Here is a 55,533-nt window from a genome sequence, read left to right as displayed (position 1 = left end):
GGCAAGGTCGCTGAAGAACTGCAACAGTTGTTCGCGAGGCTTGTCCGGGTGCTTAGCAAGGCTGGCGTTGAAGTAATCCCAGAATTTCTCATCTCGCCGCGCCAGGTAGTGCAGCAGCAGATCATCTTTGGATTCGAACTGGCGGTACACACTCATCTTGTTGACGCCAGCCCGCTTGACGACCTCGTCCACACTCACCGCGCGCGCTCCCTCTAGGTAGAACAGCTCGTCTACCGCCTCCAGTATCTGTGCCTGCGCCACCGCCCCCTGCAAGACCTTGCGGGTCGGTTTAGGGGCTGCATCAATCTCACTACTCATGTGTATTCTCCTCATCGCAGTTGACATGTTACCGATCGGTACATACCATCGCAACACAATGTTACTAACTAGTAACAACCTTCAGCCGGCACAATAACACCTAAGGAGAAACCAAATGCAGGTCATCGCCAATTGGGCCAGAGGGCGCTTTCATTACGCCTGGGTCACCTTGGGGGTAACTTTTCTGGTGATGTTGATAACCGCCGGCACGCGCGCAACCCCCAGCGTGATGATGGTGCCGCTGGAGCATACCTTCGGCTGGAGTCGGGCTACGATTTCACTCGCGCTGTCGATCAACCTGGCCTTGTTCGGCCTGATGGGGCCATTCTCCGCCGCCGCCATGCAGCGCTTCGGCTTGCGCAGGACCGTACTTTTCGCGCTCGTGGTACTGGCTGTCGCCATCGGCTTATCGAGCCTGATGCAGCACAGCTGGCAGCTGTGGCTGATCTGGGGCCTGATCGTGGGCTGTGCCAGCGGAGTTACCGCTATGACGCTGGGTGCCACGGTAGTCAACCGCTGGTTTACCGAGCGGCGCGGTCTGGCAATGGGCATCCTCACGGCCAGCTCGGCTACCGGCCAACTGGTGTTCCTGCCGCTCTTAGCCGCTATCGTCGAGCACTACGGCTGGCGCCAAGTGGTACTCACCGTTGCGGCAGCGGCAGCGGTCGTCCTGCCCCTGGTATTCCTATTGCTGCCCGAACGGCCTGCCTCGCTGGGCTTGCCGCTGTACGGCGAGCCGGACGATGCTCCACTGCACACCGGCGACAACCGCCAGAACCCCATCGCCATCGCATTCGGCGTCCTCGGGCGGGCAGTAAAAGTTCGTGACTTCTGGTTGCTGTTCTTCAGTTTCTTCGTGTGCGGCGCTAGCACCAACGGCTATATCGGCACCCATTTCATCGCCATGTGCGACGACTATGGCATCGGTGAAGTACGCGGTGCCGGCATCCTGGCCGCAATGGGCGCGCTGGACTTGGTCGGCACCACAATGTCAGGCTGGATGTCGGACCGCCTCAACAACCGCGTGCTGCTGTTCTGGTATTACGGCCTGCGCGGCCTGGCTCTGATCTATCTACCCTATGCCTTCGGCTTTACCTATTTCGGCTTGCCGCTGTTCGCGCTGTTCTACGGCTTGGATTGGGTGGCGACGGTTCCGCCCACGGTGCGGCTCACCAACGATGTGTTCGGCAAGCAGGATGCACCGATCGTGTTCGGCTGGGTGGTGGCCGGCCACCAGTTGGGTGCGGCCTGCGCGGCCTTGGTTGGCGGCATGCTGCGCAACAGCCTGGGTACTTACACGGTGGCCACCATGATGTCGGGCGGGTTGTGCCTGATCGCTGCCATCATGGTGCTGCGTATCCATCGCCACGTCTTAGTATCTGCACAAGCGAAGGCATGATCTGAATCGCCCCCACTTTCCTAGATACCTCCTGACTCTCACGCCGAGGCCCGTTCAAAGGCCTCGGCGCGGACGGTGCTAAGTAGGAGTGTTGCGTCGCTGGCGTGAGAGCAATCCGTTGATAAGCGTTTCTAGGTAGGGGGCAAGGTGAGGAAGGGCAAATCGTAGGCAAGATATAGCTATACAGAATGGCGTTTTCGACTTTATTTGCACACTGGAGTGTTGAAGGCGGAGGTGGGCGGGGCGTAGTTTTCGACTTTAGAAAAGCCACATTCAAAATCGGATAGCCGGTAAGGTGCATGGATAAATGATCGGTGTTTTCGACTTTAATTGGCGAGAACACTTGTCATCAAGAGTGTTCGGCCAACGTTGGCCGAAACGCCGGATGCGGGAACAAAAAAGGGGCCGATCGGCCCTTGGGGACTGTGGCGATTCCGCGTCAGACGAACACGGATCAGGAGCGCGCCGGCCCGGGACTGGTCGCCGTGTGAGGGCCGGCAGCGGGCCTCCAGGGGCATGAGGGATCAGCTAGCTGGAGATGCGGCCGGCGTCGGTGTCCGGCCCGTCGGCGAGGGGAGCGCTGCAACACAAAAACCGGAAGGCATCGTGAGATGGCTTCCGGTGGGGTTGCTGGGGCCGATTTTAAGCGCTAATCGCCGCGCCTTGTAGCGCTAGCGTACCGCTGCGGCCGGGGATCTCGCCCATTTCGACCCGGCAGCGCGGCAGCGCGGCGGGGTCGAGCGTGGCATAGAGCTCGGCGGTCGAGACGAGCTTATAGCCCTGCGCTTTCCAGCCGCTCAAGAGTCTGTCGAAGGTGTCGAGCAGCTTCATGCCTTCGAGCTCGGCGTGCAGCGTGTAGACGTGGCCGTGTTCGGCCGGCGCCGCGGTGAGCCCCAGCAGGTGCTCGTGCACGTTGGCCGAAGTCCAGTCGTCGACGCCGATCAGCTCGTCGAGCGTCGGCAGCGTGCTCGGCAGCTGCGGCACGCCCAAGCTTCGGCCCTGGGCGTCAACCGGCTGGAACGGGAACTCGCCGCGGCCGTCCGACGCGTACGTCAGGCCGAACTCCTTCTCCAGCGCGTACGCCGTCTCGTTCATCTGCCAGCCGGCCGCGCCGTGGGTGCGCGGCGGTTCACCGAAGATCTCGGTGTAGCGAGTGACCGCCTTCTGCATCTCGGCGCGGGTCCAGGCAGCGTTTTGGCCTGCCACATAGTCCTGCCACTTGATGTGGTCCCAGGTGTGGATGCCGACCTCGAAGCCGTCGTCGCGCACCGAGCGCAGCAGCGCCGCCTCGCGCCGGCCGATGTCCGGGCCGGGCAGGACCGTGCCGTAGAGCAGGGTGCGGATGCCGTAGTGCTCGACCACCGAGGTGCGCGACACCTTGGACAGGAAGCCCGGCCGGAACACCCGCTTGATCGCGCGGCCGGTGTGATCCGGGCCGAGGCTGAACAGGAAGGTGGCGCCGGCCTCATGGCGCTTGAGGATCTCGACCAGCCGCGGCACGCCCTCACGGGTGCCGCGCCAGGTGTCGACGTCGATCTTGAGCGCGAGCAGCGACATGGATCAGTTCGACAGGTCGCGCGACGCCACCACCTGGTCGCGGTAGTAGTCGTAGATGCCCTTGAGCGCGTCGGCCATCTTCACGGTCGGCGCCCAGTCGAGGTCGGTCTTGGTGTTGTCGATCTTCGGCACGCGGTTCTGCACGTCCTGGTAGCCCTTGCCGTAGTAGGCGCTGGAGGTGGTTTCCTCCACTTTCACCTTGTCGGCGTTGAGCTGGTATTCCGGGTAGGCGCGCGCCAGGTCAAGCATCATCTGGGCCAGTTCGCGGATCGAGTAGTTGTTGGTCGGGTTGCCGATATTGTAGATCTGGCCCGAGGCCTTGCCGTCCTTGTTCTCGATGATCTTCATCAGCGCGGCGATGCCGTCGTCCACGTAGGTGAACGCGCGCTTCTGGTGACCGCCGTCGACCAGCTTGATGGTCTCGCCGCGCACGATGTGGCCAAGGAACTGGGTGATCACGCGGCTGGAGCCTTCCTTCGGCGTGTTGATGTTGTCCAGGCCGCCGCCGATCCAGTTGAACGGGCGGAACAGCGTGTAGTTGAGGCCCTGATCCATGCCGTAGGCGTGGATCACGCGGTCCATCAGCTGCTTGGAGCAGGAGTAGATCCAGCGCGGCTTGTTGATCGGGCCGCAGATCAGCTCGGAGTTTTCCGGGTCGAATTCGTCATCGTGGCACATGCCATACACCTCGGAGGTGGACGGGAACACTAGGTGCTTCTTGTATTGCACGCACTGGCGCACGATCGGCAGGTTGGCCTCGAAGTCCAGTTCGAACACGCGCAGCGGGTTGTTCACGTAGGTGGACGGGGTGGCGATCGCGACCAGCGGCAGCACTACGTCGCACTTCTTCACGTGGTATTCGATCCATTCCTTGTTGATGGTTATGTCACCCTCGAAGAAATGGAAACGCGGGTGGTCTTTCCACTCGGCCACGCGGTCGGCATGCATGTCCATGCCGTAGATTTCCCAGTCGGTGTTATCGATGATGCTGCGGGTCAGGTGGTGGCCGATGAAGCCGTTCACGCCGAGAATCAGGACTTTTTTCATTGTGTGGGTTCCTCTGCCGTCGCGACTGGCGACGGAGGTTGAGCTAGTTAAACGTAAATCTTAGAGCGCAATCGCGGTGTTGCCGAAGCGGGCGCGGAGCGAGGCCGCATCGAGCGGGGCGTCATTAAGCGAGGCGTCGAGCACGCGCAGCCGGCCACCGTCGGCGCAGGCAATGTAGAGCGCGTCGCCGTCGGCGTAGAGTTCGGTGCGCTCGACGGTTCGGCCAACGTCGCCGGCGCGCAGCGTGCGCCAGATCACCACGCGTCCGGCCTCCGTGTCGCTAAACGCGCCAGGGTAGGGACGGGTGACCGCGCGCACGAAATCGTGCAGCGCCTTCGCGCCGATGCCGGCGGCGATGCGGCCGTCCTCTGCCTTGCGACCGCCGAAGTAGCCGCCCTGGCTCAGGTCCTGCTGGGTGAACGTCGCGGTGCCGTCGAGCAGGCCCGGCAGGCAGCGCCACAGCACCAGTTCGGCGGCGACGGTGACCTTGTCGAACACCTCCTGCGCGGTGTCGTCCGGCAGGATCGGCACGGCGAACTGGTCGACCAGGGCGCCGTTGTCGGGCTTCTCGTTCATCACGTGCAGCGTCGCGCCGGTCTCGGTCTCGCCGTGGATCACCGCCCAGTTGGTCGGTACCCGGCCGCGGTATTTCGGCAGCAGCGAGCCGTGCATATTGTACGCGCCGCGCGGCGCGACCTGCAGCAGCGGCGCCTTCAACATGTGGCGGTAGTAGAACGAGAACAGGAAGTCGGGCCGGGCGGCGCGCACCGCCTCGAGCACCTCGTCGGTGTTCGGATCGTCCGGGGTGATCACCGGGATGCCGTGGCTTTCGGCCAACTTCTGCACGCTGCCGAACCAGATGGTCTCGTTCGGATTGTCGCGGTGGGTGACCACCAGCGCGACCTCGACGCCGCGGCCGAGCAGCGCCGACAGACAGCGCACGCCGACGTTGTGGTAGGCGAACACGGCGGCGCGGGTCATGGCTGCTCCTTCTGCTCGAGCACGGTGGCGACCACGTAGCGCGGCCGCTGGCGCACTTCCTGGTAGATGCGGCCGATGTATTCGCCCAACAGGCCGATGCCGAACAACGCGATGCCGATCAACAGGAAGGCGATCGCGAACAGGGTGAACAGCCCGCCTTCCTCGGGGCCGAGGAACAGCCTGCGTGCGCCCATGTAGACGACCAGGAAGCCGGACAGCACCGAGATGACGATGCCGACGAAGGAGAAGAACTGCAGCGGCACCAGCGAAAAGCCGGTCATCAGGTCGAAGTTGAGCCGGATCAGGCTGTACAGCGAGTACTTCGATTCGCCGGCGAAGCGTTCTTCGTGGCCGACCACCACCTCGGTCGGGTGCTGCGAGAACTGGTACGCCAGCGCCGGGATGAAGGTATGCATCTCGTTGCACTGGTTGATCGTGTCGATGATGCGGCGGCTGTACGCGCGCATCATGCAGCCCTGGTCGGTCATCTTGATGTGGGTGATGCGCTCGCGCAGCCGGTTCATCGCGCGGCTGGCGACGTGGCGCCACCAGCTGTCGCTGCGCTGGCGGCGGATCGAGCCGACGTAGTCGTGGCCCTTGTCCATTTCGGCGAGCAGCAGCGCGATGTCTTCCGGCGGGTTCTGCAGGTCGGCGTCGAGGGTGACGATGCGCTCGCCGCGGCTGTGTTCGAAGCCGGCGAGGATGGCGCGGTGTTGGCCGAAGTTGCCGTTGAACAGCACCACGCGCGTCACGTCCGGGCGCTTTTGGAACTGATCGGCCAACAGCCGCGGCGATGCATCGCGGCTGCCGTCGTTGACGAACACCACTTCATAGCGGATGCCGAGCGCGTCGAGCGCCGGGTAGAGTCGGCCGAACAGGGCGTCGAGGCCGTCTTCTTCGTTGTAAACCGGGATGACGACGGAAAGATCGATGGGTGTGGGCATGAGCAGTGGTTATTTCAGTGCTGGGCGCAGTACGCGGCTGACGGCCTGGCAGACGCGGATCACGTCGGCGTCCTGCATGGCAGGGAACAGTGGCAGGGTGACGGTACGGCGGCCGATGTCCTCGGCGTGCGGGAAGTCGCCCTCCTTGAAGCCCATGGCGCGGAACAGGGTGAACAGGTGCATGGCGGGGTAGTGTACCCCGACGCCGACGCCTTCGGCCTTCATCGCGTCGATGAACTCGGCGCGCGACATCGTCATGTTGGCCAGCGGCAACAGCGGCTGGAACATGTGCCAGTTGCTCTGTTCGAAGTCGGCCGGCGGCAGCTCGCAGCCGAGGCTCTGGTCGAAGTGCTCGAAGTAGAGGCGGGCCAGTTCGCGGCGGCGGGCGTTGAAGCCGTCGAGCTGCTTGAGCTGACCGAGGCCAATGACCGCGGCGATGTCGGTCATGTTCGCCTTGCCGCCGAGCACGTCGACGTCCATCGTGCCGTCGGCGAAGCGGGTGACGCCCTGCAGGCGCAGCTTCTCGAACAGTCGCGCCTCGTCGTCGTTGTTGAGCACCAGGCAGCCGCCTTCGCCGCTGGTCATGTTCTTGTTGGCGTGGAAGCTGAACGACACCAGGTCGCCGCAGCTGCCGATCGCGCGGCCACGCCAGTTGGCGCCCATCGACTGCGCGGCGTCTTCGATCACGCGCAGGCGGTGCTGGTCGGCCAAGCGGTAGAGGCGTTCGCGGTCGACTGGCAGGCCGGCGAGATCGACCGGGATGATCGCGCGGGTCTTCGTTGTGATCGCCGCCTCGGCTTTGGCGAGGTCGATATTGCGGGTGACCGGGTCGGCGTCGACGAACACCGGGGTGGCGCCGACGGTGAGGATCACGTTGGCGGTGGCCACCCAGCTCAACGGGCAGGTGATCACTTCGTCGCCCGGGCCGACGCTGGCGATGCGCAGCGCCATCTCCAGCGCGGCGGTGGCCGAGGTCACCACCCGCACCGGGCGGCCGCCGACGTAGGCCGACAGCGCGGCTTCCAGCTCGCGCGATTTCGGGCCGGTGGTGATCCAGCCGGAGCGCAGTACCTCGCCAACCGCGGCGATGGTGCCCTCGGTGATGCTCGGACGGGTAAACGGCAGAAAGTCCATTGGGCGTTCTTTATTCACAAGGTTGGCCGAAAGGGCGGGCTCAGCTGCTGCGCGCCACCAGGATCACGCCGATGATGATCACGGCGATGCCGGCGAGGCGCTGCACGGTGACCGCTTCGCCGAACAGCCACCAGGCGAGGCCGGCGTTGACCACGTAGCCGATCGACAGCATCGGGTAGGCGATGCTGACCTCGACGCGCGACAGCGCCATGATCCACACCACCACGCTGATCACGTAGCAGGACAGGCCGCCGATGATCGGCAGATTGGTCGCCAGCGACCAGCCGATCGGCACGATATTGGCCGGGGCGAAGTCGAAGTGGCCGATCTGGCGCACGCCGGCCTTCAGGAACAGCTGGGCGGCGGCGTTGAGCAGCACCCCCAGCAGGATCAACGAGAATTCAATGAGTTTCATGGTTTGACCACGACCACCCGACGCGCGTCCTGGTAGACGATCTGCATCGGCAGGCCCTGTTGTTGCAAGTCCTTGTAGGTATTCGACGACATCATCGCCGCGGCGTGCGGGATGGCGCGCCAGCGCGCGGTGAACTGTTCCACCTTCGGCATCCAGCGGGCAGGCTCCAGTCCCTGGCCGTAGGCGAACTCGTCCGTGTAGTGGACCAGCGTCACGTTGCGGCCCAGATAGTACGGGAACGACTGCTCATAATAACTCACCGAGAAGATCTCGCTGTCCGGTTTCAGGAACGGGGCGAGCCTGGCGGCCACCGCCTTGCTGCTCTTGAGCTGTCCGTAGCTGTCGTGGCCGAGCGAGGCGGTAGTGACCGCCAGCAGGCTGCCGGCCGAGATCAGCGCCACCGCCAACAGCTTGCGCTTGCTGCCGAGCGCGCGCCAGGCGAGAGCCGCCGGCACCAGGAACAGCAGCGCGGCCAGCGCGATCGCGTGGGCGAACGGCGTGAGCACCTCGATCGGCGAATCCGGCGAGGCGAAGCGGCCGACGAACGGCACGGCGGCGAGCAGGATCAGCCAGAACGCGATCGGGAACAGCAGGTGGCGCTTGAGGCGCGCCGCGTCGACCTCAGAGAAGAACCGCGCCGCCAACAGTGCCAGCGCCGGGAACATCGGCAGGATGTACGACGGCAGCTTCGACTTGGAGATGCTGAAGAACACGAACACGAAGATCGACCAGATCAACAGCAGGCGCAGCGGCTGGAAGGTGGTGGATTCCTTGCGCAGGCCGAGGTTGCTCAGCGCCGGCAGCAAGGTGGTCCACGGCAACAGGCCGACGATCAGGATCGGCACGAAGTAGTAGAGCGGGCCGGTGCGCTTGGCCTCGTCGGTGAGGAAGCGCTGGAAGTGCTCGCGGATGAAGAAGAAGTCGAAGAAGCCCGGGTTCTTCAGCGACACCGCGACGAACCACGGCGCGGCCAGCGCGAAGAAGATGGCGAGTCCCGACAGCCAGTGCATGCGGCGCCAGAAGCCCCATTGCCAGGTGAGCAGGCTGTATGCGACCAGCGTCGTGCCCGGGATCACCAGGCCGACCAGGCCCTTCGACAGCGTCGCGCCGGCCATCGCCGCCCAGGTCAGCCACATCGCGTTGCGCTGTTCGGCCGAGCCGGCGCCGTCACGCTGCGCGACGATGAAGCCGCACAGCGCCACTGTCAGGAAGAAGGTCAACCCCATATCCAGCGTCAGAAAGTGGCTGTTGCCGATGATCCAGGTGCTGCCGGCGGCGGTCAGCGCGGCGAACAGGCCGGCCTCTGCGCCCCACAGCCGGCGGGCGGTGACGGCGACCGTCACCACGGTCAGGAAACCGGTCAGCCCCGGCCAGAAGCGCGCGGCGAATTCGTTGATGCCGAACACGGCGAAGCTCGCCGCGCCCATCCAGTACTGCAGGATCGGCTTCTCGAAGTAGAGGAAGCCGTTCAGGTGCGGCGTCAGCCAGTCGCTGCTTTGCAGCATCTCGAGCGCGATCGAGGCGTAGCGGCCTTCGTCGGGGTGGATCAGGGCACGGTAGCCGAGCGAGCCGAACCAGACGACGGCGAGCGCCAGCCAGCCCAGCAGCACCCAGGTGCGTTGGAGCGGGGCGGAGACGGGTGAGGCGGCAACAGGACGGTGGAGTTCGTTCATCGGGGCATGAAGTCGGGTTGATGGTGGGGGACGAAACGCTCCCGAGAATAAGTGGCGAAGCTTAGGCCAACCTTACGCCGGCGGCATCGTGTGGCTCGTCTTCGGGTCCGGGACGCCGGCGATGATCGCACAGGTCATGCCAGCCGAGTATCGCCGCCGTGTATCGATTTTGTCGCCGGCGGCGTCGGCGCGGTGCGGCTTCGTGCTAAGCTCGGCGGCCGCGATTATAACAGCAACCGCTTTTCGCAAAAGTCTTAGGAGCCTTCATGCTGACGCTAACCCATGCCGATCTCGATGCGCTGAGCGCCACGGCCGCCGCCGCCCCGCGCCTGCGCGCCAACCGCAACTTCCACCCGGAGCTGTCGGCACCGGTGCAGCGCCTGGCGATCGCGATGGAGCCGGACACCTATGTGCGCCCGCACCGCCACAGCCACAGCTGGGAGCTCTTGACCGTGCTGAAGGGCTCGTTCGAAGTGATCATCTTTGACGAGTCCGGTCTCGTTACCGAGCGCATCCTGCTGGGCAAGGAAGCGCGCGTGCTGGAAATGCCGGTGGGGACCTGGCACTCGGTGCAGTCCTGTGAGCCGGGCAGCGTGGTGTTCGAGGTGAAGCTCGGGCCGTACGCGCCGCTGACCGAGGTGGATCTGGCCGCCTGGTCGCCGGCCGAGGGCGAGCCCGCCGTCGCCGATCTGATGGCGTTTATGCGCGTGGCCAAGGTCGGCGAGCGCTTCCAGCCTGCCTGATCCCTGCCCCGTTCGGCCAACCTTGGCCGAAACAGAAAACCGGCCCCGATGGGGCCGGTTTTGCATGGGACGACGCTCAGTACTCCACCTTCAGGCTGACGGTGTAGTTGCGCCCCGGCGCGGTAAAGGCGCCCGGGGCCGGGGTGTTGGCGGGCACACCTGAGATGTTCGACCACTCGTAGTAGCGACGGTCGGTGAGGTTGTAGACGCCGGCGTTGACGCTCGCGTACTTGTTGAAACGATAGCCGCCGATCAGGTCGAGCACCAGCGACGAGCCGGACAGCAGCGCCGCCTTGGTGCCGGCCGGGTAGTCGGCCAGGTTCACGTCGGAATTCTTCTTGGCGGCGCGGTAGGTCGCAAACGCCTGGGTGAACCAGCGCTCGTCGGCGTCGTAGCGCAGCCCCAGCGTCGCGGCGAACGGGTTGACGCTGTTGAGCGGGACGTCCTGACCGTTGTCGTTGCGCGCCGTGCCGTGGGTATAGGCGGCGGCCGCGTTCAGACCGATCCCATTGTCAAACTTCCAGTCGACCTTGCCTTCGAAGCCGTAGATGTCGGCCCGTGCATTGTTGACGAACTGAAAGATCAGCGGATCGCGCGGACCGCCGATGCCGCCGACGGTGGTCTGATTGATGAAGTCCTTGTAGCGTCCCTGGTACGCGGCCACCGCGTAGTTGATCCGGCTCGCGGGCGTGAAGGCCTTGCCTTTCAGGCCGATCTCGACCGTGTCGCTGGTTTCCGGCCTCAGGTTCGGGTTGCCGATGGTGAGGTAGCCGAACAGCTTGTTGGCGAAACCGTTGTTGACCTGATCCGGGGTCGGCGCGCGGAAGCCCCTCGCGTAGGTGGCGTACGCCGACAGCGCCGGCATGAATTCGTACATTGCCGACAGGCGTGGTGACAGCGCGCCCTTGCTCTGTTCCACCGGCGTGCCGGTGAAGAGTGGATCGCCGCTTTTCGGCTTCAGGCTGTAGCTGTCGTAGCGTAGACCCGGGGTCACGGTCAGCGAACCCAGGCGGATCTCGTCCTGAACGAAGGCACCGGCCTGACTGTAGTCGGTATTCGGGAACGCCTTGGACGGGAAGGTTTCGCCCGGTGCCGGGATCGAGCCGCCGCCCTGGCGCAAGCTGGAAATCTTGGCGAGGCTGGCGTCGAAGCCGTACACCATCCTGTGTTGGACGGCGCCGGTCGCAAAACCGCTTTCGGCCTGCGCCGAGCCGCCGACGGTGTTTTCCTTGTAGCGGTTGTCGCGGAAGCGCGAGGTGCCGACGATGCGGTTCTCCAGACCGTGCTGATCGGTTTGCGAATTCTGTACGTAGAAGAGGGCGTGCGCCTTTTGCAGCCACGGGTTGGCCGCGTCGTTGTAGTCGTAGTCGACGCTTACGCGGTCGTGCCGGAGACGGTCCTGGTCGGTCAGGCTTCTGATGGCGGCGGCGCCGCCGGTCGACCGTGCCGACAGCACGTCGGTGTCGACCTCGCCGCGCCGCCGCTCCGCCGTCAGTTTGAACGCGTTGACGGCGTCCGGGGCGAAGCGCAGCTTGGCGAGGACGGTGTCGGTGCGTGCGTTCTGCGGGTTGGCGGTTTCGCGCAGCGCGGAGGCGGAGTCGTTGTCGCCGTGGGTCTGTAGCTCGTGGCCGTTGCGCCATGTGCCGACCACCAGGCCCTGCCATTGTTCGTTGCCGAACGCTGCGGTGCCGGTGGTCGACCAGCTGTCGTCGACCGAACGGTAGGTTTCCTTCAGCGAGAAATAGCCGTTGCGGCCGCCGCTCAGATAATCCTGCGGGTCCTTGGTGATGAAGTTGATCGCACCGCTCAGGCCGTCGCTGCCGTACAGGGTGGACGCCGCGCCGCGCAGGATTTCGACGCGTTTGAGCTCGTCCATATCGACGAAGTCGCCACGGCCCGATTGCTGCGGGCCGAAGTTGAAGCCATACGGCAGGCGGATGCCGTCTTCCATCAGCAACACGCGGTTGCCGTCGAGGCCGCGGATGTTGATGCTGCTGTTGCCGCCCTTGCCGCCGCCCTTGCCGCCGCCCATCGCGGCGCTGGACGGGCGGTATGGTGCGGTGGTGACGGTGACGCCCGGCTCAAAGCGCAGCAGGTCTTTCACGTCGCGCGGCTGTTGCTCGGCGATGTCCTTTTCGGTGATCACCGAGATGCTGGCCGGCGTCTTGGTCAGGGCGGTCTCAGTGCGGGTGGCCGTGACGCTGACCGTATCCAGCTCGGCGATGGCTTTGGGCTTGGTGGCCGCGTCGGCGGCGTAGGCGTTGCTGGCGAGCAGGCCGAGCAGGGCGGCGAATAAGGGGGTAGGGGCGTACGAGTGGTGCAAGGTAAGTCTCCGAGTCTCCGAATGTTCTGCAATGGCTGGCTCGGAAACCGGAGGGTACCTGGCTGGCTGGGCACGCTTGGCGGGGTCAGCGTGCTCGGTTTAATTGATAATAATAATCATTAGCATCATATTTTAGGAAGCAAGAACTCAGCGGTCAAGCCGTATGCGGCAGGAATGCGTCAAAACCGCCCTGCAAAGAGACAGGGCGGCTGGCAGGGAAGGACTGGAAGGTCGGCCGGGATCAGATCGCCAGCAGCTCGCGCACCCCGTCGCGTGCCATGTCGCGGCCGGCGCCGTGGCGGACGATCTCGCCGCGCGCCATCACGAGATATTGGTCGGCGAGCGCGGCGGCGAAGTCGTAGTACTGCTCGACCAGCAGGATCGCCATGTCGCCCTGTTCGGCCAAGGTTTTGATCACCGCGCCGATGTCCTTGATGATCGACGGCTGGATGCCCTCGGTCGGCTCGTCGAGGATCAAGAGCCGCGGCCGGCTGACCAGCGCCCGGCCGATCGCCAGTTGCTGCTGCTGGCCGCCGGACAGGTCGCCGCCGCGGCGGGACCGCATCTCGCGCAGCACCGGGAAGCTGTCGTAGACGAAGCCGGGGATGTCGCGCCCGGCGCGGCCGGCGAAGCGCGCCAGCCCCATCCTGAGGTTTTCCTCGACGCTGAGCCGGGCAAAGATCTCGCGGCCCTGCGGCACGTAGGCGATGCCGTGTGCTACCCGCTGGTGCGGGGAACGGCGGGTCAGATCGGTGCCGTCCCAGCGCACGCTGCCGCTTCGCACCGGCAGCTGGCCGATCAGGCATCGCAGCAGCGTCGACTTGCCGACGCCGTTGCGCCCGAGCAGGCAGGTGACCTCGCCGATGCGCGCGTCGAAGCTGACGTTGCGCAGGATGTGGCTGCCGCCGTAATACTGGTTAAGTTTTTCCACTTGTAGCATCGCTACCCCCTATCGCCCCAGATACACCTCGATCACCCGCTCGTCGGCCTGCACCTCGGCGAGCGTGCCTTCGGCCAGCACCGCGCCTTCGGCCAGCACGGTGACGGTGGTCGCGATCCGCTCGATGAAGGCCATGTCGTGTTCGACCACCATCAGCGAATGCTCGCCGGCCAAAGACAGCAGCAGCTCGGCGGTCTTGTCGGTTTCGGCGTCGGTCATGCCGGCGACCGGCTCGTCGAGCAGCAGCAGCTGCGGTTCCTGCGCGAGCAGCATGCCGATCTCCAGCCATTGCTTCTGGCCGTGCGACAGCAGGCCGGCCTGGCGGTCGCGCTCGCCGGTGAGGCGGATCTGTTCGAGCAGCGCGTCGAGGCGCGCGCGTTCGGCGGGGGTCTGGCTGCGGAACAGGCTGGCCCACAGCGTGCGCGGCCCCTTCAGCGCCAGCGCCAGGTTGTCGAGCACCGAGAGCGCCTCGAACACCGTCGGCTTCTGGAACTTGCGGCCGATGCCGAGCAGCGCGATCTCGGCCTCGGAAAAGCGGCTCAGGTCGTGACGTTGGCCGAAGAAGGCGCTGCCGCTGTCGGGGCGGGTCTTGCCGGTGATCACGTCCATCATCGTGGTCTTGCCGGCGCCGTTCGGGCCGATGATGCAGCGCAGCTCGCCGACGCCGATGCTCAGCGTCAGCTTATTGAGCGCCTTGAAGCCGTCGAAGCTGACGCTGATGTCGTCGAGATAGAGGATCTGGCCGTGGGTCAGGTCGACGCCGGGCGTGGCGACCCGGCCGAGGCCGGTCGCTTCGCCCTCCCAGTTGGCGCGTTCGGCCAACGTTGGCGGAATGAACAGCGGGTTCATGCCTCACCTCCGCGCTTGCGCCGGAACAGGCCCATGATCCCCAGTGGCAGCAGCAGCGTCACCGCGATGAACAGCACGCCGAGGAAGAACAGCCAGTAGTCGGGAAACGCCACGGTGAACCAGCTCTTGGCGCCGTTGATCAGCGCCGCGCCCAGCAGCGGACCGATCAGCGTGCCGCGTCCGCCTACCGCCACCCAGATCGCGATCTCAATCGAGTTGGCCGGCGACATCTCGCCGGGGTTGATGATGCCGACCTGCGGCACGTACAGCGCGCCGGCGAGGCCGCACAGCATCGCCGAGCCCACCCACACCAACAGCTTGATTGGCACCGGGTCGTAGCCGCAGAACATCAGCCGCGACTCGGCGTCGCGCACCGCCACCAGCAGCCGGCCGAACTTGCTGGCGACGAGCCAGCGCCCCACCGCCAGCGCGCCGGCCAACAGCGCCACGGTGAGCAGGAACAAGGTGGCGCGGGTGCCCGGCGCGGTGACGGAGAAGCCTAGGATGCGCTTGAAGTCGGTGAAGCCGTTGTTGCCGCCGAAGCCGGTCTCGTTGCGGAAGAACAGCAGCATCGTGGCGAAGGTCAGCGCCTGGGTGATGATCGAGAAGTACACGCCCTTGATGCGCGAGCGGAACGCCAGGTAGCCGAAGGCGAAGGCGAGCAGGCCCGGCACCGCCACCACCAGGAACAGCGCCCAGGCAAAGTGCTCGGTGCCGGCCCAGTACCAGGGCAGGCTATGCCAGTCGAGGAACACCATGAAGTCGGGCAGGGCGCTCTGGTAGCTGCCGTCGCGGCCGATCTCGCGCATCAGATACGTGCCCATCGCGTAGCCGCCCAGCGCGAAGAACAGGCCGTGGCCGAGGCTGAGCAGCCCGGTGTAGCCCCACACCAGGTCGAGCGCCAGCGCGACGATCGCGTAGCAGAGAATCTTGCCGACCAGGGTCAGCGTGTACGCCGACACATGGAGCGGATGGCTGTCGGCGAGGCCGAGGTGGGCCAGAGGCAGCGCCACCAGCAGCGCCAGCGCCGCGCCGCCGGCGAGCCGGCCGGGCAGTGACCGAGCTTGGCCGAACAGCTGCATCGAGTAGGGAACAGGCATGGTGGTCTTCCTCAGTCTAGGAGCCGGCCCTTCAGGGCGAACAGCCCCTGCGGACGCTTCTGGATGAACAGGATGATGACGGCGAGGATGGCGATCTTGCCGAGCACCGCGCCGATCTGCGGCTCGAGGATCTTGTTGAGCACCCCCAGGCCCAGCGAGCCCGCCACCGTGCCGGCCAGCTGGCCGACCCCGCCGAGCACCACCACCATGAACGAGTCGACGATATAGCCCTGGCCGAGCTCCGGCCCGACGTTGCCGAGCTGCGACAGCGCCACGCCGCCGAGGCCGGCGATGCCGGAGCCGAGGCCGAAGGCCAGCATGTCGACGCGGCCGGTCGGCACGCCGACGCTGTCGGCCATGCGCCGGTTCTGCGTCACCGCGCGCACGAACAGGCCGAGCCGGGTCTTGTTCAGGATCAGCCAGGCCAGAGCCAGCACCGCGGCGGCGAAGGCGACGATCGCCAGGCGGTTGTAGGGCAGGGTCAGTGCCGGGCTCACGGCCCAGCCGCCGGACAGCCAGGCCGGGTTGGCGACCTCGACGTTCTGCGCGCCGAACAGCACCCGCACCAGCTGGATCAGCAACAGGCTGATCCCCCAGGTGGCGAGCAAGGTTTCTAGCGGCCGGCCGTACAGATGGCGGATCACCAGCCGCTCGAGCAGCATGCCGGTCAGTGCGGTGACCCCGAACGCGGCCGGCAGCGCCGCGACGAGGTACCAGTCGAAGGCGCCGGGCAGGTGGGTGCGGAACAGGTTCTGCACCACGTAGGTGGCGTAGGCGCCGAGCATCAGCATCTCGCCGTGCGCCATATTGATCACCCCCAAGAGGCCATAGGTAACCGCGAGACCCAGCGCCGCCAGCAGCAGCACCGAGCCGAGGCTAACGCCGCTGAACAGGTTGCCGATCAGCTCGTAGACCAGCAGCCGCTGCTGGACGCTGGCGAGCGACGCGCCGGCGGCGGCGCGTACCGTGGCGTCCGGCTCGGTCGCCGGGTCGGTCAGCGCCTGCAACCGGGTCTTGATCGCCGGGTCGGCGCTGTCGGCCAAGCGTTGCACCGCGGCGCGGCGCGTGGCCGGGTCGGGCGAGGCGAGCTCGAGCGTCGCTTCGGCCGACTGCAGCGCGGCGCGCACGGTGGGGTCGGTTTCCGTCGCCAGACGTTGGCCGAACAGCGGCAGCAGCGCCGGGTTGACGCTGTCCTGCAGGGTCTTCACCGCTTCGAGCCGGGCGTCGGGTGTCGGTGCGGCCAGCTGTTCGGCGGCGTGGAAGCCGTCGAGCGCCTGGCGCAGCCGGTTGTTGAGCGGTACAGCATCGAGCGTGGCCGGGTCGAGTGTCGCCGGCTGGCCGCTGTCGGCATCGATCAGGCCGCTGCCGGCCTGCAGATAGCCGTGGCCGGCGCTGTCGGCCAGCAGTCGGCCGTCGGCCAGCGCCGCGACTGCCGTGCTTTGCATCGGGGTCGGCGCGGCGGCCCAGCGTTCGACCAGCTCGGCGCGGTCGGCCGGGGCGGCCGCGGCTAGCTGGGCGGCCGGGCTCTGCGCCTGGGCGAGCAGGCTCGCCAGCAGCAGGCCGGCGCCGAGCAGGCAGTGAACAAATCGGGAAGTCATCGGATCGCGCCTCCGGTAGCGGGGAAGGCGGGCGGGCCAGCTGGCCGCGCCCGCCAGAAAGGGCTAGCCCTTGCTCTTGACTGGGGTGTCGGCGCGGGCGCTGTTGCCGGGGATGAACGGGCTCCACGGCTGCGCGCGGATCGGCGTCTTGGTCTTCCACACCACCGAGAACTGGCCGTTGCCCTGCACCTCGCCGATCATCACCGGCTTGTGCAGGTGGTGGTTCTTCTCGTCCATCACCAGCGTGAAGCCGGACGGCGCCTTGAAGCTCATCCCGGCCATCGCCTTGCGGACCGCGTCGACGTCGGTGCTGCCGGCTTTCTTCACCGCCGCGGCCCACATGTGGATGCCGACGTAGGTCGCCTCCATCGGGTCGTTGGTGACCAGCTTGTCGGCGTTCGGTAGACCCTTCCTCTTCGCCCAGGCTCGATAATTGGCGATCCACTGGCTGTTCACCGGGTTCTTCACCGACATGAAGTAGTTCCACGCCGCCAGCTGGCCTACCAGCGGCTTGGTGTCGATGCCCTTCAACTCCTCCTCGCCGACCGAGAACGCCACCACCGGCACGTCGGTGGCCTTGATGCCCTGGTTGCCCAGCTCCTTGTAGAACGGCACGTTCGAGTCGCCGTTGATGGTCGAGATCACCGCGGTCTTGCCGCCGGCGGCGAACTTCTTGATGTTGGCGACGATGGTCTGGTAGTCGCTGTGGCCGAACGGGGTGTACAGCTCCATGATGTCGCTGTCCTTGACGCCCTTGGCGTGCAGGAAGGCGCGCAGGATCTTGTTGGTGGTGCGCGGGTAGACGTAGTCGGTGCCGAGCAGGAAGAAGCGCTTGGCGCCCCCGCCGTCCTTGCTCATCAGGTATTCCACCGCCGGGATCGCCTGCTGGTTCGGCGCCGCGCCGGTGTAGAACACGTTCGGCGACATCTCCTCGCCCTCGTACTGCACCGGGTAGAACAACAGGCCGTTCATTTCCTCGTACACCGGCAGCACCGATTTGCGCGATACCGAGGTCCAGCAGCCGAAGGTCACCGCCACCTTGTCCTTCGACAACAGCTGGCGGGCCTTCTCGGCGAACAGCGGCCAGTTCGAGGCCGGGTCGACCACCACCGGTTCGAGCTGCTTGCCGAGCACGCCGCCACGGGCGTTGATCTCGTCGATGGTGAACAGCGCCATGTTCTTCAGCGAGGTTTCCGAGATCGCCATCGTGCCCGACAGCGAGTGCAGCACGCCGACCTTGATGGTGTCGGCGGCGAAGGCCGGGGTGGCGCCGAGGAAGGACGCGGCGACGGCGGACGACAGCAGTTTCAATGCGGTGCGACGGTTCATGCTGGCTACTCCTGACAGGGGGCGGAAGGGCTTGTCAGACAGTGAGCAAACGGCATGCCAATGCGGTAAGCGGGGTGGAAGAGGGGACGAACGGCGTGAACAGCGGTGCTGCCGGTGTTGCGCCGCACCAGAGCAGGGCGGGGAGGGTGCGACGCGCGCCTTATCTTGGAGCCGGCAGGCTGACCGTGCTCGACAGCCCGCCGCCGGGCGCGTCGGCGAGGCTCACCTCGTCCACCCGGCGATCATGCTGTCGGCGTTACCGCAGTTTCGTGAGGCACAAAAAAAGAGCCCCGCCTAGGCGGGGCTGCATCACTTGTATGAAGGTCGGCCGAAAGGCCAGGGTACGACTTACAACGACTGCGTTGCCGGACGGCCGACGGTCTCGGCCTTGTCCTTGTTGAAGCCCATCAGGTAGTACATCACCACCAGGAACACCAACCAGCCCGGGCCGATGATCAGCGCCACGCGGGTGTCCGGGAAGTAGGCCATCAGGCCGATCACCAGCGCGAGGAAACCGAGCGCGATGTACGAGCCGTACGGGAACAGCGGCATCCGGTACGCCAGCGACGCCAGTTGCGCCGGCGACAGGCTGCGGCGGAACTTCAGCTGCGACAGCAGGATGATCGCCCAGGTCCAGATCGCGCCGAAGGTCGAGATCGCGGTCAGCCAGGTGAACACCTCTTTCGGCGCCAGGTAGTTCAAGAGCACGCCGACCAGCAGCACAGCCACCGACAGCAGCACCGCCGCGTTCGGTACGCCGTTCTTGCCAACCTTGGCGAACACCGGCAGCGCCTGCTTCTGCTGTGCCAGGTTGTAGAGCATCCGGCCGGTACTGAAGATGCCGCTATTGCACGAGGACAGCGCGGCGGTCAGCACCACGAAGTTGATGATGCCGGCGGCGGCCGGGATGCCCATCTTCTCGAAGGTCATCACGAACGGGCTGCCGGTGGTGCCAATCTGATCCCACGGGTAGATCGCCATGATCACGAACAGCGCGCCGATGTAGAAGATCAGGATGCGCCAGAACACCGAGTCGATGGCGCGGGCCAGCGATTTCTTCGGGTTCTTCGCCTCTCCGGCGGTCAGGCCGATCATCTCGACGCCGAGATAGGCAAACATCACCATCTGCAGCGACATGAACACGCCGCTCCAGCCGTGCGGCATGAAGCCGCCGTGCGACCACAGATTGCTGATGCCGGTGGCGAGGCCACCGTTACCGAGACCGAACACGATCATGCCCAGGCTGGAGACGATCATCAGCACGATGGTGACGATCTTGATCAGCGCGAACCAGAATTCGAATTCACCGTAGGCCTTCACCGCGATGAAGTTGACCGAACCCATCATCACCAGCGCCGCCAGCGCCCAGATCCAGGTCGGCACGTCCGGGAACCAGATGCCCATATAGATGCCGACCGCGGTGATCTCGGCCATGCAGGTGACGAGCCACAGGAACCAGTAGTTCCAGCCGGTCAGGTAGCCGGCCATCGGGCCGAGGTAGTTCTGCGCATAGCGGCTGAACGAGCCGGCCACTGGGTTGTGGATGGCCATTTCGCCGAGCGCGCGCATGATCAGGAATATGGCGAAGCCGCCGAGCGCGTAGGAAATCATGATCGCCGGGCCGGCCATCTTGATCGCGGTCGCGGAGCCGAGGAACAGGCCGACGCCGATCGCGGCACCGAGCGCCATCAGATTGATGTGGCGCTCCTCGAGCCCGCGATGAAGGGTCTCTTGATTGTCTTGCATGTATCTCTCCTGAACGGCTCCCGGTGAGGAGCCTTGCATCTTGGATTGCCGGGTTGTTGTTAACGCCGCGTTATCTTCGCGGCTGTCACTGGCGTGGCCGCCTGGGGGGGGCGATCTACCTGTCATGCAAGGTTCATGACGGGAAAAAGTGTAGCACCTCGTCCCGCGACGATGGCATCGCTATATAAGTGTTTGTTATGTGCTAGTGCCGGTTTTTGCGTATTTTTCTGAATTTGTCGAAACAAACTGTTTCATTTAATGGTTAGGCGGCAATTAATTCTTCATCTATCGGATTGGGAAATGAAAAATAGGTGAAATCTGCCTATAAGGCTGGGCTGATGCAGGGGTGGAAAATAGCCGGACCGGCCCGACAGCAAGGCAAAAGTGTCGCCAATCGATTGTCGGACGATTTGATGTCGAGAGAAGGTGGCCCGGCCGAACGCCAGGTTGGCCGAACCGGTGGACAGCAAAACGGCCGTGCCGGCGCAACCATAAAGTCGCAGGCCGGCACGGCCGTTGGGGCAGGGCGGGATTACTCGACGCTTTGCAGCGGCAGCTTCGGATAGACCCGCACCAGCACGATGCGCGGCCCGTTCATCTTCTTCACCACCACGCTGAAGTGCTCGAAGTCGACCTTCTGGCCTTCCTTCGGCAGGTCGCCGAGCTTGTCCATCACCAGGCCGCCGACCGACTCGACCTCGTCGCTGTCGATGTCGATGCCGAGTGCGCGCTCCAGCGAGAACAGCGGCAGGCTGCCCTTGCCGATCAGCGTATCGTCGTCGAGGCGGGTCCAGTCGTTCTGATCCTGGCGGAACTCGTCGCGGATCTGCCCGACCAGCGCTGACAGCAGGTTGTCCAGCGTCAGAAAGCCCAACGGGTTCTGGCCCTTGTAGCCGACCATCGCGAAGTGCGGCGCGCCCTTGCGGAACAGGCGCAGCAGCTCCAGCGCCGGCATGTCTTCCGGCACCAGCTCGACCGGGCGCAGATAGTGTTCCAGCGCATGCAGGGCCTTGCCGTGTTTCTGCGCCAGGAACAGGTCCTTCAGGTGGATCACCCCGAGCACCGTCTCGCCGTCGCGGTCGAAGTAGGGGTAGCGGCTGAAGCGGTGCTGGTAGGCGGTCTCCAGGTTCTCGTCCAGCGTGCGGTCGCGGTACAGGCCGGTCACCTCGCCGATCGGCCGCATCAGGTCGGACACCTGCAGCTCGCCGAAGTCCAGCGTGTGCGCCATCACCACCCACTCGTCACGGGTGAACTTCTCGGTGGTGCGGCTGCTGCGCAGGATCAGCTTCAGCTCGTCGGACGAGTACTGGGAGTCGTGGCCGTGACCGCCGTCGAGGCCGGCCAGCTTCAGGATCGTGTTGGCGCTCACGTTCAGCACCCAGATCGCCGGGTACATCAGCCAGTAGAACAGATAGAGCGGCGTCGCGGTCAAGATCGACACGTTTTCCGGGCGGCGGATCGCCATCGACTTCGGCGCCAGTTCGCCGACCACGATGTGCAGGTACGAAATGGTGAAAAACGCGAAGAAGAACGAGATGCCGTGGATCAGCTCGGCCGAACGGATGCCGATGCCTTCCAGCAGCGGTGCCATCAGCCGGGCGAACGCGGGTTCACCGATCCAGCCTAGGCCCAGCGAGGCGAGCGTGATGCCGAGCTGGCAGGCGGAAAGGTAGGCGTCGAGATGGGAGTGAACCTGGATCAGCAGCCGGCCGCGGATGCCGTGATGTTTGGCCAGCGCGCGTACTCGGGTCTGGCGCAGCTTGACGAGGGCGAACTCGGCTGCGACGAAGAAGCCATTGAGCGCGACCAGTGCAAACGCCGCAATGACAAGTAGAAGGCTTTCCAACCGGGGTGGGTCTCATGTGATGAACGAGATACCAGTATACCTGCCAAGCGGGGGGGAAGGGGGAGCGCACAGTGCATGCTTGGAAGTACTCATAAACAAGGTAGAATAGCTAAAACATAAGCATTTTTTTGCGAAATACCTAGCCAACAGGTAAAACTTAGTCTTCAGAGTAGTCCACATAATAACTATGTAATACATTTTTGGCATATAATAGTTTTTGGCAAGTGTGTATGTCATTGTTTGCCGCATTGATCCTCACTGAAAGGGAGATTTTTTAGATGAAACGTATCGTATTGCTCTCCGTCCTCGCCGCCATGCTGTCTGGCCCGGCTTTCGCCGCTGGCGAACCGGCTGCTGCCGCTACCGGAACCGCCACTTCTAGCACCGCCGCCGCAACGGGGGCCGCGGCTGCGGCTGGTACGACGGCTGCTATCTCGACCGCGACCATGGTTGCCATTGGGGCTGCAGTTGCCGGCGCCTTGGCAGTTGCGACCAACTCCGACTCGTCGACTTCGCACTCGACTACCACCCACCACTGAGCGGGCGCTGTTTCGCCTAAAGTTTTGACCGCTTTGCAGCTGCTCTGTGAAAGCCACGCCATACGTGGCTTTTCTGTTTTGCGTCGGTCGTCGCCCTGGTTGTTTATTCCGTGTCGAGTTCGAATACTTTCAAGTTTTTAGCCAGCAGTCTGTCTTTCTGCGTGGTAGGCAGTGCGATGGCTGCCCCCAGCCTGACGGGGCAGGATGGCTACATCAATATGCCGAATGCGCTGACCGGTGAGGATGGCACCTGGAGTACCGGCTACAGCTTCGATCGGCCCTACGGTACATTCTGGACGTCGATGACCGTGCTGCCTGCTCTGCAGTTGGGAGCCCGCTATGTGTCCTATATGGGCATTTCCGATTTCGTTGATCGGGGCAACCATTACGGCCGCTACAAGGACAAAGTCGTTGACCTGAAGCTGCAGGTCGTACCTGAGGGAAGTGCCGTGCCTGCCGTGGCATTAGGCAAGACCGACTTGGTCGGGAATAAACTGTCTAGTGGCTATTACGTCGCTGCGACCAAGCATGTCGGCGAAGTAGAGGCCTCGGTAGGATATGGTAAGCAGCGGATCGAAGGCCTGTTCGGTGGCATGCGCTGGACACCAAGCAGTCTCTCCAATTGGTCCTTGGTCGCCGAGTATGACCATAACAATTACGCTCACGATTTTCGAGCTGCGGACACCGGTGCCGCGGATCGAAAGCAGGGCCTGAAAGCAGGGCTGGAGTACCGTTGGGGTTGGCTGGCCCTACAGGTCGCCAAGCAGGATAAGGGGCCCAGCGTTAACGCGATGGTGAACATCCCGCTAAACGAGCGGGAGTTCGTGCCGAAAATCTACGAGCCAAGCTGGTATGCGCCGTCGACGGTTCCGGTTCGGCCAACCTCAGAGCAATGGCGCGACGATCCACTGTATGCCGCGCGCCTTCAGGCGGCGTTGGAAAAACAGGACTATAAGCTTGTCGCCATCGATTATCGCAACGGCACCTTGTCACTCAGCCTGTCCAACAGTCGCATCTCTAATCTGGGCCGTTCCGTCGGCCGGGCGGTGCGCACGGCACTGTATTTCGCGCCGCTCGAAACACGCACGATCAAGGTCACGCACACCGAGCTGGACATGCCGGTGGCGACGTATGAATTCTTCAATCTTGCCCGACTGCGCGATTATCTCGACGGCAAGATCGATCGCCAAATGTTCGATCAGTTCGTGTTGGTTCGACCGGCGTTCCCGTCGGATCGGCCTGAGTTAACGCATGACCGTGGCGATCTGCAAGCGGGCTTGCGTGAAGCACCGGGGCTTGAGGTGCTGACGTCTCAGGACGGCGACTTTGTCCAGCTCAAGCAGCAGGATGCCCAGCTCAACCGCTTCAAGATCGCTCCCAAGCTATCGTTCTACTTTAACGACCCGAGCGGTGCCTTGCGTTACGACCTGAGTGCGGCGGCTAACTATGACCGACGGCTGTCCTCCGGGCTCTACTTTAACTCGTCGGTGGGCGCCTCGCTGGTGGAGGACGTCAGCGCGGTGAGCCAGCCATCGAACAGCGTGCTGCCTCATGTCCGCTCAGACGTGGCGGATTACAAGAAGAACGGACGAGTCAAACTGTACCGAGCCTTGCTCAACCAGTACTACAAGCCGGCAAGCGACTGGTATGCACGGGGCTCTGCCGGCTTCTACGAGGAGATGTACGCCGGTGCCGGCGGGCAGGTGCTGTACGCCCCGAGTGACCGACGTTGGGCGATGGACGCCAGTGTCGATGCCTTGCGACAGCGCGATTTCAAGGGGTGGCTTGGGTTTCGCGATTACAAGACGGTCACGGCGCTGGTCGCCCTGCATTACCGCCTTCCCTATGGCATGACAGCGACGATGCGCGCCGGTCGTTTCCTCGCGAAGGACACCGGTGTGCGGATGGAGCTGAAACGGCGCTTTCAGTCCGGTATCGAGATGGGCGCCTGGTATACCCACACCAACGGCAAAGACATTACCAACCCAGGCAGACCGGACGCACCCTACTATGACAAGGGTATTTTCTTCTCGATCCCACTCGACTCGATGCTGGCGGTCGACACTCGCAGCACGGCCGGTTTCTCGATCTCGCCGTGGACTCGCGACGTCGGTCAGATGGTGTTGAGTCCGAACGATCTCTACGACCTGCAAGAGAATCCTGCTCGGGACATGTCGCTGTACGACGGGCTCGGCAATTTTGCCGAGCGCGCCGATGAGGTCAACAACCCTGCGGTCAACCCGACGATCGAGCGCTTCAATCCTTGGCCAGGCATGCGACTTCGGCTGGAGGATTCGTCGCTGTCCCTGCCTGACATGCCGCTCTTCCTCAAGGGGGCGCTGCTGACCGTCGGTGCCGTCGGGCTGGCCAGTCTCAATGACAAGCCCTGGGACAAACTGATGAAAGAGCATCAGGGCAATCCCTTGCTACGCTCCTGGGGCAGCTTTGCCAAGGCCGCACCCTGGCTGGGCTTGGGGGGCGCAGGCATGGCATTGGCTCTTGGCGACGATCGTTTGCAGAACACCGGCTTTATCGCCCTACAGTCGGCGGCCGTAGCCGGTGCCGGCAGCGTGTTGCTTAAGGAGGCTGTCAACCGGGCGCGACCAGAGGGAAATCTCGGCCCCTGGTCGCAGCAACCATCAGGACAGCCGCGCAGCGAAAGCTCCTTTACTTCCAACCATGCTGCATTGGCCTTTGCGCTGGCGACCCCCTTCGCGTCCGAGTATGACGCTCCATGGCTCTACGGGCTCGCCTCGGTGGCCGCGCTGGGAAGAACCGCAGATCGTCAACATTGGTTATCAGACACGGTGGCCGGTGGCGTACTGGGCTATGTGTCGGGCAAATGGCTATGGTCGGCGCAGCGACACGACTGGCGTTATCAGGGGGTGCTGGATGTCGGCCCGAATCAGCTTGGCGTAAGAGTTAAGGCGAGCTACTGATCGCCAGATTTACAGACAGAATAATGATCGAATCGGAGAGTGTTACCACGATGCAAAATAAATCGCTGAAGCACCGAAAAAGGGCAGTAACTATCTTAGGGGCTGCCAGTCTGTTATTGGCGTCCTCATTGACCTCGGCTACGACTGTGCCTGGAACCAGTCCTTTCCTGAATCCGGCTTTCGATGCCAGTTCCGGCCTTCCTTCAATTGCTAGTGGCGGGATGAGTGGTAATACTCAAAAAACCGGCCCGAGTTTGTTGCCCACGCTCAGTAAGACCGAGATTATAGAGCAGCAAAAATCAGCATTCGTTGATTATGTCGCGCAAGTTACCGGGCAGAAATTGCCAATATTTGGCAACGAGTTGTTCCAGTCGGCACCTGGAACATTTTCGCCGTTAGATGGTACACAGGTCAATGGCGATTACCTGATCGGCCCTGGTGACGAACTTCAGATTCGTGGTTGGGGCATGGTCGACATTGATTTAACTGTAACGGTTGATCGCTCGGGCAGTATTTATTTGCCGCGAGTCGGGTCGGTCAAGGTGGCAGGGGTCAAGTACCGCGATCTGCAGGGCTATTTGAAGAAAGCGGTTAGCCGAGTCTTCACCAATTTCGAACTGACGGCCAGTGTCGCGCAAACCCGGTCGGTGCAGGTGTACGTGGTGGGGCATGCAGTGCGTCCGGGGACCTATACCTTGGGAGCGATGAGTACCTTACTCAATGCGCTTTTCAGTTCCGGCGGTCCGACTGGCACTGGCTCGATGCGCAATATCCAGCTCAAGCGTGGCGGCGAACTCGTCAGCCACTTCGATCTTTACGAGATGCTGGCCAGCGGTGATAAAGGCCGCGATGCCCCGTTGCAGGATGGCGATGTCATTTATATTCCCGAGGTCGGCCCGCAAATCGCTTTAACGGGCAATGTAAAACGGCCGGGAATTTTTGAGTTGAATGGTAACAATTCAGTCGCGGATGTACTGAAGTGGGCTGGTGGTTTCGACTCGGCGGCAGTCCGCAAAGATATCATCGTCGAAAAGAGTGTCGATAACCGTTATCAAACGCTTGCGGAACTAACTGGAGATAAGGGGAAGATGGATGCCCAACTGGCAAGGATCCCACTTTCTTCGGCCAACGTATTGCGGGTGTTCGCACCGGGTGCCGTGCCGGTTGAGGCTCAGAAACAGCGCGAATTTGTTCGCGTCGGTGGGGAGGTCAACCAAACCGGTGTGTTCCAGATTGCCAAGGGAGAAACGCTCCGTGAGTTGATGGCCCGCTTGGGCGGCACCACCGACAACGGTTATGTCTTTGCGATGCGGCTGCAGCGTGAAAGTGTGCGTGTAGAGCAACAGGCCAAGCTGGAGGCTGTCGTCGACCGCTTTGAACGAGAAATCGAGAGCTCGACTAAGCAGCGGATTTCCGGAGCGGTGGATCAGGGCAATGTGATGGCGATCAATGCCGAAGCCGAAAGTCAACGCAAGTTGGCGCAAAAAATGCGGACGGTGAAGGCGGATGGTCGGATTGTGCTTGAATTGGACGATGGCCGTGCCGGAGTCCAGAACTTACCGGAGCTTCCCCTGCAAGATGGCGACAGTATCTACGTGCCCAGAATGCCCGGGACGGTGGATGTGCTCGGGTCCGTGTTCCAACAGAACTCGTTTATTTACAAGCCAGGCCGCCGAGTGGGTGATTATCTGAACCTCGCCGGTGGCCCGACGCAAAGTGGCGATAAGTCCGAAATGTACGTGATTCGAGCCGATGGGACGACGCAAAGCGCCAGTTCCTCGGGTTGGATCGTGGGCCTTGGCAGCGCGCGAGTGAATCCGGGAGACACGATTGTCGTGCCGGAAAAGATCGAGCGCAGCAGCTGGACCCAGTCGTTGAAGGACTGGACGTCGATTCTTTATCAGTTTGGCCTTGGTGCTGCTGGGCTGAAAGTGCTGAAAAACTGATCGTTCAGGCCGGGAGGGATCACCCGGCCGTCTTGAACCATGGAAATAGAGCTATGACTGAGTCTCAAAAAAATTCGTCGCCGGTCGAAGCGGAGGACGAACTTAGCCTAGTAGACGCGCTTATCATCGTAGTCAAGCAGCGCAAGTTGATCGCGGCTTGTACCGCCGCCGTCGGTGGGTTAGCCATTATTGCCAGCCTGCTGATGACGCCGATTTTTGCTTCGACTGCGACGATCTTGCCCCCTCAGCAGCAAAGCTCGGGTTTGTCGGCGATGCTGGGGCAGTTGGGGGGGCTGGCCGGAGCGGCGGGAGGTATCGCTGGTCTGAAAAACCCGAACGACTTGTACGTCGGTATGTTGCAGAGCCAAACGGTAGCCGATGCTTTAATCCGGCGTTTCAAACTGCAAAGCAAGTTTGGCACCGAGACACTGGTCGATACGCGGGCTACGTTAGCCAGTATCAGTAATATCTCGTCGTCCAAGGAAGGGTTGATCAATGTGCGGGTGGACAACGCCGACCCCAAATTTGCCGCTCAGCTCGCTAATGCCTATATCGATGAGTTGATTAAGCTGAACAAGTCCTTGGCCCTTACTGATGCCGCACAACGTCGGGTCTTTTACGAGGCACAGCTTAAAGAAGTGAAGAGTCAGTTGTTGGCAGCAGAACTAGCCTTAAAGAAGACCCAGGAATCGACAGGGCTGTTGCAGCCTGACGGTCAGATTCAGGCGATCATCAACAATGCCGCGCAACTGAAGGCAACTATTTCCGCTAAAGAAGTGCAGCTCTCGGCCATGCGTAGTTTTGCCACCGAACAGAACCCGGACTATCAACGAGTGCAGCAGGAGATTCTGGGTCTGAAGGCGCAGCTGGCAAAGCTGGAACAAGGGCAATCGCAAGGCGCTGATTTCATGGTGCCGACGGGCAAGGTGCCGGAGCGGGGTTTGGAGTATGTTCGCCGTTTGAGAGACGTCAAGTATTACGAAACCATGCTGGAGCTGCTCTCCAAACAATATGAGCTTGCTAAGATTGACGAGGCAAGAGATGCGTCCAGCATTCAAGTGTTGGATAAAGCGATCCCCTCTGACAAACCGATCAAGCCAAGGAAAGTATTGATTAGTGCCTTGGGGGTCCTCTGCGGCTTCTTCATCGGGGTTATGCTCGCTTTTGTGAAAATGGTGTTCATCAAGAGGCGTACAGATGACCCGGAGGGGCGTTGGCAAGAGTTGGCCAATGCATGGCGATAAGTGATTGTGCTCACTTCCCTCAAAACCCAGCTTCAGAGCTGGGTTTTTTCACGCATCAGGAAGGAATGTAGGAGCGAGCGGCCGGAAAAATGAATACTTGCATTACATTCGCGGTTGGCGAGAAAACCAAAGCCGCACCGGCCGGTGGCCTTTCGGCCAACCTAGCGGGTGCGGCTTTCGATCGATCGGGCAGCTTACGCTACCCGGTCACAGCGCCTTACTTGGCAGCGGAAGCAGCCGGCTTCTTGGCAGCGTGGTGCTTTTTAGCAGCGTGGTGCTTCTTGGCGTGGTGCTTGGCAGCAGCCGGAGCCGAAGCGTCCTTGGCTGCTTGGGCTTTCTGGGCCGGAGCCGAAGCGGCTTTCTTGGCAGCGTGGTGCTTGTGAGCGTGCTTCTTGGCGTGGTGCTTGGCCTTGGCAGCAGCCGGGGCCGAAGCGTCTTTGGCGGCCTGGGCTTTCTGAGCGGCCGGAGCCGAAGCGGCTTTCTTGGCGTGATGCTTGTGAGCGTGGTGCTTTTTAGCGTGGTGCTTGGCAGCAGCCGGAGCAGCAGCGGCCGGAGCCGAAGCAGCTACTTTTACGGCAGCGGCCGGAGCGGCTTTCGCGTCAGCGGCGAAGCCAGCAGCGGAAGCCAGACCAAAAGCGGCGGACAGGGCGAGCAGGGTCAGTTTTTTCATGATGTGTTCCTCAGCGAGTCGTTGGTTTCGTTTCGGTTTGGCACCGGATTCGGTGCGTCCTTGAGGTGCATACTACGAAGCGAAATCACGGCCGTCTGTTCGCCAAATGTGAGCACATGTAACCAAGTGTTCGAGTGGAGAGTCATCAGGCTGCCCAATGTCCTAGGACAGCGGGCCGGCTGCAACGCCCTGGCCCGATGGTGACTTACAGATTGTCGTCCTCGATCTGTTTGCGGATCGTCGCAAAGAAGCGGTAGATCGACTCCACCGCCGGCGAAATCCCGGCCAGCCATTCCTCGCGCTGCTGCGGATCGGCGGTGTCGAGGTAGGGGCGCATCTCCGGGTCGGGGTGGTGTTCGTAGGCCAGCGCCATGATCGGCACCAGCGCCTGCGCCTGTTCCTCGTCGTCGAACAGCAGGCCCCAGTCGTCGTGCATCAGCTCCATGCCGGCGCTGAACCCCTCCGCCCAGTCATTGCCGTGCACCACGCCGTGCTCGTCCGGCTCCAGCCAGGGGTGAAATTCCTCGCCCGCCTGCAGGGTGTGGGCGATGTCGAACCAGTGTCCGGTCAGCAGTGCGACGAACTGCTCCAGCGCCTTCTGCGACGGAAACGCCCGTTCGTCGTCGAACGCTTCGCCCAGGATCAGGGTCAGGCACTCGGTCGGCTTGATCGACTCCGGCCCGCTCTGCAAGGCGGCGAAGAAGCCGTCGAGCTTTTCCAGGCTCATCGCGCCCTGGTTTTTGAAACGCGCCAGGGTGTCGCCCAGGCGCTGGTAATCGTGGTCGGTCAGCGGTGTGTGCTTCATGGTGATCGTCGGGTAGCCAGGAACGGAACTGCATTATCTGACAAATCCCGGCGGCGGCGGGTTTGGTGTCGCACGCTCATGTTGGCCGAACGAGGAATAGAGCGGGCACGAGAGGGCCGCCCCATGAAAAACGCCCCCTGTCGAGACGACAGAGGGCGCAGGGGGTGGGGACATCGACTTACTTCTGTTCGGTTTCTTGTCCCGCTTCGTTCTTCACGGCCGCGACATTGCGCGCGTCGTAGTAGGCCTTGTTGGCCAAGTAGTGCTGGCGACGCGCTTCCTTGTCGGCGATCTTTTCGGCCAACTTGGCCGCTTTTTCCTTGGTGGCCTGGGCCCGGGCTTCGGCGCCAAGCGCCTCCCGCTCGGCCCTGGCGGCCATCGAGATCGCTTTTGCGGCTTCGCGCTGCGCCAGTTCTTCCGCTTCGATGGCGGCCAGTTCCGCCTTGGTCTTGCACGGGCCGGTCTTCTCGAACCACGCCACCGATTCGACGTGGGCGGTGTTCGGGAACATGTTAATGATGCCGGCCGCCTTCAAGGTGTAACCCTTCCGCTTGACCAGCACGCCGGCGTCGCGGGCCAGGGTGGCCGGGTTGCAGGACACGTAGACGATGCGCTGCGGGGCGGTGTCGTCGTTGATCGCCTTCACCAGCTCGACGGCGCCGTCGCGCGGCGGGTCGATCAGCATCTTGTCGAACTTTCCGAGCGCGGCGAAGCTCTCCTCGGTCACGTCGAACAGGTTGGCCATCTCGTAGCTGACCTTGTCCTGCAGGGCGTTGTGGGTGGCGTTTTCGACCGCACGCTTGACCAGCGCCTGGCTGCCTTCCATGCCGTGCACCACGGCACCGGAACGGGCGATCGGCAGGGTGAAGTTGCCGATGCCGCAGAACATGTCGGCGATCCGTTCGCCCGGCTGCGGGTCGAGCAATTTGAGCGCGCGCGCGACCATCACGTTGTTGATCTGCGGGTTCACCTGGGTGAACTCGGTCGGGTAGTACGGCATCTCGACGTCGAAGTCGTCGATCCGGTAGGTCAGCTTCGGCGCGTCGAGCGGGTAGATCGGGTAACAGGTGTCCGGCCCCTTCGGCTGTAGCCACACCTGCAGCGGGTGTTCGGCGGTGGTGTGGGTGTCGACGAATTGGGCGAACAGGCGTTCGTCGTCGCGGCTGATCTCGTCCATATTGCGGAACACCAGCACGCTGACCTCGGCGCCGACGGCGATCTCCACCTGCGGCATGCGTTGCTTGATCGACAGCGTGGCGATGAACTCGCGCAACGGGTCGATCAGGTCGGAGATGTGCTTGGGCAGGATGTGGCACTCGTGCATGTCGGCGATGAAGCTCGAGCGCTTCTCGTGGAAGCCGACCAGCACGCCGCCCTTCTTCTCGACGTAGCGCGCCGACATGCGGGCGCGATGACGGTAGCCCCAGGCCGGGCCGGCGATCGGCGGCAGGATGCGTTCGGCCTTCACCTTGCCGATGTGGGCGAGGTTGTCTTCCAGCACGCGTTGTTTCATCGCCACTTGCGCGGTCGGTTCGACGTGCTGCATCGAACAGCCGCCGCACACGCCGAAGTGCGGGCAGCGCGGGTTGGTGCGGACGAAGCTTTCCTTCAATACGGAAACGGCGTCGGCGTTCTCGTAGCTCGGCTTCTTGCGGAAGCTGCTGTAGCTGACGGTTTCGTACGGAAGGGCGCCGTTGATGAAGATGGTCTTGCCGTCGACATGGGCGACGCCACGGCCTTCAAAGTCCAGCGATTCGATCAGGGCGACCGGATGGGAATGCGTCATTGTTTTGCTTGTCAAATCAAAAGCTAAAGGTGCGATTTTCTCAAAAAAGCCGGGTGCGCGCAGCGCTTTTTTGGCACGCCGCGGGAACGGTTGTTTTCTGTTAAGATGCGGCCGTTACCAAATATTCAGGATGGATGGACATTTCGATGCGTGGTTTGGCGTGGTCGCGAATGATGATGGGTCTGCTGGTCGGCGTATTGCCGCTCGTTGCACGTGCGCAGGTGCCGTTGCCGGATCTGCCGGTGAATACCGCCGGGCAGCACATCGTGGTCAACCTGCCGCAGACCCGGCTGTTCGTGTTCCAGGACGGCAGCCTGGTGGCGAGCTACCCGGTGGCGGTCGGCAAGATGCTGACCGCGACGCCGACCGGCGACTACGCGATCAAGGGCGTCTACCGCGACCCGAGCTGGCACGTGCCCAAATCGATCCAGGAAGAGATGCGCCGCAAAGGCAAGCCGGTGCAGACGGTGGTGCCGCCGGGGCCGGACAATCCGCTCGGCCCGGTATTCATCCGCTTCGGCGAGCCGAAAATGGGCCTCGGCTTTCACGGCACCAACGCGCCGGCCAGCGTGCCGGGCTTTCGCAGCCACGGCTGCGTGCGGATGAAGAACGACGACGTGCTGGAGCTGGCCGGCACGGTGAAGTACGGTTCGTCGGTGACGGTGGCGTACCAGTCGGTGCTGCTCAACGAGGATGGTGCCGGCCAGCTGTGGCTGACCGCCTATCACGACGGCTACAAGCACAAGGATATCGAGTACCAGGCGCTGGCCGATGCACTGCTGGGGTGGCAGCGTGACCGCGGCGTGGCGGTGTTCGGCAAACGGGTCAACGAGGCGCTGAAGACGCGCAACGGCAAGCCGGTATGCTTGACCTGCCGCAGCCCGGGGTCGACCAAGATGGCCGGCGAGCTGACCGTGGTGCGCTGGCAGCAGCCGCCGGCGCCGAAGCCGAGCATGCCGGCATCGCCGGCCGAGCCACTGATGGAGCCGGTGCCGGATGCGTCGTCGCCGTCCGCCGGCACGCACGCCAAGTCGCCGGTGCCGGGTAAGACGGCATCCAAGGCGACCCGCCCGGTCTAAAGCTTGGCCGAACCGGCCTGAACAGCACGGCCCCTTGCTTTTAGCAGCAAGGGGCCGTTTGCATTGAGGCACTCCGCGTCAAGCTGCCTCGCACAGCTCGGCGGCCAGTTCGGCTACCCGGCCGAGCGCGCGCTCGTAGGCGTCGCTCCACGGGTAGCAGCACGACAGCCGCAGGCAGTTGCGGTAGCGGCCGCGCGGCGAATAGAGCAGGCCGGGCACCACGGTGATCCGTTCGGCCAAGGCGGCGCGGAACAAGGCCAGCGTGTCGACCTGCGGCGGCAGCTCGACCCACAGCAGGCAGCCGCCGGACGGGGAGCTCGCGCGGGTGCCGGCCGGGAAGCGCTCGGCGACGAAGCCGCGAAGCCGTTCCATCTGCGCCATGAAGTGGCGGCGCAGCAGCCGCAGGTGATGGTCGAAGCCGCCGCTCTCCAGGTATTCGGCCAGGGTTTCCTCCAGCAGCCGCGGCTGCGCGATGCTGGAGGCGAACTTCAGCCGGGTGGTGTCGCGCAGGAACCGTCCCGGCGCCATCCAGCCGATCCGGAACCCCGGCGCCAGCGCCTTGCTGAAGCTGGAGCAGAGGATCACCCAGCCGTCCTGGTCGTAGGCCTTCACCGCGTCCGGCGTGGTCGCGCCGTAGTAGAGCTCGGCGTGCGGGGTGTCCTCGATCAGCGGCACCTGGTACTGGTTGACCAGTGCGGCCAGCCGCTTCTTGGCCGCCAGCGGCATGCTGCTGCCTAGCGGGTTGTTCACCGTCGGCTGGACCAGGATCGCGTTCAGCCGCTTCTCCGCCAGCAGCACCTCCAGCGCGTCGATCGACATGCCGTCGTTCGGGTGGGTGGGGATCTCGATCGCGGTCAGCCCCAGACTGCGGAACAGCGGGATCAGCGCGAAGTAGGTCGGCGACTCGACCGCGATGGTGTCGCCGGGCTTGCACACCGCCCGCAACGCCAGCTGCAGCGCCTCGGTGCAACCGTTGGTGATCAACAGGTCCTCAGGCGCCAGCACCACCCCCCAGCCGATCACCCGCTGCGCGATCTGGCGCCGCAGCCGAGCCGAGCCGGGCGGGAACGGGTAGTCGGTGGCCAGTTCCGGATGCGCGCGGGTCAGCCGGTTGAGGATGTGCTTGAGCCGGGTGGTCGGGTAGAAATCGCTGCCGCGCGGGCTGGCGAGCGACAGGTCGATATAGCCTTCCTGCGCCTGCGCGGCCAGCACCGCCTCGAGGTGGTCGAGCAGCGCCTCGCCGCTCGGCTGAGCGACGCTCTGCTTGCGCATCCGCGGCAAGGGCAGCGTCGCCGCCGCCTTCACGTAGAAGCCCGACTGCGGCCGCGCCTCTATGAAGCCGCGGTCTTCCAGCGCCCGGTACGCGGCCAGGATGGTCGACGGGCTGACCTTGTGCATGTCGCAGGCCTTGCGCACCGACGGCAGCTTCTCGCCGGGCCGCACCACGCCTTTCTGGATCAGCGCGATCCATTCGTTCACCAGCTGTTGATAGATCGGTTCGTGCGCCATCGCGGGTCACCAGCACAGTTATTTCGAATATCGACCATAACAGTTTGGAAAAGTGAAAACTGTTATGGTCTCAATAGTGTTTTTTTGAATCTGTAATTGTACAGCCCCGATCGCTACCATGCAGCCAACGAATTCAATCTGCTGTGGTTGGCTATCATGCAACTCAACTTTATTGCGCTGGTGACGTATCTGACGGTGATGGGGATCACCCCCGGGCCGAACAACCTGGTGCTGGCGGCGTCCGGCATCAACCATGGTTTCAACCGCACCGTCCCGATGCTGCTCGGCATGGCGATCGGGCTTGGCTTGCAGGTCGGCATCCTGACCTGCTTCCTCGGCAGCCTGGTCGCGTGGATGGAAAGCCTGAAGCTGGTGCTGGCGGTGGCCGGCTGCGCTTACCTGTTGTGGCTGGCTTACAAGATGGCGCACGCCGCCCAGCCGGGCGAGCAGGGCGAGGCCGAGGCGATGGGCTTCGTCGGCGGCCTGCTGTTCAACTGGCTGAACCCGAAGGTGTGGCTGATGGGCTTCAACGTGGTGATGGTGTTCCTGCCCGAGCGCATGGCGGTGTGGCAGGCGGCGCTGCTGTTCATGCTGCTGGCTATCGCGGTGACGCTGCCGTGCATCGCGGTGTGGGCGTGGGGCGGGGTGGCGATCAAGCGCTTCCTCGACTCGCCGCGGCGTCTGGCGCTGTTCAATACCAGCATGGCCGGCATGCTGGCGCTGACCGCGATCTGGCTGCTGGTCGAGATGCTGCCGGCGGGGCTGCAGGTGCCGGCGCTGTCCCTTTGAAGCGTTGCTCGTTGTACCGTTATCCGAATAGGCCGGCGTTTGCCGGCCTTTTCGCTGGCGGCGTACAATAGCCGCTTTGCGATTTGACCGAGTTCATCCCCATCATGATCCGTACCCGTTTTGCCCCGAGCCCGACCGGCTACCTGCACATCGGCGGCGTGCGCACCGCGCTGTTTTCCTGGGCGTACGCCCGCAAGAACGGCGGCCAGTTCGTGCTGCGCATCGAAGACACCGATCTGGAGCGCTCCACCCCGGAATCGGTGAAGGCGATCATGGACGGCATGCACTGGGTCGGTCTCGACTACGACGAAGGCCCGTTCTACCAGACCCAGCGCTTCGACCGATATAAAGAGGTCATCCAGCAGCTGCTGGCCTCGGGCCACGCCTACCACTGCTACGCGTCGAAGGACGAGCTGGAAGCGATGCGCGCCGAGCAGGAGGCCCGTGGCGAGAAGCCACGCTACGACCGCCGCTGGCGCCCGGAAGAAGGCAAGACGCTGCCGAACCCGCCGGCCGACGTGCCGCCGGTGGTGCGCTTCAAGACCCCGCTCGACGGCGTGGTGGCGTGGGACGACGCGGTGAAGGGCCGCATCGAGATCAGCAACGAGGAGCTCGACGACCTGATCATCGCCCGCCCGGATGGCAGCCCGACCTACAACTTCTGCGTGGTGGTCGACGACTGGGACATGAACATCACCCACGTGATCCGCGGCGACGACCACGTCAACAACACCCCGCGCCAGATCAACATCCTGAAGGCGATCGGCGCACCGCTGCCGGTGTACGGTCACCTGCCGATGATCCTCAACGAAGACGGCCAGAAGATGTCGAAGCGCCGCGACGCGGTCAGCGTGGTCGACTACGCCGACAAGGGCATTCTGCCCGAAGCGCTGCTCAACTACCTGGCGCGCCTGGGCTGGGGGCACGGCGACGACGAATTTTTCTCGCTCGAGCAGTTCGTCGAGTGGTTCGAGCTGAAGGACGTCAGCCCGTCGGCGTCGCGCTTCAACAACGAGAAGTTTCTGTGGCTGAACGCCCAGCACATCAAGGCCGCCGACAATCTGCGGCTCGCCCAGCTGATCGCACCGCGTCTGGCTGCGGCCAACATCGACCCGGCCAACGGCCCCTGCCTGAGCGAGGTGATCGCGCTGGTGAAGGAGCGGGTGCAGGACCTGAACGCGCTGGCCGTCGAGTGCGACTACTTCTACGTGCGCCGCACGCCGTCAGACGCCGACCTGGAGAAACACCTGTCGGACGAGTCGCGTGCGCGGATGGGCCGTTTCGCCGATCGCCTGGAGGCGTTGGCCGACTGGAACGCCGAGAGCATCCACGGCCTGTTCAAGCCGTTCTGCGCCGATGAAGGCATCAAGATGGGCCAGCTCGGCATGCCCCTGCGCGTGCTGGTGTGCGGTACCGCGCAGACCCCATCGGTCGATGCGGTGCTCGCGCTGATTGGCCGCGACGAGGTGCTCGCCCGCATGCGGAGCTGAGGCGCCGCCGTCGTCACCTGAAAAGCCGTCCCTGTGGGGGCGGCTTTTTTTTGTGCCTGCACCGCAGCCGATGAACATGGAAATGCCATTTTGTTATTCGTGTAGATTCTTTAAATGCGTATAATTTTGACGCCGTAGATCTTGCTGAAAACAATTTAAAAAATCGGGACAGTCCAGGAATGAGAAACCTCAAAATCGCTTACCGGCTCAGTGTCGGCTTCGCGCTGATCGTGCTGCTGTTCGTCATCGGCGCCGTGTTCATCAAGGCACAGCTGGGCTCGCTGACCGTTGGCATCGAAAAACTCAATACCATCGCCTTCCCGCGTAACGTCGCGATTGGCCTCTTGCTCGACTCGGCGAACGAAGGCCGGGTGCAGGTGCGCAATATGGTGCTGGCGCCGAATCAGGTTAGCTTGCAGGGCTCGACTCAGAAGCTCGACGAGGCGCTCGGCCGCTTCCATGAGCAAGAGAAGGTCCTCGACCAGTCGGTCCAGCAGTTGGGCGCTTTCGACGAAGAAAAAGTGCACATCGCCAAGCTGGGCGCGGCGTTTTCCGACTGGGAGAAGAACATCCTCGAAGTGCGCGAGCTGCGCCTGAAGGGCGATACCGCCGGCGCGACCACGCTGCTTATGACCGGCCAGGGGGCGGTGGCCGGCCGCAAGCTGAGCGACACCTTGCGCGCCTACGCGAAATACAACATTCAGGTGAACACCCAGATCAACGAGGTGCGCCTGCAGGAAGCGCACAAGATCGGGTACGCGGTATTGACGGTTACCGTGCTGGCGGTACTGCTCGCGGTGGTCGCCGGCTTCCTGGTGTCGCGCAGCATCACCCGTCCGCTCGACGAGGCGGTCGATTCGCTCGAACGCATCGCCGCGGGGGATCTGTCCGAACGCATCGCCACCGATTCGGCCAACCATGAGATCGCGCGGTTGAACAACGCGATGGCGCGTACCATCGAGGGCCTGTCCGGCACGCTGCGTACCGTGCACGGCAGCGCTAGCCGCCTGATCGGCGCCGCCAGCGGCCTGAATACCTCCAGCCGCACTGTGCGCGAGGGCTCGGATCGCCAGTCGGGCGCCGCGACCGCGATGGCGGCGGCGATGGAAGAGATTTCGACCAGCATCAACCACATCTCCGACCTGTCGCGCGAGGCGCAGGGCCTGTCGCAGCAGTCAGGTCAGCAGGCGCGCTCCGGCGCCGACGTGATCAATACAATGGTCAGCGAGATCGAGCGGATCTCGGCCGCCGTCGGCCAGGCGGCGGGCACCGCGCAGGGACTGGGCGCCGAGGCGGCCAAGATCACCGCGATCATCAACGTGATCAAGGACATCGCCGACCAGACCAACCTGCTGGCGCTGAACGCGGCGATCGAGGCGGCGCGGGCCGGCGAACTGGGGCGCGGCTTCGCGGTGGTGGCCGACGAGGTGCGCAAGCTCGCCGAGAAGACCTCCGCGTCGACCGCCGACATCACCGCGATGATCGGCTCGATCCAGGCGGGCGCCAGCAATATGGCGAACCAAATGCAGCAGACGGTGAGCCAGGTGACCGGGGGCATGGAGATGGCGCGCCACGCCGGCGGCGCGATCGCCGAGATCAACACCAGTACCACCAACGTGGTCGGCATGATCGACGACGTTAGCCGCGGGCTGGCCGAACAGGCGGTCGCCAGCCACGACATCGCCAGCAGCGTCGAGCAGATCGTGCAGATGGTCGATCAGAACGCCGACGCGACCCGCTCGGTCGCCGAGGCGGCCGGTGAGCTCGACAGCCTCGCGCAGTCGCTCGAGGCCGAGGTCAAGCGCTTCAAGCTCGCGCACTGACCCGTTCGCCGGCAACGACAAGGTTGGCCGAACCCTTGACTGGGTTCGGCCAACCTTTTTTCGTCCCTCCAACGCCTTGTTGTCGCCAGAGTTTGCACCGCTATGCCATCGGGTGCCGTGTCACGTGGCGCCGGTAGTTAGCACGCAGTCTTTGCTTCCATCTGTCACCGATACGCTGGCCGGCACCCTGATTATGCTGTCGATCGCCGGGTTCTTGCTGTGGTCGAAACTGCATGGTATCTGCCGAACTACCTGGGTTGGCGGCACTTGTTGGAGCGTGGCGGAATGGGTATCGCTCCAGAAATGGTTCTTCGCCACGCGATTGATTAATCCCAACGAAAGACGCGAACAGAGCCTTACTTTTAATACAAAGAAGTTTCATGGAAAATAAAACATCTTGATATTTAATACATTTTAACTATGCTTAAAATAAAATTGATGATTGATGCATATAATATTTTCACCTATCCTTGAAAAGTAGAGCATAAACTCAAACATAAACCATAGGCGGTTCCATGGTTCAAGCTTACAAAAACAAGGCGGGGGGGCTGCTTCTGTTGCTAGCCATCCTGGGCGCTATGACAACGGTGCTGGCTGGGCAGGTCAGTAGTCTGTCTCTCGGCCTAGCATCAGGCGTTCTCATCGTTGGGATTGTACTTATCGTTGTAAATCAATCTCGCTGGCAAGAGACAGTCCTCAACGTTCGTACAGAGGAAAAGCCGTTGCACCCAGGACAGTCTCGCCAAAACGAGGCTAGGGCTGACATCGGGTTGGGGCGACTTTGCCAGGAGGTGATACCCATCTGGTCGGGACAAATTGAGCTGGCCCGTAGCCACACAGAAACGTCAATCACCGCGCTCGCCAACGATTTCGGTGGACTGTCCCGCCGACTGCAGTCAGCCGTCGAAATACCCCAATCCCCCGCTGGTGACGGACTAGTCGATCTGATGAGCAAAAGTCAGGCCGAGCTTTACGCCATTATCGAAGACCTGCGCGGTGCTCTGACCAGCAAAGAGGCCCTGTTGCGCGAAGTCATGGACCTTGCAGGGCACACACAATCTTTGGAGCAAATGGCGACAGAGGTAGGTGTGCTCGCCAAGCAGACCAACCTCCTTGCGCTAAATGCCTCGATTGAGGCCGCGCGTGCAGGAGAAGCTGGGCGTGGCTTTGCCGTCGTGGCGGATGAAGTGCGCAAACTTTCGACGCTCTCCGGTGCGACGGGGAAAAGAATCAGCGAAACCATTGCCACCGTCAATCAAGCGATTGTTTCCACCCGTTCCCTCTCGCAGCAATATGCCGTTCAAGACGAAGAAATGGTGACCAATTCCGGCAACGCCATTCAACGCATCGTCACACGTTTTCGAGAGGCCGCGACCGATCTGGTGGAATCTTCCCAAGTATTGCGTGAAGAAGGCCGCCTAATCGGCCAGGAAATAGCTGACGTCCTCGTGGCGCTCCAGTTTCAGGATCGAGTCAGTCAGATGCTTCAGCATGTGCGGGCCGATCAGGAAAAGCTCGCACGCCAACTGGTCGATCAGTCTCAATACATTGATGCCAACTCATGGCTCGATGAGCTGGCGAGTACTTATACCATGCCGGAACAACACGCCATCCATCGTGGTGAAGTACCACGCGCCATCGCCGTGGGAAGCATCGAAAACAGCGAAAGTACCGAAATCACATTCTTCTGATCTGCACATCAAACCACTAGGTAGGGGAAACCTATGGCAAAAACCATTCTGGTTGTCGACGACTCTGCTTCCTTGCGCCAAGTCGTCAGCATTGCCCTCAAAGGGGCTGGCTATGATGTGATTGAGGGGGCCGATGGCAAGGATGCCTTGGCCAAACTGGACGGTCGCAAGATTCATCTCATCATAAGCGATGTCAACATGCCGAATATGGACGGCATTTCCTTTGCCAAAGCGGCCAAGCAACTCGCCGCCTACAAGTTCACCCCTATCATCATGCTGACGACCGAGGCCGGTGACGCCATGAAGCAGCAAGGTCAGGCCGCCGGGGTCAAAGCCTGGGTCGTCAAGCCATTCCAGCCAGCACAGATGCTCACTGCCGTCTCCAAACTGATCTTGCCCTGACCTGTTTCGAATCTGCGGAGAGTACGACATGAGTAACACACCCTACCGTCTCTCGTTCGACGGCGAAGTCAACATCTTCACCGCCGCGGAAAGCCATAGCCGGCTGCTGGCCGCCTTGGCAGAAGGGGTGGAAATCGAGGTGGACATTTCTCTCGTCAGGGAAGTTGACGCCGCGGGTCTGCAACTGATGGTTGCCGCCAAGCTTCAGGCTGCCGCACAGAATAAGTCACTGCGCTTCGTCGGCTACAGCCTGGCTGTTTCCCAGATACTGAAATTATGCGATTTGCAGGAGTTGTTTGACGACTCTTTGCTCCTTCCCAAGGCAGAGCACGCATGAACATGGACGACGCTTTCCAGACCTTCATTATCGAAAGTCGTGAACTATTGGAACAGATGGAGGAGGCGCTGTTACGTATCGAGCAGATGCCAGACGACGTCGACACCATTAACGCTATCTTCCGTGCCGCCCACACCATCAAAGGCTCAGCCGGGCTGTTTGCGCTTGATGCCATCGTCGGGTTCACCCATGTTGCCGAAAGCGTGCTCGATAAAGTGCGCAATGGCGAATTGCGCATGGACAGGGAGCGCGTCGCTCTGTTCCTTGAGACTCGCGACCATATCGGCGCCCTGGTCGAAGCGGTCGCCGCCGAGAGGGAGGTCGACGAGGCTGTGCATAAAACCGGTGCGGCCTTGGTTGCACAATTCGAAAACCTGCTGGGCACGGAACCTCGCCTCCACGTCGATACCCGAGTGGCAGTCCAAACCGATGCGACAAAGGAAGCGGATGGCGGCGTCAATACCGACAATTGGCATCTGTCCCTACGCTTTGGTTCGGAGGTGTTGCGCAATGGCATGGACCCGCTAGCCTTCATCCGCTATTTAAACACCTTTGGCGAAATCGTCAGCATCGTCACCCTGGTCGAGGAGATTCCGCCTCTGGCTGAGCTGGATCCCGAATCTTGCCATCTCGGCTTCGAAATCAATTTTCACAGCACCGCCGACAAAGCCACCATCGAGGACGCTTTCGAGTTCGTACGCGACGATAGCGTCATTCGCATCCTGCCGCCGCGCAGCAAAGTCACCGAATATCTGCAGGTGATTGAGGGCATGCCCGACGAAATGCTGCGTCTTGGCGAAATTCTGGTGCGTTGCGGCACGCTGACCCAGCACGAGCTGGATAGCGCACTGCACCAACAGCAGGCGGTGCCGCAGGACAGTAACGTCCACCTAATCGGCGAAGTCCTGGTGGAACAAAACCTGGTGTCGTCGACGGTGGTCGAGGCAGCTCTCGACAAACAAAAGCAGGTCAAAGACCACAAGCCCACCGAGGCCAGCCTTATCCGCGTCGATGCTACCAAGCTGGATGAACTCATCAATCTAGTCGGCGAGCTCATTATTGCCAGTGCCGGCGCCAGTGTGGCGGCACACCGAGCCGGTGCGAGCGAACTGATCGAATCAACAACCTTGCTGTCCCGTTTAGTCGAGGAAGTGCGCGATTCGGCGCTGAATCTGCGCATGGTGCAGATCGGTATAACGTTCAATCGCTTTCAGCGCGTGGTTCGCGATGTCGCCAATGAGCTGGGCAAGGAAATCGATCTTGTCATCAGTGGTGCCGAAACGGAACTGGACAAGACCATCGTTGAAAAGATCAGCGACCCGCTCACCCATCTGATCCGTAACGCGATGGATCACGGTATCGAGTCCACTGAGCGCCGTGTGGTCGCTGGCAAGCCTGCTCAAGGCTCCGTGAAGCTCAATGCCTTCCATGATGCTGGCAGCATCGTCATCGAAGTCTCTGATGACGGCGGCGGCCTGCCCAAGGAAAAAATCCTTGGCAAGGCTATCGAGCGCGGCCTGGTAGCCGAAGGGCAAGCGTTGTCGGATAAGGACATCTTCAATCTCATCTTCGAGCCGGGTTTCTCCACGGCGGATCAGATCAGCAATATCTCAGGGCGTGGCGTGGGCATGGATGTGGTGAAGAAAAACATCTCAGCACTGCGCGGCACGGTGGAGTTGAACAGCATCGAAGGCCAGGGTACCACCGTGCGCATTCGTTTGCCGTTGACCCTCGCAATTATCGATGGCTTCCTCATCGGCGTCGGTTCCGCTGTTTACGTGGTGCCGCTGGATATGGTGGTGGAGTGCATCGAACTCCCCCGTGACGGTACGGCCAGCGGCCGAGACTATCTCAACTTGCGTGGCGAGGTTTTGCCTTTTGTCAGGCTGCGCGACTTGTTTGAAATGAAAGACGAAGCCGTGCGCCGTGAAAACGTGGTAGTGGTGCAGGCGGCGGGCCGCCGCGCCGGCTTGGTGGTGGACCATCTCATGGGCGAATTTCAAACCGTGATCAAACCATTGGGCAAGATATTCGGCCACACCCATGGTCTGGGGGGCTTCACCATTCTCGGAAACGGCGAGGTCGCGTTGATTCTTGATGTGCCAGGACTATTGAGCCAGGTCGTGCGCTATGACGATCGGCACCATGGCACGCCCGCACACGCCAATCTGATGAAGCAATAATTTACAGCCAGTCGTCGAAGTCAGCGAAAGCCTTAGATATACAAGCAGTTAATCAGAAAAGGAATGAACCCCATGACTGTCGCCAAGAAAATGCTCCTGCTCGTAGTGTCCGCGCTGCTGGGTATCCTCCTCCTCGCAGGGGTGAGCCAATACCAGATGGGGAAAGTGTACGACTCGGCCAATTTTGCCAATGAAAATGTGGTGCCCAGCTTAGTTCAGTTGGATACGGCGCTGGCTTCCTTGGCTAATTTGCGTGTCCAGTTATGGCAGCATCTTGCTTCGCAGGATGCAAATCAGAAAGCCGCGTTGGAAGAAAAAATGAGCGGCAACCTGAAAAAAGCAGAAGAAGGGTTGAAGGGGTACGAAAAATATCTTGCCGACGACAAGGATAGGGCACTGCTGGCTGCCGATCGGGCCGCATTAGTCGACTATGAAAACTTGAGGGGAAAAGTGCTCGCCTTGTCCAAGACAAATTCGGACCAGGCACGCGAGCTGCTTTTTGCCAATCAGGGTGTTTTGGCAAAAGTTGGAGATGCCTTTGCTGATCACCGCCAGTACAACGTCGATCTTGGAGCAAAAGCATCGCAAGAAGCAGTAGCGGCTAAGCAGTCAGCCACGATCATCTCCATCATTATTACGGCCATCACGCTGATCGTTGTGGCAGTGATCGGTTTTGCGGTCACTAGGGGCATTATTCGTCCGCTCAATGAGGCGGTGAATGGTGCGACCCGTCTGTCGGAGGGGGACATGACCGTTAACTTCAAGATCACGTCGAAAGACGAAGTGGGTCAGTTGATGGCGGCCTTGCAAGCCATGACGAGCAAACTGTCGCAGATTATCGGGGAAGTGCGCAGTTCCGCTGACGCTTTATCCTCCGCCTCGGAAGAGGTGTCTGCTACGGCGCAAAACCTAGCACAGGGAGCCTCCGAGCAGGCCGCATCGGTGGAAGAAACCACGGCCTCGGTCGAGCAGATGTCCGCCTCTATCACGCAAAACGCCGAGAATGCAAAGGTGACGGAGGACATGGCGACCAAGGCCAGCAAGGAAGCCTCGGAAGGGGGACGGGCTGTCAAGGAAACCGTGGCGGCGATGAAGACCATCGCAGACAAAATCGGCATCGTGGATGACATCGCTTATCAAACCAATCTGCTGGCGCTCAATGCGGCGATTGAAGCGGCCAGGGCTGGTGAGCATGGTAAAGGGTTTGCCGTGGTGGCGGCGGAAGTGAGAAAGCTGGCCGAGCGCAGCCAGGTGGCGGCGCAGGAAATTGGTGAAGTGGCGAAGGGTTCGGTTGCGCTGGCGGAACAAGCCGGCTCATTGCTGAATGAGATTGTGCCATCCATCACCAAGACCTCTGATTTGGTCCAGGAGATTGCATCGGCGTCCGATGAACAGTCAACCGGGGTAAGCCAGATCAATACCGCGATGAATCAGCTTTCGCAACTGACACAGCAAGGGGCGTCTGCCTCGGAAGAGCTGGCCGCAACAGCCGAGGAAATGAGTAGCCAGGCTGAAATGTTGCAGCAACTCATGGGGTTCTTTACGGTTGCCAGTATTGGCGAACAGCGGCGCCCAGTAACAGTCTCGAAAGTGGGCGAGGCAGCGCAGCACAAGTCCACTATGGTCCCGATGCCACGTATCGATAAAAAGACGGCAACTGCCCATGCGGCCGTGGCCAACGACTTCGTCAAATTCGAGGCTTGAATCATGGGCGAGTTAGTTAAAGAGGAAAAGGAAATACCGGCCGTCACCGCCGAGACGCATCAATACCTGACTTTCAATCTGGCGGGGGAGATGTTCGCGGTCGGCACGCTCACGGTCAAGGAGATCATCGAGTACGGCCATCTCACCACCGTGCCAATGATGCCAGCCTTCATCCGTGGGGTGATCAACCTGCGTGGCGCCGTGGTGCCCGTCATCGATCTAGGCGTGCGCTTCGGCAAGCAGCGCACCGAAATCACGCGCCGTACCTGCATTGTGATTCTGGAGGTCACTGCCGCTGAGGAGAAACATGTGCTGGGAGTGGTGGTGGACGCGGTGAGCGAGGTGCTGGAAATCCCCACCAACGAAATTGAACCGCCACCGGCATTCGGTGCGAAGATTCGCGCAGATTTCATTCAGGGCATGGGCAAAGTTGCCGGCAAATTCGTGATTCTTCTGGATGTCGGCAAGGTGCTGTCGGTCGATGAAATCGTGGCACTGGCAACCGTTTCTGAGGAGGTAGAGCAGTACACCGCCAACGCCTGAATCCTTCAGTCCCCAGGGGCCGTTTCCTCAGTAAACGCAGCCCCGGTAAACGCGTGATATGTGCTCGCGAGGATCGCCATGAATATCGTGCCTCTAAGCGAACGTGAATTTTGTCAGTATCGGGACCTGCTTCGTGAACTAACAGGTATCCATCTTTCTGATGCCAAGCGGGCCCTGGTGAGTGGTCGGCTGGCCAAGCGTATCCGGCAGCACGGTCTGAGCAGCTATAGGGACTATTTTCAGTGCCTGATGGCCGATAAGGCAGAGCTGCAGATAGCCGTGGATCTGCTCACTACCAACGAGACCTACTTTTTTCGCGAACCCAAGCATTTCGATTTCCTGCGCGAGGAAATTGTCCCCGGACTGCGTAGCCGCTCCCCTGTACGAATATGGTGCGGGGCCAGTTCCAGTGGCGAGGAGCCGTACACGATTGCGATGATGCTGGCTGAATCGTTGGGCTCCTGCCAGTGGGAGGTGCTGGCTTCAGACATCAATACCCAGGTGCTGGAGACGGCCCGTGCCGGGGTGTATCCCATGGAGCGTGCGACGGGCATTCCCCACCCGTACCTGGTTAAGCACTGTCTCAAGGGCATCGGCGAGAACGAGGGCAAATTCCTGATTGCGCCGGCGCTACGACAAAGAGTGTATTTCCAGCAGATCAATCTCAACTCACCCCTGCCCAGAGTGGGAGAGTTCGACGTGATCTTTCTGCGCAATGTGATGATTTACTTTGATCAGGAGACCAAGCGCCAGGTTGTGCAGCGTTTGGTGGCGACATTGCGCCCTGGTGGCTGGTTCATCGTCAGCCACTCAGAGAGCTTGAACGGCGTCACGCAAGCCTTACGGGCGGTCAAACCTTCGATCTACCGTAAGCCCGATGCGTAATCCCGGTGGTGGCGTCGAGATTTTTTGCCCCCCGGAGAGCTTTACTTCGGCGATCGTCATACCAGCATTTGCACGGTGATGGACTCTTGCGTCTCGCTGGTATTTTGGCACCCTCATCGCCTGATCGCATGCTGCCGTACCGTTCGGTGATTGTGTTTCCGAACCTGAAAAAGAGCGCGGCGCTGAACGTGGGCTAGACGAGTGTAGAAGCCGCACGGCGGGTGATGAGTGCCTATGGACGGTCATTCACCTACGAACATGTCGAGGACGTGAATCACCAGCATCTAGTTTCGACAGCTGGAGTGGATATGTTTTTCTGCGGCAACCTACGAAGAGGTAATAGGTACAACCATGTGCCGCCCCACGATCGAAGCTGAAAGGAGCAGGGGATCATGCGTCCAATAAAGGTCATGATTGTGGATGACTCTGCCGTCATGCGACAGGTGCTGTCTGCCACACTGTCTGAGCTGGTTGGCATTGAGGTCATTGGCGTGGCCTCTGATCCCATCTTTGCGTTGGAGAAAATGCGCCGTCAGTGGCCCGACGTTATTGTTCTGGACGTGGAAATGCCACGCATGGACGGCATCAGTTTCCTCAACAAACTCATGGCCGAGCATCCGACGCCAGTGGTCATTTGCTCCTCGCTCACCGAAAAAGGTGCCGACGTCACCATGCAGGCTTTCGCCGCCGGAGCGCTAAGTGTGATTACCAAGCCCATGACCGGTTTGCGAGACTTCATTCAGGAGAGCTCTTCCGACATGGCATCGGCTATCCGTGCGGCGGCACAGGCGCGGCTGTCATGCTTGCGCCCCCCCGTCGGTGCCTCGTCTACGACACTGAAGCCGGCAGTGAACAAGCCCGCCAGTCGCGTCGATATGATGATGCCTGATGAACGCCGGGGGGCGCCCAAGCTCTCGGCCGACGCCATGCTTGAGGCTCCCAGCGGTTTACAACACTTGCCAACCACCGAGAAAATCATCGCGCTGGGTACGTCTACCGGTGGTACGCAGGCGCTGGAGGCAGTGCTGACTGCATTGCCAGCTACTGTGCCTGGCATGGTGATCGTGCAGCACATGCCGGAGAAATTCACGCAGAGCTTTGCTAACCGGCTGGACAGCCTGTCACGCGTCGAAGTGCGCGAAGCGAAAAACCACGATCGCATCTTGCCAGGCCGCGCCCTGATTGCGCCGGGTGGTAAGCACATGCTGGTCAAGCGCAACGGTGCCCAATACCACGTCGAGGTAGTGGACGGCCCGCTGGTCAGTCGCCACCGGCCCTCGGTCGATGTACTGTTCCGCTCAGTGGCCCAGGCGGCAGGCAAGAACGCGATCGGTATCATCATGACGGGTATGGGCGACGATGGCGCGCGCGGCCTGAAGGAACTACAGGGCACTGGCGCTATCACTTACGCGCAGGACGAAGCCAGTTGCGTGGTTTTCGGCATGCCCAAGGAAGCCATCGCACTCGGTGGCGTGAGCGAAGTTGTGCCTCTGGAACGCATCGCAAATATCATTGAACGTTATGGCCGCTGATCCATCGCAAACATTGGTCGAGGCAATCCTGATTGTCGACGACAGCATCGTGCAAAGACAGCATGCGGCGGGTCTGTGTCGACAGCTGGGCCTTGAGGCCATTTTTGCGAAGCCGCCGATGGCCTTCAGGCACTCGAGCTGCTAGCTGACCTGGGTACCCCACGCCTAATCGTGGTTAATCTCGAAATGCCGGGCATGAACGGCATCGAATTCATCCTGCAGTTGGCAAAACGCGGGATATCGGCACCGCTCGTGGTGGCCTCCAGCAAGGATATCCGTTTGATCAGCGCAGTCGAGAACATGGTACAGGCACTAGGCCTGCCAGTGCTCGCGGCCTGGCAAAAGCTACTTACCAAGGACCAGCTTGCCGAGGTGTTGCATCCCCCTCGGGGTATGGCATTACCTTTCGCACCAGGAGGACACAAGAGCGAGCCCGTCATCAGTGCGTGCGAGTTGGCCGCCGCTATTGTTGATCAGCAGTTGCAGTCCTACTATCAGCCCAAGGTGGATCTGAAGACCGGCCTGATCAAGGGGGTAGAGGCGCTGGCACGCTGGCCGCACCCAGAGAAGGGCTTTATCCCCCCCCCCGACCACTTCATTCCACTGGCTGAAAAGCACGGTTTGATACACGACCTTACATTGGGAATTGCCGGTCAGGCCTTCGCCCAGACAGCCAAGTGGAAACAGCGTGGTCTTCATCTGACTGTCGCGGTCAATTTGTCGCCACTGTTGCTGGATTCGGCAGACTTCATTGCGGAGGCCGACGAACTGTTGCGCCAGCACCAGTTACGCGCCGAACAAGTGGTGTGGGAGGTTACGGAGAGCTCGTTGGCTGCCGATTTTGGAATGGCGCTGGGTAATCTGGCGCAGCTGCGGCTAAAAGGTTTCGGCCTGTCTATCGACGACTACGGCACTGGTTTTGCGTCGATGCAGCAACTATCGCGTATTCCCTTCACGGAACTCAAGGTTGACCGCTCGTTCATGCATGGCGCACATCAACGGGAGCATCTGCGTGTCATTCTTCAATCTGCGCTGGACATGGCTCGTAATATGAACCTAGTCACTGTGGCCGAAGGTATCGAAACGGCCGAGGATTGGAAGTTGCTGCAGGAATTTGGCTGTGCCTTAGGGCAGGGCTACTTCGCCGCCAAGCCTATGCTCGGGGAAGTCTTGCCCGGCTGGATAAAAGAGAACAAGGTTCGGCTGCGTGGCCTGAGAGCCTAGTTGTCGCATCTCGGATGATTATCTAAGCCACCGCAGCTGGGAACTGCCACTGCCCGTGAAGGAATAGTTAAGCTTCTGTCGAGCGTCCCAATCATGATCGTCCGACTCCATAAACAAGCCAGCACCCCCTAGCCATCCGTGCCGAGATCCGGGCTGCCACCGGCACCAACGTCGAACTGGCCGCCCACTACAACGTCAGCGTCTCGACCATTGCTAAATGGCGCCGCCGTCAGTCGGTCGTTCCAATCAAATCCAACCAAAGCCAGGCTTGAGTGGCATGCTGGATGGGATGGCATGCCAGAGCATATGAAAAACAAAGAAGCCCTGATTTCTCAGGGCTTCTTTGTTTAATTTGGCGGAGAGGGAGGGATTCGAACCCTCGGTACGCTATAAACGTACGCCTGATTTCGAGTCAGGTACATTCGACCACTCTGCCACCTCTCCGTTGAGTCACGCATTATATACAACTCAATTTGAGTGTCAAGCGTGTTTTTGAAAAATGTTTATAGCCCCTGAATCTTCACTTTCTGGCCGGGCTGTAGGCGGTTGACCATGCTGACGCTGTTCCAGCGCTTGATGTCCTGATGGTCGACGCCGAACTTGCGCGCGATGCTGTAGAGCGTATCGCCCTTCTGCGCCACGTACTCGCCGGACGCCTTGCTCACATTGCTACGCGCCGATGTCGGGGTGCTGTTGTCCTCCTGCGCGAGCAGGGTCGGGGTGGCAAGGTTGCTCTTGTCGACGGACAGTACCTGGCCGAGCCTGACGCTGTCGTCCGCCAGGCCGTTCAGCGTCTTCAGCTCGGCGACGCTCAGGTTATAGCGGCGAGAGATGTTATAGAGGGTATCGCCGCTGGCAACGGTGTGGCGGCTGTTGTTCGACACGACCGGCGTGGCGTCGGCGACCGCGATGGCGCGGGCCGGGGCGGGGCTGCTGATGGCATTGTCCGCCAGGGCCAGTGCTTCGGTGGCGGCGCTGACGCTGCTCGGCGCGCTGGTCTTGGCGGTCGGAGCGGCCAGTGTCAGTTGCGTCGCGGCGGAGCCGGTGCCGTTGGCCGCGATCGGTGCTTCGGCGGCTTTGACGGCGATCGGTTTCACGTCGGCCACTTTGACGATGTCGCTGGCCGGTGCGGCCTGGGCGAGCGCTGTGGCCGGCTGCGCGGCCGGTTTGGTTTGAGCGACGGCGATGGTCGGAGTTGCGGCGATTGTCGGTGTGGCCTTGGCCGGTTCGACGCTCTTCACCTCGGCCACTTTCATCGTCGCTGCCGCGGCCGGGACGGTGGCGGCCAGCGGCTGCTTGAGTTCGGCGGTCATCAGCGGCGGGGCGGCCGGCTTGGCCGCCGGTTCCGGATCGACCTTGGCGATCATCGTCGGTGCGCTGATCGGGCCGTCGTCGCGGTCGATTAGGTTGCCGTTGCTGGTGGGGTTGCCTTTCATCACCACCAGGATCGGCCGGCCGGCGCTCAGCGTGCTGCCGGAGACGCGGTTGACCGAACGCAGTTCGCCCGCGCTCATGCCGTAGTTGGCGGCGACGTCGGCGACGCTTTCGCTGCCGCTCGGGGTGTAGACCTGCCAGGTCATCAGGGGCTTGTCGCCCCACTTGGCGAGGTTGCGTTCGAATTTTTCCAGGCGGTTGGCCGGGAGCAGCATCTGCCGGCCGTTCTTGTAGGCGTACACCGGCAGGTTGAAGCCGGGGTTGAGTTCCTTGAATTCCGACACCGACATGTCGGCGAGCTTCGCGGCGATGTCGATGTCCATGTGCTTGCCGGTGGTGACGGCGACGAAGTAGGGCTTGTTCTGGAAGCGGTCGAGCTTGAGACCGTACTTCTCAGGGGCGGTCAGCAGATTGCGCACGGCCAAGAGTTTCGGCACGTAGTTGCGCGTTTCGGCCGGCATATTGATGTTTTCGTAGGTCGGCTCTTCGCCGCGGGCGCGCACCCGGGCGATGGCGCGGTTGACGTTGCCTTCGCCCCAGTTGTAGGCGGCGAGCGCCAGCGACCAGTCGCCGAACATGCCGTAGAGGTTTTCCAAGTAGTCGAGCGCGGCGCGGGTCGCTTCGGTGACGTCGCGGCGGCCGTCGTACCACCAGGTCTGCTCGAGGCCGTACTGGCGGCCGGTGGCCGGCATGAACTGCCATAGGCCGGAGGCGCCGACCGGCGACATGGCGCCGGGATTAAACGCACTTTCGACCAGCGGCAGGAAGGCGATTTCGGTCGGCATGCCGCGGCGTTCCACTTCATTCATGATGAAAAACAGGTACTTGCGGCTACGGTCGAGGGTGCGTTTGAAGTAGTCGGGGCGGGAAGCGTAATAGCGTTCGTGACGGCGGACCAGCTCGCTGTTGACTTCGGTCATCTGGAAGCCTTCTCGAGCACGTTCCCAGACGTTGTCGCCATTTCGCAGCAAACTGCTGTTGAGCAGCATCATGTCGAGGCCGCTGGACAAGCCGACGTCCACGCCACGGGGGTCAGCAGTGCTGGCTTGCGCAGGGGCGGATATTTGGTACAGGCAAAGCAGCGACAGCGACAGCGCCAGTGGCTTTAAACGTTTCATTACGGCAGCTCGAGGGTATTGTGATTTTGGGCGATGCTATATAGCCGCAGTATTGCGTGTCAATGAAAAAAATCAAATGATTTCAGGCGCTTTGGCATGATTCGGGCTATGAACGGTGCCCCATGAGAATTGACCCGAGCGGCATGGTTAGCGGAAGCGGTTTTTCCAGTCGCGCAGCAGTGCGAAGCGTTCGGCCGGCTCGGCCAACTCGCGTCCGGCCTCACGGCGGCAGCTGGCGCGCACCTCGGCCTGGTCGACGCGCAGGAACGGGTTGGTCGCCAGTTCCAGTGCCAGCGTCGACGGCAGCGTCGGCCGGTCGGTGGCGCGGCTTGCCTGGTCCTGGCGTTCGCGCTCGGCCAGCGCCGGGTTGCCCGGTTCGACCGCGCGGGCGAAGCGCAGGTTCGACAGCGTGTATTCGTGCGCCGGGTAGATCAGCGTGTCGCCGGGCAGGCCGGCGAGCTTCTGCAGCGAGCGATAGAACTGCGGCGCGGTGCCTTCGAACATCCGGCCACAGCCGGCGCCGAACAACGTGTCGCCGCAGAACAGCCAGCCGGCGCCGTAGTAGGCGATGTGGTCGAGGGTGTGGCCGGGCACTTCCAGCACACTGAACGGTTGGCCGAACAGCGTCAGCTCGCTGCCCTCCATCACCGGCTCGGTGACGCCGGCGATAGCCGCCGGGCCGTACACGGTCAGGTCCGGGAAATGCCGTTTCAGTTCGGCGATGCCGCCGACGTGGTCGGCATGGTGGTGGGTGATCAACAGTGCCTTGAGCGTCAGACCGTGTTCGGCCAGCGCGGCGAGCACTGCCGCGGCGTCGCCCGGGTCGACGGCGATCGCGCGGCCGGCCGAGTGCAAAAGCCAGATATAATTGTCTGAAAAGGCGTGAACCGGCGTGACGGTAATCATGGCTAGAATCAGTCTCCAAACGAAGGCGCGATAATGGATAGTTTCTCCCGCTGGCTTGGCGACACCGAGCTGGGCCATTACCTGCTGGAACGGGAACGGGCATTTTACGACCGTACCGTGGCCGATGTGTTCGGTTTTCACGCGGTGCAACTGGGCCTGGCCGAGTACAACTTCCTGCAGGCGAACCGCATCGCCTGGCAGGCGCGGGTCGGCCGCAGTCCGGCGGCGGTGATCCAGACCGAGCCGGAGCGGCTGCCGTTCGACAGCCGCAGCATTGATCTGTTGGTGCTGCCGCACGTGCTCGACTTCGCGCGCGAACCGCACCAGGTGCTGCGCGAAGTCGAGCGGGTGCTGATGCCTGAGGGCCGGGTGGTGCTCACCGGTTTCAACCCTGCTTCATTATGGGGGATGCGCCGGCTGGTGCAGGGGCGTGATCAGGCCCCGTGGAACGGACGCTTCCTGACGCTGCCGCGGATCAAGGACTGGCTGAAGCTGATGGGCATGGAGCCGTCCGGCGGCGCATTCATGGCGTACGCGCCGCCGTTTACGCGCCAGCAGTGGCTGAACCGCTTCGCCTTCATGGAGTCGGCCGGCGACCGCTGGTGGCCGGTGGCGGCCGGCGTGTACGGTATCGAGGCGGTCAAGAAGGTGCGCGGCATGCGCCTGATCACGCCGAGCTGGAACAAGGCCAAGGCCAGCAAGGGGCTGGTGGTGGCCGGGCCCGACCGGCGCCATTCGTCCCATCCGCCTTCCGACGAATCTTGAGAGCCTGTTATTAGCCTGATCTCAACCCGGAGGGTCACGCCCAGCGCATCGTCTGCGGCGTTGCGGCGCTTGGCCAATGAATGACATCGACCTGCGCGACCGCGCCTTGCAGCCAGCACCCTGGGCGCTTGGCGCGGTTCGTGAGCAGGTTCATAACAGGCTCTAAATGAAAGACAATGTGGTCGAACTGTTTACCGATGGCGCCTGCAAGGGCAACCCCGGCCCCGGCGGCTGGGGGGTGCTGATACGCTACAAGGGGCACGAGAAGGAGTTGTTTGGCGGCGAGCCGGATACCACCAACAACCGCATGGAGTTGTTGGCGGTGATCGAAGGACTGGCGGCGCTGACCAGGCGCTGCGAGGTGGTGGTATACACCGACTCGCAGTACGTGCAGAAGGGTATTTCCGAGTGGATCCACGGCTGGAAGGTGCGAGGCTGGAAGACGGCCGCCAAGCAGCCGGTGAAGAACGCCGACCTGTGGCAGCGCCTGGACGCCGAGCGCGACCGTCACCAGGTGCGCTTCGAGTGGGTGAAGGGTCATGCCGGCCACGAATTCAACGAACGGGCCGACGAGCTCGCCAACCGCGGCGTGGAGTGCGCGCGCGGCTAAGCCCGTTAGCAAAGCTTCGCCGAGTTGCTGCGAAGCTAAAACCCTTGGCGCTGTTGTGCTGCCCTGCCGTACTACCTGTACTGTCTGCGGCAGCACGACGAGCATAGCCGCTTCGCTGATTCTTGTTAGCGACTCTTAAAAGCCGTGGCTGAGCGCGGCGGCGACGCATCATCATCCGGACGGCAGCGGCTACGGCCAAGCTGCCTCAGCTAAAGAGCAGCATGAGACAGATTGGCGCTTTCTGTTCACTTCACGGGAGTGTAAAGTCTGTTTCCTGTTGTGGATGTGATTGAAAATCAATAGTTTGCGACATTTCTATGGGAGGGTTGGGCGAGATCTCATGAGAAAATGTAAAGCTAAAGCGCTAGTGCGAAGATCGGTTGACACTTTCGCTTAAGGTGTGGAGTCCCTGCTTTCCCTCTATGTGGTCCTGGGGCTTACACAACAAGGTCTGCATCAAGTGATGTCATGAAAAGTCAGGTCTATGTCTGAGTGTGAACCGGAGAGGTGACTGTCACGACAAGACGGGAACAAAGAGATAGGTCACTTATGACCCAGTCGGCGGCTCAAAAATTGCTAGCTCTTCTTTGACTTGTTTCAGTAGTTGTTCGACTGACTGAATGGGGGGCATCTGGGAGTAAGTCAATATAAGGAGCGTTAAGGCGTGCACCTCCAAAACTTCACTTAGCTCTTCGATCTTCCCTAATGTTGGACTTTTCAAGCCGCGCTCAAGTGAGCTCAGGTAAGTCCGACTCGACACATCGGCGAAATCCTCTTGAGAGAGATTTCGCGCCTTTCGAACAGTTCGTAGCGCCTTAGCAAAGGCTTCATTCAGCTCCATACGTCCCCCAAAAGAGGGATATATCGCCATGTTGACCACTATAGTGCTACAATCTATAGTGTTCATTTTCATTGTTCTTGCGTAAGACCTCCTTTCCCAATTGGTTGTACTGATTACTCACTAGCTATGATGCTCAAGAGAAAGACATCCTCAGCAGGAAACCACGGGCATATAATCGCTTGATTATGTGTAGCGGGTAATTCGTAAACAGCTATTCCTTAAATGGGTTGTACTTGTGATTATTAGTGATAATCAACACTTGGATCGGGTTGCTAGCTCTCATCTAAGCACGGGGAAGCATGCCTGGCATTTCATCGAGCTGACCGCCAGCAACTATTTGTTCCTTCGTGCTGTTCCAAAAAAACAAGAAGACGGCACCGTGCTTACCCATTGGTACCTCTTTGATGATGTTGCAATCGATGAAACTTTCTCTGGAGCACTTGCCGGAGGTAGAACTTGGATGCTGGAGCGAAGTAGCCAAAGTCCTGATACTTGTCAGTTCACTATTACGCCGTTCAATAAATAGTGCTGCGATGGAAGTGCCAGAAAGGCTTCTTCTATGTTTACCTATTATGTCTCGTCTGGACAGTCCCTAGAACCATGGACACTTCCCACCCTCATACTGGGGTCCATTCAAAAACCTCGGGGCTGACTCGCCCCAAGTGGCCGCTTCTCGGCTATAGCGGATGAACCGACAGGGTGACCCAGACGTCCGCTACCGGCCCAGACTGTGTAAAAACGCCAGACCAGGTAGGATATCGGCATCGTCCCAGCCTGGTTGGGTGCTATGAAACGAT

42 protein-coding genes, 1 tRNA gene and 2 pseudogenes are annotated in these 55,533 nt (G+C 61.8%); 21 read left to right on the top strand and 24 right to left on the bottom strand.

Annotation, left to right across the window (positions count from 1 at the left end; all coding sequences use genetic code 11):
• A partial coding sequence (locus ACZ2IA_RS17610; RefSeq protein WP_470293895.1) for a TetR/AcrR family transcriptional regulator occupies positions 1–318 on the bottom strand: 318 nt, incomplete at its 3' end.
• Between the two features lie 115 nt (positions 319–433).
• Between ACZ2IA_RS17610 and ACZ2IA_RS17605 the strand changes: the two genes are divergently transcribed.
• Positions 434–1,717, top strand: a complete 1,284-nt coding sequence (locus ACZ2IA_RS17605) for an MFS transporter (protein WP_470293894.1) — start codon at positions 434–436, stop codon at positions 1,715–1,717.
• Between the two features lie 642 nt (positions 1,718–2,359).
• On the opposite strand, the gene ACZ2IA_RS17600 is transcribed toward ACZ2IA_RS17605, so the two are convergent.
• From ACZ2IA_RS17600 to ACZ2IA_RS17570, 7 genes are read right to left on the bottom strand one after another with little or no spacing between them, the layout of a single operon-like run.
• On the bottom strand, positions 2,360–3,274 hold the full coding sequence (locus ACZ2IA_RS17600; protein WP_470293893.1) for a polysaccharide deacetylase family protein: 915 nt from the start codon (positions 3,272–3,274) through the stop codon (positions 2,360–2,362).
• A 3-nt stretch (positions 3,275–3,277) separates the two neighbouring features.
• Positions 3,278–4,321 carry a bifunctional UDP-4-keto-pentose/UDP-xylose synthase gene (locus ACZ2IA_RS17595; RefSeq protein ID WP_470293892.1) on the bottom strand — a complete coding sequence of 348 codons (1,044 nt, stop codon included), beginning with the start codon at positions 4,319–4,321 and terminating at the stop codon, positions 3,278–3,280.
• A gap of 60 nt (positions 4,322–4,381) precedes the next feature.
• The gene (locus ACZ2IA_RS17590) at positions 4,382–5,302 is read right to left on the bottom strand and encodes a formyltransferase (RefSeq protein WP_470293891.1); all 921 of its coding nucleotides are present in this window, start codon (positions 5,300–5,302) and stop codon (positions 4,382–4,384) included.
• Complete coding sequence (locus ACZ2IA_RS17585) at positions 5,299–6,246, bottom strand: glycosyltransferase (RefSeq protein ID WP_470293890.1); 948 nt, start codon at positions 6,244–6,246, stop codon at positions 5,299–5,301. The genes ACZ2IA_RS17590 and ACZ2IA_RS17585 overlap by 4 nt, the downstream gene beginning before the upstream one ends.
• Positions 6,247–6,255: 9 nt before the next feature.
• A complete protein-coding gene (locus ACZ2IA_RS17580) occupies positions 6,256–7,380 on the bottom strand; it encodes a DegT/DnrJ/EryC1/StrS family aminotransferase (protein WP_470293889.1) in 1,125 nt (374 codons plus the stop codon).
• A gap of 40 nt (positions 7,381–7,420) precedes the next feature.
• Positions 7,421–7,795: a DMT family transporter gene (locus ACZ2IA_RS17575; protein WP_470293888.1), complete on the bottom strand. Its 375-nt coding sequence runs from the start codon at positions 7,793–7,795 to the stop codon at positions 7,421–7,423.
• Positions 7,792–9,468 (bottom strand): phospholipid carrier-dependent glycosyltransferase, encoded by a 1,677-nt coding sequence (locus tag ACZ2IA_RS17570; protein ID WP_470293887.1) that lies wholly within the window; start codon positions 9,466–9,468, stop codon positions 7,792–7,794. Before ACZ2IA_RS17570 ends, ACZ2IA_RS17575 begins: the two co-directional genes overlap by 4 nt.
• A 266-nt stretch (positions 9,469–9,734) precedes the next feature.
• Between ACZ2IA_RS17570 and ACZ2IA_RS17565 the strand changes: the two genes are divergently transcribed.
• Positions 9,735–10,211, top strand: a complete 477-nt coding sequence (locus ACZ2IA_RS17565) for a WbuC family cupin fold metalloprotein (protein ID WP_470293886.1) — start codon at positions 9,735–9,737, stop codon at positions 10,209–10,211.
• Between the two features lie 76 nt (positions 10,212–10,287).
• On the opposite strand, the gene ACZ2IA_RS17560 is transcribed toward ACZ2IA_RS17565, so the two are convergent.
• From ACZ2IA_RS17560 to ACZ2IA_RS17525, 8 genes are all read right to left on the bottom strand, one after another.
• Complete coding sequence (locus ACZ2IA_RS17560; protein ID WP_470293885.1) at positions 10,288–12,534, bottom strand: TonB-dependent hemoglobin/transferrin/lactoferrin family receptor; 2,247 nt, start codon at positions 12,532–12,534, stop codon at positions 10,288–10,290.
• Between the two features lie 241 nt (positions 12,535–12,775).
• Positions 12,776–13,474 carry an urea ABC transporter ATP-binding subunit UrtE gene (urtE, locus tag ACZ2IA_RS17555; RefSeq protein ID WP_470293884.1) on the bottom strand — a complete coding sequence of 233 codons (699 nt, stop codon included), beginning with the start codon at positions 13,472–13,474 and terminating at the stop codon, positions 12,776–12,778.
• A gap of 9 nt (positions 13,475–13,483) precedes the next feature.
• Positions 13,484–14,323, bottom strand: a complete 840-nt coding sequence (gene urtD, locus ACZ2IA_RS17550) for an urea ABC transporter ATP-binding protein UrtD (protein ID WP_470293883.1) — start codon at positions 14,321–14,323, stop codon at positions 13,484–13,486.
• Entirely contained in the window at positions 14,320–15,423 is a 1,104-nt protein-coding gene (gene urtC, locus ACZ2IA_RS17545; protein ID WP_470293882.1) for an urea ABC transporter permease subunit UrtC, read from the bottom strand. Before urtC ends, urtD begins: the two co-directional genes overlap by 4 nt.
• An 11-nt stretch (positions 15,424–15,434) precedes the next feature.
• Positions 15,435–17,021: an urea ABC transporter permease subunit UrtB gene (gene urtB / locus ACZ2IA_RS17540; RefSeq protein WP_470293881.1), complete on the bottom strand. Its 1,587-nt coding sequence runs from the start codon at positions 17,019–17,021 to the stop codon at positions 15,435–15,437.
• Positions 17,022–17,084: 63 nt separating this feature from the next.
• The gene (gene urtA, locus ACZ2IA_RS17535) at positions 17,085–18,350 is read right to left on the bottom strand and encodes an urea ABC transporter substrate-binding protein (protein WP_470293880.1); all 1,266 of its coding nucleotides are present in this window, start codon (positions 18,348–18,350) and stop codon (positions 17,085–17,087) included.
• Positions 18,351–18,698: 348 nt separating this feature from the next.
• Positions 18,699–20,096, bottom strand: a complete 1,398-nt coding sequence (locus ACZ2IA_RS17530; RefSeq protein ID WP_470293879.1) for an amino acid permease — start codon at positions 20,094–20,096, stop codon at positions 18,699–18,701.
• 532 nt (positions 20,097–20,628) lie between these two features.
• A complete protein-coding gene (locus tag ACZ2IA_RS17525) occupies positions 20,629–21,942 on the bottom strand; it encodes a hemolysin family protein (protein ID WP_470293878.1) in 1,314 nt (437 codons plus the stop codon).
• A gap of 715 nt (positions 21,943–22,657) precedes the next feature.
• Here ACZ2IA_RS17525 and ACZ2IA_RS17520 point away from each other — a divergent pair.
• From ACZ2IA_RS17520 to ACZ2IA_RS17510, 3 genes are read left to right on the top strand one after another with little or no spacing between them, the layout of a single operon-like run.
• Complete coding sequence (locus ACZ2IA_RS17520; protein WP_470293877.1) at positions 22,658–25,420, top strand: YjbH domain-containing protein; 2,763 nt, start codon at positions 22,658–22,660, stop codon at positions 25,418–25,420.
• Positions 25,421–25,443: 23 nt separating this feature from the next.
• On the top strand, positions 25,444–27,366 hold the full coding sequence (locus tag ACZ2IA_RS17515) for an SLBB domain-containing protein (protein ID WP_470293876.1): 1,923 nt from the start codon (positions 25,444–25,446) through the stop codon (positions 27,364–27,366).
• 53 nt (positions 27,367–27,419) lie between these two features.
• On the top strand, positions 27,420–28,610 hold the full coding sequence (locus ACZ2IA_RS17510; protein ID WP_470293875.1) for a GumC family protein: 1,191 nt from the start codon (positions 27,420–27,422) through the stop codon (positions 28,608–28,610).
• 217 nt (positions 28,611–28,827) lie between these two features.
• Here the strand turns inward: ACZ2IA_RS17510 and ACZ2IA_RS17505 are convergent, their stop codons facing one another.
• From ACZ2IA_RS17505 to rlmD, 3 genes are all read right to left on the bottom strand, one after another.
• On the bottom strand, positions 28,828–29,280 hold the full coding sequence (locus tag ACZ2IA_RS17505) for a hypothetical protein (protein ID WP_470293874.1): 453 nt from the start codon (positions 29,278–29,280) through the stop codon (positions 28,828–28,830).
• Between the two features lie 205 nt (positions 29,281–29,485).
• Positions 29,486–30,085, bottom strand: coding sequence for a UPF0149 family protein (locus ACZ2IA_RS17500; protein ID WP_470293873.1), 600 nt, complete (start codon positions 30,083–30,085; stop codon positions 29,486–29,488).
• A gap of 178 nt (positions 30,086–30,263) precedes the next feature.
• Positions 30,264–31,871 carry a 23S rRNA (uracil(1939)-C(5))-methyltransferase RlmD gene (gene rlmD / locus ACZ2IA_RS17495; RefSeq protein WP_470293872.1) on the bottom strand — a complete coding sequence of 536 codons (1,608 nt, stop codon included), beginning with the start codon at positions 31,869–31,871 and terminating at the stop codon, positions 30,264–30,266.
• Between the two features lie 170 nt (positions 31,872–32,041).
• Here rlmD and ACZ2IA_RS17490 point away from each other — a divergent pair, with 170 nt between their 5' ends.
• Entirely contained in the window at positions 32,042–32,950 is a 909-nt protein-coding gene (locus ACZ2IA_RS17490) for a L,D-transpeptidase (RefSeq protein WP_470293871.1), read from the top strand.
• 78 nt (positions 32,951–33,028) lie between these two features.
• Here the strand turns inward: ACZ2IA_RS17490 and ACZ2IA_RS17485 are convergent, their stop codons facing one another.
• Positions 33,029–34,459, bottom strand: coding sequence for an aminotransferase-like domain-containing protein (locus tag ACZ2IA_RS17485; RefSeq protein ID WP_470293870.1), 1,431 nt, complete (start codon positions 34,457–34,459; stop codon positions 33,029–33,031).
• 156 nt (positions 34,460–34,615) lie between these two features.
• Here ACZ2IA_RS17485 and ACZ2IA_RS17480 point away from each other — a divergent pair, with 156 nt between their 5' ends.
• From ACZ2IA_RS17480 to ACZ2IA_RS17425, 12 genes and pseudogenes are all read left to right on the top strand, one after another.
• Positions 34,616–35,248, top strand: a complete 633-nt coding sequence (locus ACZ2IA_RS17480) for a LysE family translocator (RefSeq protein WP_470293869.1) — start codon at positions 34,616–34,618, stop codon at positions 35,246–35,248.
• Between the two features lie 101 nt (positions 35,249–35,349).
• Positions 35,350–36,738, top strand: a complete 1,389-nt coding sequence (gene gltX, locus ACZ2IA_RS17475) for a glutamate--tRNA ligase (RefSeq protein WP_470293896.1) — start codon at positions 35,350–35,352, stop codon at positions 36,736–36,738.
• An 824-nt stretch (positions 36,739–37,562) separates the two neighbouring features.
• A pseudogene (locus ACZ2IA_RS17470) lies at positions 37,563–38,390 on the top strand (methyl-accepting chemotaxis protein); the annotation flags it as partial.
• Between the two features lie 1,253 nt (positions 38,391–39,643).
• Positions 39,644–39,901 (top strand): annotated as a pseudogene (locus ACZ2IA_RS17465) (methyl-accepting chemotaxis protein); the annotation flags it as partial.
• Between the two features lie 384 nt (positions 39,902–40,285).
• Positions 40,286–40,654 carry a response regulator gene (locus tag ACZ2IA_RS17460; RefSeq protein WP_470293868.1) on the top strand — a complete coding sequence of 123 codons (369 nt, stop codon included), beginning with the start codon at positions 40,286–40,288 and terminating at the stop codon, positions 40,652–40,654.
• Between the two features lie 28 nt (positions 40,655–40,682).
• A complete protein-coding gene (locus tag ACZ2IA_RS17455; RefSeq protein WP_470293867.1) occupies positions 40,683–40,991 on the top strand; it encodes an STAS domain-containing protein in 309 nt (102 codons plus the stop codon).
• Positions 40,988–43,174, top strand: a complete 2,187-nt coding sequence (locus tag ACZ2IA_RS17450; protein WP_470293866.1) for a chemotaxis protein CheA — start codon at positions 40,988–40,990, stop codon at positions 43,172–43,174. Before ACZ2IA_RS17455 ends, ACZ2IA_RS17450 begins: the two co-directional genes overlap by 4 nt.
• Before the next feature lie 72 nt (positions 43,175–43,246).
• A complete protein-coding gene (locus ACZ2IA_RS17445) occupies positions 43,247–44,878 on the top strand; it encodes a methyl-accepting chemotaxis protein (protein WP_470293865.1) in 1,632 nt (543 codons plus the stop codon).
• A gap of 3 nt (positions 44,879–44,881) precedes the next feature.
• Positions 44,882–45,421 (top strand): chemotaxis protein CheW, encoded by a 540-nt coding sequence (locus tag ACZ2IA_RS17440; RefSeq protein WP_470293864.1) that lies wholly within the window; start codon positions 44,882–44,884, stop codon positions 45,419–45,421.
• Between the two features lie 78 nt (positions 45,422–45,499).
• The gene (locus ACZ2IA_RS17435) at positions 45,500–46,306 is read left to right on the top strand and encodes a CheR family methyltransferase (RefSeq protein ID WP_470293863.1); all 807 of its coding nucleotides are present in this window, start codon (positions 45,500–45,502) and stop codon (positions 46,304–46,306) included.
• Positions 46,307–46,698: 392 nt separating this feature from the next.
• Positions 46,699–47,838, top strand: a complete 1,140-nt coding sequence (locus tag ACZ2IA_RS17430) for a protein-glutamate methylesterase/protein-glutamine glutaminase (RefSeq protein WP_470293862.1) — start codon at positions 46,699–46,701, stop codon at positions 47,836–47,838.
• Between the two features lie 195 nt (positions 47,839–48,033).
• On the top strand, positions 48,034–49,062 hold the full coding sequence (locus ACZ2IA_RS17425) for an EAL domain-containing response regulator (protein ID WP_470293861.1): 1,029 nt from the start codon (positions 48,034–48,036) through the stop codon (positions 49,060–49,062).
• A gap of 353 nt (positions 49,063–49,415) precedes the next feature.
• On the opposite strand, the gene ACZ2IA_RS17420 is transcribed toward ACZ2IA_RS17425, so the two are convergent.
• From ACZ2IA_RS17420 to gloB, 3 genes are all read right to left on the bottom strand, one after another.
• Positions 49,416–49,506, bottom strand: a tRNA-Ser gene (locus ACZ2IA_RS17420).
• 59 nt (positions 49,507–49,565) lie between these two features.
• Positions 49,566–51,614 (bottom strand): lytic transglycosylase, encoded by a 2,049-nt coding sequence (locus tag ACZ2IA_RS17415; RefSeq protein ID WP_470293860.1) that lies wholly within the window; start codon positions 51,612–51,614, stop codon positions 49,566–49,568.
• 147 nt (positions 51,615–51,761) lie between these two features.
• Positions 51,762–52,520 carry a hydroxyacylglutathione hydrolase gene (gene gloB, locus ACZ2IA_RS17410; RefSeq protein ID WP_470293859.1) on the bottom strand — a complete coding sequence of 253 codons (759 nt, stop codon included), beginning with the start codon at positions 52,518–52,520 and terminating at the stop codon, positions 51,762–51,764.
• Between the two features lie 33 nt (positions 52,521–52,553).
• Between gloB and ACZ2IA_RS17405 the strand changes: the two genes are divergently transcribed.
• Both ACZ2IA_RS17405 and rnhA read left to right on the top strand, forming a co-directional pair.
• Positions 52,554–53,285 carry a methyltransferase domain-containing protein gene (locus ACZ2IA_RS17405; RefSeq protein ID WP_470293858.1) on the top strand — a complete coding sequence of 244 codons (732 nt, stop codon included), beginning with the start codon at positions 52,554–52,556 and terminating at the stop codon, positions 53,283–53,285.
• A 166-nt stretch (positions 53,286–53,451) separates the two neighbouring features.
• Positions 53,452–53,895, top strand: coding sequence for a ribonuclease HI (rnhA, locus tag ACZ2IA_RS17400; protein WP_470293857.1), 444 nt, complete (start codon positions 53,452–53,454; stop codon positions 53,893–53,895).
• Between the two features lie 547 nt (positions 53,896–54,442).
• Here rnhA and ACZ2IA_RS17395 read toward each other — a convergent pair.
• Entirely contained in the window at positions 54,443–54,736 is a 294-nt protein-coding gene (locus ACZ2IA_RS17395; protein ID WP_470293856.1) for a helix-turn-helix domain-containing protein, read from the bottom strand.
• A 235-nt stretch (positions 54,737–54,971) separates the two neighbouring features.
• Here ACZ2IA_RS17395 and ACZ2IA_RS17390 point away from each other — a divergent pair, with 235 nt between their 5' ends.
• Complete coding sequence (locus ACZ2IA_RS17390) at positions 54,972–55,262, top strand: hypothetical protein (protein ID WP_470293855.1); 291 nt, start codon at positions 54,972–54,974, stop codon at positions 55,260–55,262.
• The last annotated feature ends 271 nt before the right edge of the window (positions 55,263–55,533 follow it).

Source organism: Crenobacter sp. CS_VA4 (assembly GCF_055597485.1).
This window is presented reverse-complemented; position numbering and strand designations above follow the sequence as displayed.

Excerpts from the sequence above, each read along its gene's own strand:
- ACZ2IA_RS17605 (WP_470293894.1), top strand. The coding sequence starts at position 434 with ATGCAGGTCATCGCCAATTGGGCCAGAGGGCGCTTTCATTACGCCTGG.
- ACZ2IA_RS17600 (WP_470293893.1), bottom strand. The coding sequence starts at position 3,274 with ATGTCGCTGCTCGCGCTCAAGATCGACGTCGACACCTGGCGCGGCACC.
- ACZ2IA_RS17595 (WP_470293892.1), bottom strand. The coding sequence starts at position 4,321 with ATGAAAAAAGTCCTGATTCTCGGCGTGAACGGCTTCATCGGCCACCAC.
- ACZ2IA_RS17590 (WP_470293891.1), bottom strand. The coding sequence starts at position 5,302 with ATGACCCGCGCCGCCGTGTTCGCCTACCACAACGTCGGCGTGCGCTGT.
- ACZ2IA_RS17585 (WP_470293890.1), bottom strand. The coding sequence starts at position 6,246 with ATGCCCACACCCATCGATCTTTCCGTCGTCATCCCGGTTTACAACGAA.
- ACZ2IA_RS17580 (WP_470293889.1), bottom strand. The coding sequence starts at position 7,380 with ATGGACTTTCTGCCGTTTACCCGTCCGAGCATCACCGAGGGCACCATC.
- ACZ2IA_RS17575 (WP_470293888.1), bottom strand. The coding sequence starts at position 7,795 with ATGAAACTCATTGAATTCTCGTTGATCCTGCTGGGGGTGCTGCTCAAC.
- ACZ2IA_RS17570 (WP_470293887.1), bottom strand. The coding sequence starts at position 9,468 with ATGAACGAACTCCACCGTCCTGTTGCCGCCTCACCCGTCTCCGCCCCG.
- ACZ2IA_RS17565 (WP_470293886.1), top strand. The coding sequence starts at position 9,735 with ATGCTGACGCTAACCCATGCCGATCTCGATGCGCTGAGCGCCACGGCC.
- urtE (WP_470293884.1), bottom strand. The coding sequence starts at position 13,474 with ATGCTACAAGTGGAAAAACTTAACCAGTATTACGGCGGCAGCCACATC.
- urtD (WP_470293883.1), bottom strand. The coding sequence starts at position 14,323 with ATGAACCCGCTGTTCATTCCGCCAACGTTGGCCGAACGCGCCAACTGG.
- urtC (WP_470293882.1), bottom strand. The coding sequence starts at position 15,423 with ATGCCTGTTCCCTACTCGATGCAGCTGTTCGGCCAAGCTCGGTCACTG.
- urtB (WP_470293881.1), bottom strand. The coding sequence starts at position 17,021 with ATGACTTCCCGATTTGTTCACTGCCTGCTCGGCGCCGGCCTGCTGCTG.
- urtA (WP_470293880.1), bottom strand. The coding sequence starts at position 18,350 with ATGAACCGTCGCACCGCATTGAAACTGCTGTCGTCCGCCGTCGCCGCG.
- ACZ2IA_RS17530 (WP_470293879.1), bottom strand. The coding sequence starts at position 20,096 with ATGCAAGACAATCAAGAGACCCTTCATCGCGGGCTCGAGGAGCGCCAC.
- ACZ2IA_RS17520 (WP_470293877.1), top strand. The coding sequence starts at position 22,658 with ATGGCTGCCCCCAGCCTGACGGGGCAGGATGGCTACATCAATATGCCG.
- ACZ2IA_RS17515 (WP_470293876.1), top strand. The coding sequence starts at position 25,444 with ATGATCGAATCGGAGAGTGTTACCACGATGCAAAATAAATCGCTGAAG.
- ACZ2IA_RS17510 (WP_470293875.1), top strand. The coding sequence starts at position 27,420 with ATGACTGAGTCTCAAAAAAATTCGTCGCCGGTCGAAGCGGAGGACGAA.
- ACZ2IA_RS17505 (WP_470293874.1), bottom strand. The coding sequence starts at position 29,280 with ATGAAAAAACTGACCCTGCTCGCCCTGTCCGCCGCTTTTGGTCTGGCT.
- ACZ2IA_RS17500 (WP_470293873.1), bottom strand. The coding sequence starts at position 30,085 with ATGAAGCACACACCGCTGACCGACCACGATTACCAGCGCCTGGGCGAC.
- rlmD (WP_470293872.1), bottom strand. The coding sequence starts at position 31,871 with ATGACGCATTCCCATCCGGTCGCCCTGATCGAATCGCTGGACTTTGAA.
- ACZ2IA_RS17490 (WP_470293871.1), top strand. The coding sequence starts at position 32,042 with ATGATGATGGGTCTGCTGGTCGGCGTATTGCCGCTCGTTGCACGTGCG.
- ACZ2IA_RS17485 (WP_470293870.1), bottom strand. The coding sequence starts at position 34,459 with ATGGCGCACGAACCGATCTATCAACAGCTGGTGAACGAATGGATCGCG.
- ACZ2IA_RS17480 (WP_470293869.1), top strand. The coding sequence starts at position 34,616 with ATGCAACTCAACTTTATTGCGCTGGTGACGTATCTGACGGTGATGGGG.
- ACZ2IA_RS17460 (WP_470293868.1), top strand. The coding sequence starts at position 40,286 with ATGGCAAAAACCATTCTGGTTGTCGACGACTCTGCTTCCTTGCGCCAA.
- ACZ2IA_RS17455 (WP_470293867.1), top strand. The coding sequence starts at position 40,683 with ATGAGTAACACACCCTACCGTCTCTCGTTCGACGGCGAAGTCAACATC.
- ACZ2IA_RS17450 (WP_470293866.1), top strand. The coding sequence starts at position 40,988 with ATGAACATGGACGACGCTTTCCAGACCTTCATTATCGAAAGTCGTGAA.
- ACZ2IA_RS17445 (WP_470293865.1), top strand. The coding sequence starts at position 43,247 with ATGACTGTCGCCAAGAAAATGCTCCTGCTCGTAGTGTCCGCGCTGCTG.
- ACZ2IA_RS17440 (WP_470293864.1), top strand. The coding sequence starts at position 44,882 with ATGGGCGAGTTAGTTAAAGAGGAAAAGGAAATACCGGCCGTCACCGCC.
- ACZ2IA_RS17435 (WP_470293863.1), top strand. The coding sequence starts at position 45,500 with ATGAATATCGTGCCTCTAAGCGAACGTGAATTTTGTCAGTATCGGGAC.
- ACZ2IA_RS17430 (WP_470293862.1), top strand. The coding sequence starts at position 46,699 with ATGCGTCCAATAAAGGTCATGATTGTGGATGACTCTGCCGTCATGCGA.
- ACZ2IA_RS17425 (WP_470293861.1), top strand. The coding sequence starts at position 48,034 with ATGAACGGCATCGAATTCATCCTGCAGTTGGCAAAACGCGGGATATCG.
- ACZ2IA_RS17415 (WP_470293860.1), bottom strand. The coding sequence starts at position 51,614 with ATGAAACGTTTAAAGCCACTGGCGCTGTCGCTGTCGCTGCTTTGCCTG.
- gloB (WP_470293859.1), bottom strand. The coding sequence starts at position 52,520 with ATGATTACCGTCACGCCGGTTCACGCCTTTTCAGACAATTATATCTGG.
- ACZ2IA_RS17405 (WP_470293858.1), top strand. The coding sequence starts at position 52,554 with ATGGATAGTTTCTCCCGCTGGCTTGGCGACACCGAGCTGGGCCATTAC.
- rnhA (WP_470293857.1), top strand. The coding sequence starts at position 53,452 with ATGAAAGACAATGTGGTCGAACTGTTTACCGATGGCGCCTGCAAGGGC.
- ACZ2IA_RS17395 (WP_470293856.1), bottom strand. The coding sequence starts at position 54,736 with ATGGAGCTGAATGAAGCCTTTGCTAAGGCGCTACGAACTGTTCGAAAG.